This window comes from Acidobacteriota bacterium, assembly GCA_022562055.1.
In the GTDB taxonomy this organism is placed as follows: domain Bacteria; phylum Actinomycetota; class Acidimicrobiia; order Spongiisociales; family UBA5794; genus BMS3BBIN02.
Genome location: JADFQA010000008.1, coordinates 1 through 57,671, shown reverse-complemented (window position 1 = coordinate 57,671; position 57,671 = coordinate 1). Strand labels below are relative to the sequence as shown.

Annotated in this window: 60 protein-coding genes (1 of these 60 running past the window's edge); 16 read left to right on the top strand and 44 right to left on the bottom strand. The window is 59.5% G+C overall.

The annotated features are described in order from the left end of the window. On the top strand, positions 1-1,324 hold the 3' portion of the coding sequence (locus IIC71_04110) for an FAD-dependent thymidylate synthase (protein MCH7668377.1). Its footprint begins 311 nt before the window's first position; only the last 1,324 of its 1,635 coding nucleotides appear in the window; the start codon falls outside the window, past its left edge; it ends in the stop codon at positions 1,322-1,324. Between the two features lie 7 nt (positions 1,325-1,331). Here IIC71_04110 and IIC71_04105 read toward each other — a convergent pair whose 3' ends face one another. Together IIC71_04105 and dnaE are read right to left on the bottom strand one after the other, a co-directional pair. Then, positions 1,332-1,547, bottom strand: a complete 216-nt coding sequence (locus IIC71_04105) for a hypothetical protein (GenBank protein ID MCH7668376.1) — start codon at positions 1,545-1,547, stop codon at positions 1,332-1,334. A 67-nt stretch (positions 1,548-1,614) separates the two neighbouring features. Then, positions 1,615-5,118 (bottom strand): DNA polymerase III subunit alpha, encoded by a 3,504-nt coding sequence (gene dnaE, locus IIC71_04100; protein MCH7668375.1) that lies wholly within the window; start codon positions 5,116-5,118, stop codon positions 1,615-1,617. A gap of 171 nt (positions 5,119-5,289) precedes the next feature. Between dnaE and IIC71_04095 the strand changes: the two genes are divergently transcribed. Further along, the gene (locus tag IIC71_04095) at positions 5,290-6,255 is read left to right on the top strand and encodes a 6-phosphofructokinase (protein ID MCH7668374.1); all 966 of its coding nucleotides are present in this window, start codon (positions 5,290-5,292) and stop codon (positions 6,253-6,255) included. 21 nt (positions 6,256-6,276) lie between these two features. On the opposite strand, the gene IIC71_04090 is transcribed toward IIC71_04095, so the two are convergent. From IIC71_04090 to IIC71_04075, 4 genes are all read right to left on the bottom strand, one after another. After that, positions 6,277-7,191 carry an RluA family pseudouridine synthase gene (locus IIC71_04090; GenBank protein ID MCH7668373.1) on the bottom strand — a complete coding sequence of 305 codons (915 nt, stop codon included), beginning with the start codon at positions 7,189-7,191 and terminating at the stop codon, positions 6,277-6,279. Next, entirely contained in the window at positions 7,188-7,682 is a 495-nt protein-coding gene (gene lspA / locus IIC71_04085) for a signal peptidase II (GenBank protein ID MCH7668372.1), read from the bottom strand. Before lspA ends, IIC71_04090 begins: the two co-directional genes overlap by 4 nt. 84 nt (positions 7,683-7,766) lie before the next feature. Beyond that, entirely contained in the window at positions 7,767-8,510 is a 744-nt protein-coding gene (locus tag IIC71_04080) for a hypothetical protein (GenBank protein MCH7668371.1), read from the bottom strand. 19 nt (positions 8,511-8,529) lie between these two features. After that, positions 8,530-8,832 (bottom strand): DUF167 domain-containing protein, encoded by a 303-nt coding sequence (locus tag IIC71_04075; GenBank protein MCH7668370.1) that lies wholly within the window; start codon positions 8,830-8,832, stop codon positions 8,530-8,532. Positions 8,833-8,862: 30 nt separating this feature from the next. Between IIC71_04075 and IIC71_04070 the strand changes: the two genes are divergently transcribed. Next, a complete protein-coding gene (locus tag IIC71_04070) occupies positions 8,863-9,102 on the top strand; it encodes a hypothetical protein (GenBank protein ID MCH7668369.1) in 240 nt (79 codons plus the stop codon). Between the two features lie 23 nt (positions 9,103-9,125). Further along, on the top strand, positions 9,126-12,308 hold the full coding sequence (locus IIC71_04065; GenBank protein ID MCH7668368.1) for an isoleucine--tRNA ligase: 3,183 nt from the start codon (positions 9,126-9,128) through the stop codon (positions 12,306-12,308). Here the strand turns inward: IIC71_04065 and IIC71_04060 are convergent. The 19 genes from IIC71_04060 to mraZ all read right to left on the bottom strand — a co-directional run bounded on the left by IIC71_04060 (position 12,255) and on the right by mraZ (position 30,760). Then, positions 12,255-13,193 (bottom strand): hypothetical protein, encoded by a 939-nt coding sequence (locus IIC71_04060; protein MCH7668367.1) that lies wholly within the window; start codon positions 13,191-13,193, stop codon positions 12,255-12,257. The two genes, IIC71_04065 and IIC71_04060, sit on opposite strands and share 54 nt — an antisense overlap. A gap of 15 nt (positions 13,194-13,208) precedes the next feature. Then, complete coding sequence (locus tag IIC71_04055; GenBank protein MCH7668366.1) at positions 13,209-13,472, bottom strand: YggT family protein; 264 nt, start codon at positions 13,470-13,472, stop codon at positions 13,209-13,211. 8 nt (positions 13,473-13,480) lie between these two features. Next, a complete protein-coding gene (locus IIC71_04050) occupies positions 13,481-14,086 on the bottom strand; it encodes a cell division protein SepF (GenBank protein MCH7668365.1) in 606 nt (201 codons plus the stop codon). A gap of 10 nt (positions 14,087-14,096) precedes the next feature. After that, positions 14,097-14,786, bottom strand: a complete 690-nt coding sequence (locus IIC71_04045; GenBank protein ID MCH7668364.1) for a YggS family pyridoxal phosphate-dependent enzyme — start codon at positions 14,784-14,786, stop codon at positions 14,097-14,099. Beyond that, complete coding sequence (locus IIC71_04040; protein MCH7668363.1) at positions 14,768-15,397, bottom strand: laccase domain-containing protein; 630 nt, start codon at positions 15,395-15,397, stop codon at positions 14,768-14,770. Before IIC71_04040 ends, IIC71_04045 begins: the two co-directional genes overlap by 19 nt. After that, entirely contained in the window at positions 15,394-16,458 is a 1,065-nt protein-coding gene (ftsZ, locus tag IIC71_04035; protein MCH7668362.1) for a cell division protein FtsZ, read from the bottom strand. Before ftsZ ends, IIC71_04040 begins: the two co-directional genes overlap by 4 nt. A 54-nt stretch (positions 16,459-16,512) precedes the next feature. Continuing rightward, on the bottom strand, positions 16,513-17,307 hold the full coding sequence (locus tag IIC71_04030; GenBank protein ID MCH7668361.1) for an FtsQ-type POTRA domain-containing protein: 795 nt from the start codon (positions 17,305-17,307) through the stop codon (positions 16,513-16,515). Continuing rightward, positions 17,304-18,209, bottom strand: coding sequence for a UDP-N-acetylmuramate dehydrogenase (gene murB, locus IIC71_04025; protein MCH7668360.1), 906 nt, complete (start codon positions 18,207-18,209; stop codon positions 17,304-17,306). Before murB ends, IIC71_04030 begins: the two co-directional genes overlap by 4 nt. Continuing rightward, complete coding sequence (murC, locus tag IIC71_04020) at positions 18,206-19,585, bottom strand: UDP-N-acetylmuramate--L-alanine ligase (protein ID MCH7668359.1); 1,380 nt, start codon at positions 19,583-19,585, stop codon at positions 18,206-18,208. The genes murB and murC overlap by 4 nt, the downstream gene beginning before the upstream one ends. Next, positions 19,582-20,664, bottom strand: a complete 1,083-nt coding sequence (locus tag IIC71_04015; protein MCH7668358.1) for a UDP-N-acetylglucosamine--N-acetylmuramyl-(pentapeptide) pyrophosphoryl-undecaprenol N-acetylglucosamine transferase — start codon at positions 20,662-20,664, stop codon at positions 19,582-19,584. The genes murC and IIC71_04015 overlap by 4 nt, the downstream gene beginning before the upstream one ends. Next, a complete protein-coding gene (gene ftsW, locus IIC71_04010; protein MCH7668357.1) occupies positions 20,661-21,734 on the bottom strand; it encodes a putative lipid II flippase FtsW in 1,074 nt (357 codons plus the stop codon). The genes IIC71_04015 and ftsW overlap by 4 nt, the downstream gene beginning before the upstream one ends. A gap of 98 nt (positions 21,735-21,832) precedes the next feature. Continuing rightward, positions 21,833-23,119: a UDP-N-acetylmuramoyl-L-alanine--D-glutamate ligase gene (murD, locus tag IIC71_04005; GenBank protein MCH7668356.1), complete on the bottom strand. Its 1,287-nt coding sequence runs from the start codon at positions 23,117-23,119 to the stop codon at positions 21,833-21,835. Continuing rightward, positions 23,116-24,177 (bottom strand): phospho-N-acetylmuramoyl-pentapeptide-transferase, encoded by a 1,062-nt coding sequence (locus IIC71_04000; protein ID MCH7668355.1) that lies wholly within the window; start codon positions 24,175-24,177, stop codon positions 23,116-23,118. The genes murD and IIC71_04000 overlap by 4 nt, the downstream gene beginning before the upstream one ends. Further along, the gene (locus IIC71_03995; GenBank protein MCH7668354.1) at positions 24,174-25,514 is read right to left on the bottom strand and encodes a UDP-N-acetylmuramoyl-tripeptide--D-alanyl-D-alanine ligase; all 1,341 of its coding nucleotides are present in this window, start codon (positions 25,512-25,514) and stop codon (positions 24,174-24,176) included. The genes IIC71_04000 and IIC71_03995 overlap by 4 nt, the downstream gene beginning before the upstream one ends. A gap of 8 nt (positions 25,515-25,522) precedes the next feature. Beyond that, positions 25,523-26,989, bottom strand: coding sequence for a UDP-N-acetylmuramoyl-L-alanyl-D-glutamate--2,6-diaminopimelate ligase (locus tag IIC71_03990; protein MCH7668353.1), 1,467 nt, complete (start codon positions 26,987-26,989; stop codon positions 25,523-25,525). Beyond that, on the bottom strand, positions 26,986-28,722 hold the full coding sequence (locus IIC71_03985; protein MCH7668352.1) for a penicillin-binding protein 2: 1,737 nt from the start codon (positions 28,720-28,722) through the stop codon (positions 26,986-26,988). The genes IIC71_03990 and IIC71_03985 overlap by 4 nt, the downstream gene beginning before the upstream one ends. Positions 28,723-28,829: 107 nt before the next feature. Further along, complete coding sequence (locus IIC71_03980) at positions 28,830-29,243, bottom strand: hypothetical protein (protein ID MCH7668351.1); 414 nt, start codon at positions 29,241-29,243, stop codon at positions 28,830-28,832. Next, complete coding sequence (rsmH, locus tag IIC71_03975) at positions 29,240-30,184, bottom strand: 16S rRNA (cytosine(1402)-N(4))-methyltransferase RsmH (protein MCH7668350.1); 945 nt, start codon at positions 30,182-30,184, stop codon at positions 29,240-29,242. Before rsmH ends, IIC71_03980 begins: the two co-directional genes overlap by 4 nt. 141 nt (positions 30,185-30,325) lie before the next feature. Continuing rightward, entirely contained in the window at positions 30,326-30,760 is a 435-nt protein-coding gene (mraZ, locus tag IIC71_03970; GenBank protein MCH7668349.1) for a division/cell wall cluster transcriptional repressor MraZ, read from the bottom strand. Between the two features lie 297 nt (positions 30,761-31,057). Between mraZ and IIC71_03965 the strand changes: the two genes are divergently transcribed. Both IIC71_03965 and IIC71_03960 read left to right on the top strand, forming a co-directional pair. Next, positions 31,058-31,576, top strand: a complete 519-nt coding sequence (locus IIC71_03965) for a universal stress protein (GenBank protein MCH7668348.1) — start codon at positions 31,058-31,060, stop codon at positions 31,574-31,576. 159 nt (positions 31,577-31,735) lie between these two features. Further along, a complete protein-coding gene (locus tag IIC71_03960) occupies positions 31,736-33,226 on the top strand; it encodes a hypothetical protein (GenBank protein ID MCH7668347.1) in 1,491 nt (496 codons plus the stop codon). A 7-nt stretch (positions 33,227-33,233) separates the two neighbouring features. Here the strand turns inward: IIC71_03960 and IIC71_03955 are convergent, their stop codons facing one another. After that, positions 33,234-33,797: an HNH endonuclease gene (locus IIC71_03955; protein MCH7668346.1), complete on the bottom strand. Its 564-nt coding sequence runs from the start codon at positions 33,795-33,797 to the stop codon at positions 33,234-33,236. Positions 33,798-33,904: 107 nt separating this feature from the next. Here IIC71_03955 and IIC71_03950 point away from each other — a divergent pair, with 107 nt between their 5' ends. Next, positions 33,905-34,450 (top strand): recombinase family protein, encoded by a 546-nt coding sequence (locus tag IIC71_03950; GenBank protein ID MCH7668345.1) that lies wholly within the window; start codon positions 33,905-33,907, stop codon positions 34,448-34,450. Here the strand turns inward: IIC71_03950 and IIC71_03945 are convergent. Beyond that, positions 34,447-35,220: a hypothetical protein gene (locus IIC71_03945; GenBank protein ID MCH7668344.1), complete on the bottom strand. Its 774-nt coding sequence runs from the start codon at positions 35,218-35,220 to the stop codon at positions 34,447-34,449. The two genes, IIC71_03950 and IIC71_03945, sit on opposite strands and share 4 nt — an antisense overlap. Next, entirely contained in the window at positions 35,220-35,450 is a 231-nt protein-coding gene (locus tag IIC71_03940) for a hypothetical protein (GenBank protein ID MCH7668343.1), read from the bottom strand. Before IIC71_03940 ends, IIC71_03945 begins: the two co-directional genes overlap by 1 nt. Before the next feature lie 217 nt (positions 35,451-35,667). Here IIC71_03940 and IIC71_03935 point away from each other — a divergent pair, with 217 nt between their 5' ends. From IIC71_03935 to IIC71_03925, 3 genes are read left to right on the top strand one after another with little or no spacing between them, the layout of a single operon-like run. Then, positions 35,668-36,528 (top strand): AAA family ATPase, encoded by an 861-nt coding sequence (locus IIC71_03935; protein MCH7668342.1) that lies wholly within the window; start codon positions 35,668-35,670, stop codon positions 36,526-36,528. Beyond that, positions 36,528-37,709: a DUF58 domain-containing protein gene (locus IIC71_03930; protein MCH7668341.1), complete on the top strand. Its 1,182-nt coding sequence runs from the start codon at positions 36,528-36,530 to the stop codon at positions 37,707-37,709. Before IIC71_03935 ends, IIC71_03930 begins: the two co-directional genes overlap by 1 nt. Next, positions 37,688-40,039, top strand: coding sequence for a hypothetical protein (locus IIC71_03925; GenBank protein ID MCH7668340.1), 2,352 nt, complete (start codon positions 37,688-37,690; stop codon positions 40,037-40,039). Before IIC71_03930 ends, IIC71_03925 begins: the two co-directional genes overlap by 22 nt. Positions 40,040-40,085: 46 nt before the next feature. On the opposite strand, the gene IIC71_03920 is transcribed toward IIC71_03925, so the two are convergent. The 3 genes from IIC71_03920 to dinB form a co-directional block, all read right to left on the bottom strand. Continuing rightward, positions 40,086-40,664 (bottom strand): MerR family transcriptional regulator, encoded by a 579-nt coding sequence (locus IIC71_03920; protein ID MCH7668339.1) that lies wholly within the window; start codon positions 40,662-40,664, stop codon positions 40,086-40,088. 28 nt (positions 40,665-40,692) lie between these two features. After that, the gene (locus IIC71_03915; protein MCH7668338.1) at positions 40,693-41,028 is read right to left on the bottom strand and encodes a DUF3040 domain-containing protein; all 336 of its coding nucleotides are present in this window, start codon (positions 41,026-41,028) and stop codon (positions 40,693-40,695) included. Positions 41,029-41,105: 77 nt separating this feature from the next. Beyond that, positions 41,106-42,314 carry a DNA polymerase IV gene (dinB, locus tag IIC71_03910; GenBank protein MCH7668337.1) on the bottom strand — a complete coding sequence of 403 codons (1,209 nt, stop codon included), beginning with the start codon at positions 42,312-42,314 and terminating at the stop codon, positions 41,106-41,108. Positions 42,315-42,362: 48 nt separating this feature from the next. Here dinB and IIC71_03905 point away from each other — a divergent pair, with 48 nt between their 5' ends. The 4 genes from IIC71_03905 to IIC71_03890 all read left to right on the top strand — a co-directional run bounded on the left by IIC71_03905 (position 42,363) and on the right by IIC71_03890 (position 44,668). Continuing rightward, positions 42,363-42,944, top strand: a complete 582-nt coding sequence (locus IIC71_03905) for a histidine phosphatase family protein (protein MCH7668336.1) — start codon at positions 42,363-42,365, stop codon at positions 42,942-42,944. A gap of 110 nt (positions 42,945-43,054) precedes the next feature. After that, entirely contained in the window at positions 43,055-43,483 is a 429-nt protein-coding gene (locus IIC71_03900) for a hypothetical protein (protein MCH7668335.1), read from the top strand. A 61-nt stretch (positions 43,484-43,544) separates the two neighbouring features. After that, positions 43,545-44,264, top strand: a complete 720-nt coding sequence (locus tag IIC71_03895) for a hypothetical protein (protein ID MCH7668334.1) — start codon at positions 43,545-43,547, stop codon at positions 44,262-44,264. Beyond that, positions 44,261-44,668, top strand: a complete 408-nt coding sequence (locus IIC71_03890; protein MCH7668333.1) for a hypothetical protein — start codon at positions 44,261-44,263, stop codon at positions 44,666-44,668. Before IIC71_03895 ends, IIC71_03890 begins: the two co-directional genes overlap by 4 nt. Positions 44,669-44,719: 51 nt before the next feature. Here the strand turns inward: IIC71_03890 and fabF are convergent, their stop codons facing one another. The 11 genes from fabF to IIC71_03835 are packed head-to-tail and all read right to left on the bottom strand — an operon-like array spanning position 44,720 to position 53,577. Continuing rightward, complete coding sequence (fabF, locus tag IIC71_03885; GenBank protein ID MCH7668332.1) at positions 44,720-45,973, bottom strand: beta-ketoacyl-ACP synthase II; 1,254 nt, start codon at positions 45,971-45,973, stop codon at positions 44,720-44,722. Positions 45,974-45,981: 8 nt separating this feature from the next. Continuing rightward, positions 45,982-46,227 carry an acyl carrier protein gene (acpP, locus tag IIC71_03880; protein MCH7668331.1) on the bottom strand — a complete coding sequence of 82 codons (246 nt, stop codon included), beginning with the start codon at positions 46,225-46,227 and terminating at the stop codon, positions 45,982-45,984. Between the two features lie 20 nt (positions 46,228-46,247). Next, a complete protein-coding gene (gene fabG / locus IIC71_03875; protein ID MCH7668330.1) occupies positions 46,248-46,985 on the bottom strand; it encodes a 3-oxoacyl-[acyl-carrier-protein] reductase in 738 nt (245 codons plus the stop codon). Beyond that, positions 46,982-48,031, bottom strand: a complete 1,050-nt coding sequence (locus IIC71_03870) for a ketoacyl-ACP synthase III (protein ID MCH7668329.1) — start codon at positions 48,029-48,031, stop codon at positions 46,982-46,984. The genes fabG and IIC71_03870 overlap by 4 nt, the downstream gene beginning before the upstream one ends. A 29-nt stretch (positions 48,032-48,060) precedes the next feature. Continuing rightward, a complete protein-coding gene (fabD, locus tag IIC71_03865; protein ID MCH7668328.1) occupies positions 48,061-48,987 on the bottom strand; it encodes an ACP S-malonyltransferase in 927 nt (308 codons plus the stop codon). A 32-nt stretch (positions 48,988-49,019) separates the two neighbouring features. After that, on the bottom strand, positions 49,020-50,075 hold the full coding sequence (locus IIC71_03860) for a DegT/DnrJ/EryC1/StrS family aminotransferase (protein MCH7668327.1): 1,056 nt from the start codon (positions 50,073-50,075) through the stop codon (positions 49,020-49,022). Continuing rightward, the gene (locus IIC71_03855; protein MCH7668326.1) at positions 50,065-51,261 is read right to left on the bottom strand and encodes an aminotransferase class I/II-fold pyridoxal phosphate-dependent enzyme; all 1,197 of its coding nucleotides are present in this window, start codon (positions 51,259-51,261) and stop codon (positions 50,065-50,067) included. The genes IIC71_03860 and IIC71_03855 overlap by 11 nt, the downstream gene beginning before the upstream one ends. A gap of 10 nt (positions 51,262-51,271) precedes the next feature. After that, positions 51,272-51,712 carry a DUF1232 domain-containing protein gene (locus IIC71_03850; protein MCH7668325.1) on the bottom strand — a complete coding sequence of 147 codons (441 nt, stop codon included), beginning with the start codon at positions 51,710-51,712 and terminating at the stop codon, positions 51,272-51,274. Then, positions 51,709-52,644: an ROK family protein gene (locus IIC71_03845; GenBank protein MCH7668324.1), complete on the bottom strand. Its 936-nt coding sequence runs from the start codon at positions 52,642-52,644 to the stop codon at positions 51,709-51,711. The genes IIC71_03850 and IIC71_03845 overlap by 4 nt, the downstream gene beginning before the upstream one ends. Before the next feature lie 25 nt (positions 52,645-52,669). After that, on the bottom strand, positions 52,670-53,110 hold the full coding sequence (locus IIC71_03840; GenBank protein ID MCH7668323.1) for an SRPBCC family protein: 441 nt from the start codon (positions 53,108-53,110) through the stop codon (positions 52,670-52,672). A gap of 17 nt (positions 53,111-53,127) precedes the next feature. After that, positions 53,128-53,577: a hypothetical protein gene (locus IIC71_03835; GenBank protein ID MCH7668322.1), complete on the bottom strand. Its 450-nt coding sequence runs from the start codon at positions 53,575-53,577 to the stop codon at positions 53,128-53,130. A 169-nt stretch (positions 53,578-53,746) separates the two neighbouring features. Here IIC71_03835 and IIC71_03830 point away from each other — a divergent pair, with 169 nt between their 5' ends. Next, positions 53,747-54,877, top strand: a complete 1,131-nt coding sequence (locus IIC71_03830; protein MCH7668321.1) for a DegT/DnrJ/EryC1/StrS family aminotransferase — start codon at positions 53,747-53,749, stop codon at positions 54,875-54,877. Positions 54,878-55,170: 293 nt separating this feature from the next. On the opposite strand, the gene IIC71_03825 is transcribed toward IIC71_03830, so the two are convergent. Then, positions 55,171-56,343: an FkbM family methyltransferase gene (locus IIC71_03825; GenBank protein MCH7668320.1), complete on the bottom strand. Its 1,173-nt coding sequence runs from the start codon at positions 56,341-56,343 to the stop codon at positions 55,171-55,173. A gap of 422 nt (positions 56,344-56,765) precedes the next feature. Next, entirely contained in the window at positions 56,766-57,218 is a 453-nt protein-coding gene (locus IIC71_03820) for a class I SAM-dependent methyltransferase (protein MCH7668319.1), read from the bottom strand. Positions 57,219-57,250: 32 nt separating this feature from the next. Between IIC71_03820 and IIC71_03815 the strand changes: the two genes are divergently transcribed. Continuing rightward, on the top strand, positions 57,251-57,544 hold the full coding sequence (locus IIC71_03815) for a hypothetical protein (protein MCH7668318.1): 294 nt from the start codon (positions 57,251-57,253) through the stop codon (positions 57,542-57,544). Positions 57,545-57,671: the final 127 nt, after the last annotated feature.

The following is a 57,671-nucleotide window of genomic DNA, read 5'->3' as shown; positions in this document are numbered from 1 at the left end:
CGGTGGCGCACACCTAGCGTGCGAGCAAGCGTCGAACGTGTTGACCAAGGTGCTCGAACGTGGTCGGCTAGCCTCGTATCTCGAACAGTCAACCCGCTACATCTTCTACGACAAGCGGCTCGGCTACCGCTACCGCTACATGACGCCCCCCGAAGTAGCTGCCGGCTCGCTTGCAAACACCTATCGCGAGACCATGGAATCGCTGTTCCGCACGTACAGCGATGTTGTGTCACGTCTCGTTGCTTACTACGAAAAGCTGTATCCAAAAGCGCCGGAGGACTCCAACTTTGTCTGGAGATCGACTATTCGAGCCAAAGCCTGCGACGACGCAAGGGGACTTCTGCCGGCATCGGCGCTATCAAACGTTGGGATATTTGCATCGGGTCAGGCATACGAGGCGCTGCTGTTACGGATGAGAGCCCACCCACTTGCCGAGGTGCGTGACTACGGCGATCTCATGCTCACAGAGCTCCGCAAGATGATCCCCTCGTTTATGAAACGGGTCGATATCCCCGAAAGGGGCGGGGCATGGTCACAGTATTTCCGCACAGTTGCCGAGGATCTCGAGACCCACGCCAGCGAGATCCCGCCATCCACAGACCGACCCGAAGTAACACTCGTCGACTTCGACCCTGACGCAGAAACCAAAGTCGCTGCAGCAGTTCTGTACCGTTATGCATCACAGCCCGACGATCAGATCCTCGACTATGTACGCGCATTGCCGCCAGATAAACGGGCAGCGCTCATCGCAGCGAGCGTTGGAGACCGAACGAATCGGCGTCACAAACCAGGGCGCGGCTTCGAGCGCACCGACTACCGATTCGACATCCTGTGTGACTACGGCATCTTCCGCGACCTGCAACGCCACCGATTGTTGACACTCGACTGGCAGAGACTCACGCCCGACCATGGGTTCGTTACCCCTCAATCGATCAACGACATCGGAGCCGTCGAATCGTGGCAGGGCGCAATGGAACGTACCGCAGCGTTGTACGCCGACGTGACGGATGCGTACGGCAAAGACGTTGGCCAGTACGTTGTGCCCTTTGCATACAAGATTCGCTTCTTCTTACAGATGAATGCAAGAGAGGCGTTTCATCTGCTTGAACTTCGCACGGCTGCAGGTGGCCACCCCGACTACCGACGCGTTTGTCAGACAATGCACACGCTGATCAAGACCCAGGCTGGGCACAAGCTCATTGCCGACGCCATGAGCTACGTTGATTACACCGACTACGACCTAGCCAGGCTCGACGGTGAACGGCGCGCTGAGGCTAGACGCGCCGCGGCCGGTGTCGCCGAGCCCGAAGCCGAACGAATCTAACGAACTGCTACGACTCACCCAGCGGTATACGTAACACCAGGTGTTCGTCTTCGAGCGTCCATTTCGCGGCGCCGACAAGCGCGTAGTCCATGTAGTCCAGCTTCATGCGGTCAATGAAGGTCCGCCTGGCATCGCCTTCGATTGGAGGTATCCCGCGATCTTTCACAGCCCTGGCTCGTTCTTCAAACCGCACCAAAAAGGCGCCTACGTCAAGTTCAGCCATGTGATGCTCCTCATCTCTTGTCCAGCGAGGTTACCCACCCGGCCGGTGTTTTATGTGTTACCGGTGGTCAAACTACAACGCTCGGGCCAAGCAGTTCGCGGAGTTCTGCAAACAGCGCAGAACGCGGCTCAACACAATGATCGTCACCGAGTCGCAGCACCCGCTCGCCCTCGTCAGCAGTCATGTGGAGAAACACCGGCACCGAGCCTGGATGGTTCGACAACGCTCCACGGAGGAGGTCGACCATGTTGCGCGACAACGCGGATGCCGGAATTCGCAAACGAACCGCGTGGTCTTCGGACAGGTCTGGTTCCTTTATATTCTGGCCGATGAACTTCACGTCGTCTCCTCGGTGATCGACCCTTCCTGTAATCACAATGATTGCATCTTCGCGAATCAGACCGCCGAACTCTGCCACCGTCTTAGGGAAACACACAACTTCAACACTCCCCTGAAGGTCTTCGAGCGCAAAGAAATACATCGGGGTCCCGGCCTTGGTGTACTTCGTGGTGACACTCCCGACAATGCCCGACACAGTTGCCTGTGACTTGTCGGCCTTGTCCCAGAGACCGGCGAGATCCGTCGAGCACATACGGGCAAGCGCCCTCTCGATGCCGAGGAGCGGATGGTCAGAGACGTAGAGGCCAAGCATTTCCTTCTCGAAGCCGAGACGCATGCGTTTTGGCCACTCGGCGTCCCCGATCTCAACTCGCTCTTCTACAACACCGGTCGTCTCGCCACCAAACAGACTGAACTGGCCCATGTCCTCGTTGCGGCGACGTATCACAGCCGCGGCCATCATGTCTGGATACTTCTCAAAAAGGCTGCGGCGGGCGTGGCCAAGTGAATCGAACGCACCGGACTTTATCAACGAATCCAGCACCCGCTTGTTGAGGACCGCGGTGTCGACCCGAGCGAGAAAGTCATGGAAGTCGTTGTATGCGCCGTTCTTCTCGCGCTCCTGTGAAATCAACGTTACGACACCGTCCCCAACGTTGCGCACGGCAGCCAGCCCGAAGATGATGTCGCCGCCAGAGGCGACGAACTCCACCTCGGACCGATTGACATCGGGGACTGTCACCGAGATCCCCATCCGCCGGCACTCGTAGAGATACACCGCGGTCTTGTCTTTGTCGTTCTTGACAGACGTCAGCAATGCCGCCATGTACTCGGTCGGATGACGCGCCTTGAGCCACGCTGTTTGGTAGGCAATGAGGGCGTATGGCGCTGAATGAGACTTGTTGAACCCATATCCGGCGAAGTGCTCCATGACCGTGAAGATCTCGTGGCCAACCTTCTCTCCGTGGCCGTTGGCGACACAACCCGCGATGAACTTGTCCTCCTGCTCTTTCATGACGGAGCGGATCTTTTTGCCCATGGCCTTGCGCAGCATGTCTGCTTCGGCCATCGAGAAGCCAGCCATAATTTGGGCTGTTTGCATCACCTGTTCCTGGTATGCCATGACTCCGAATGTGCCTTTCATCACGTCTTCGAGAAGCGGATGGAGGTAGGTGACTTCCTTCCGGCCGTTCTTCCTGTCGGCGTACTCGAGGTGTGCACCCGCTCCGAGCGGCCCTGGACGATAAAGCGCATTCAACGTGATGAGGTGCTCGAACTCCTCCGGGCCTAGGTTCCTCATCAGGGCCCGCATCGGTCCCCCCTCGAACTGGAACACCCCGAGCGATTCGCCCCTCTGAAGCATTTCGTACACCAACGGTTCGTCGAGCGGGACATTGTCGATGTCGATCCGTTCGCCGGTGGTTCGTTCGATTTGTTCGAGGGCGCGTTCGATGGTGGCCAGAGTGCGGAGACCGAGAAAATCCATCTTGAGAAGGCCGAGCGCCTCCACGGCACCCATTTCGTACTGAGTGACGACTTCTGCGTCTTCGCCTTTCCTCTGGATCGGCACAATGTCAGTCAACGGAACTGGCGAGATGACGACTGCAGCAGCGTGTATCCCATCTTGGCGACGAAGACCTTCAATACCCCGGGCGGCCTCGACAACCTCACGGGCGTCGGGGTCGGCTTCGTACAGCTCACGAAGCCCGGCAGCAGCCGTGTAATGATCACGCTCATCTGATGAGGAATCGGGTCCCGGAGGCTCCAAACAATCCGCAAGAGACGCATCTCGGCCAAGGATGGCAGGGGGCATTGCCTTGGCGAGCCTGTCGCCCAGCCCGTAAGAATGACCAAGAACGCGGGCAGCATCACGAAGCGATTGGCGCCCCTTCATTGTCGAGAACGTGACAATTTGCGCGACGTGGTCAGATCCGTATTTCTCTGCGCTATACCGGATCACATCGGCCCGGTAGCGCTCGTCAAAATCCATGTCGATGTCTGGCATGGAGCGACGGCCGGGGTTGAGAAACCGTTCAAAGATCAGCCCAAACTCGATCGGGTCGATTTTCGTGATGCCAAGACAGTACGCAACGATCGACCCGGCTGCCGATCCGCGTCCCGGCCCCGTACGAATTCCGGCCTCGTTGGCGTAACGAATGAGATCCCACACAATCAAAAAGTAGGCATCGAAACCCATATCGTGAATGACGCCGAGTTCGTAGTTGATTCGGTCCACGGTGACCTGGGGCATATCCGGATAGCGCGTACGCGCACCCTCCATGACCAGCTCGCGCAGGTGGGTCTCCTCTGTGCGGCCAGCCGGGACATCGAAATGCGGAAGGAGGATCTTCCCAAATTCGAGTTCTACTTCGGCTCGCTCAGCAATCAAGAGAGTGTTCTTGCAGGCCTGCGGGTACAGGTCGTCAGGGAACAACGCATACATTTCAGCGGCCGATTTCATGTAGAACTCATCAGATCCGAACCTCAGCCGCTTCTCATCCGCCTTGTTCGACCCAGTTTGGATACACAGCAACACATCGTGGGTGTCAGCCTGGTGGGCTGATGTGTAGTGGACGTCGTTGGTTGCAAGCAACGGGGCGCCAATACTCTTCGCGATGTTGGTGAGGTCTTCAAGAATGCGGCGTTGGGCCGGAATGCCGTGGTCTTGGAGTTCTATGAAATAGTTCTCTTTGCCAAAGATGTCTTGGTATTGTGCCGCCGCTGCTGTGGCGCCCTGATAGTCACGTGTTTGACGCGCGTTCCCCTCCTCGGAGTCGGCGTCGGGGGCAAGCAACTGGGGAACATGTCCGCCAAGGCAGCCTGAAGTCGCCGCGATGCCTTCCGAGTACTCGGCAAGAATCTCCATATCCATCCGCGGCTTGTAGTAGTACCCCTCCAGGTAGGCAATTGAAGCAAGCTTGATGAGGTTGCGATAGCCAACGTTGTTGAGGGCATAGAGCAACATATGGTGGCGCACATCGTCGCGGCGCGACAAACGGTCGCGGCGATCTCCGGGAGTTGTGTATGCCTCTATGCCGATGACCGGCTTGATACCTGCAGCGGTAGCTGTCTGGTAGAAATCGACCACGCCATAGAGAACACCATGGTCAGTAATGCCGACCGCGGGTTGATTGTCGGCAACCGCGACATCAACAACTTCTGAAATACGGGCAGCTCCATCGAGCATTGAAAACTCGCTGTGGAGATGAAGATGGGCGAATTGCTGGCTCACGGCCTCACTGGCTCCGACTGTGACGAACTACACCAGTGTAAGCAGGCTGGCAAACCCGCCGCGCAACATGCAAGCTGCCAGTCTCTTGGGAGTTTCGGACGCATTGGGTGCCCAGGCTACTATCGCCTACAACGGCACGGATCGACACATCTTGGAGCAATCTCAGTGGCCATGAAGCGTATCGGGATTCTCACATCGGGCGGGGATTCACCAGGAATGAACACCGCGGTCCGCGCTGTTGTGCGGACCGCGGTCGCTCAAGGTCTCGAGATTCACGGTATCCGCGGAGGGTTCACCGGTCTTCTCGCCGGCGATTGGGACGTGCTTAACGCACGCGACGTTGGCGACATTCTCCATCGAGGCGGAACGTTTCTGCACACCTCTCGATGCAAGGACATGCTCACAGACTCCGGCATACGCTTGGCGCTCGACCAAATCCAGGAGGCAAAACTCGACGGCATAGTTGTCATAGGCGGTGATGGGTCGCTCGCCGGCGCCCACGCCCTTGCGGGCCAGGGTGTGCCAACCGTCGGTATTCCAGCATCGATTGACAACGACATCTGGGGAACCGACATGTCGATCGGAGTCGACACCGCGCTTAACACGATCATGGAAACAGTAGACAAGCTACGCGACACCGCATCCAGCCATCAGCGGGCGTTCCTCATTGAGACGATGGGGCGCGACTGCGGATACTTGGCACTAATGGCCGGCGTGGTATGTGGCGCCGAATTTTCTCTCATCCCCGAAATCGATGTGTCTCTTGAAGAGGTTGCCGCCGCGGTTTCAGCCGCATACGCCCGCGGAAAGAGCCACTCCATGATCCTTGTTGCCGAGGGCGCCTCGTTGGAAATACATGACGTCGCGACATATCTCGACGACCTGTCTCTCGGCTACGACTCGCGCATCACGATACTTGGGCATGTCCAACGCGGTGGAGTCCCCTCGGCGTTTGACCGTTTTCTTGCGACCCGCCTCGGTGTGGCCGCCGTTACAGCAATGGTTGAAGGGTCCCACGACGTCATGACGGCGTTGAATGGCAAAGACATCGAACTCGTGTCGCTGGCGGACGGCGTCGGGAAACAGCGACCAGCCAACCTGGACTTCCACGAGATGACGACGATGCTTGCCCGGTGACGGCGCCCAGCGACAGCACACTCACCTGCGCCGCAGTGTCTCCAGAGATTCGGCCAAGTCGCGAGGCAGCGGCGCCTGTACCCGGATTTCTTTGTGGGTGACAGGGTGGATGAATGCAAGGCTGGTGGCATGCAACCAAACCCTGCCTGGGTCGGCCACCGAAACAAGTTGGTTCCCGTACACCGGGTCGTTGACGATAGGGTGACCAATGGACTGCATATGGACCCGGATCTGGTGGGTGCGCCCGGTATCGAGCGTGACTTGTAGCAGTACATGGTCAGCCCATCGTTCGATTGTCCTATAGTGCGTTCGCGCAAACCGCCCACCTTGCACGATCGCCATCTTTGTCGGAGCGCGAGGATCGCGCCCGATGGAGGCCTCGATCGTTCCTGTGCTGACTGCAAGCGAACCGTGTACAAGGGCGGTGTACCGACGTTCAATCTTCCTGGCGGCGAGCTGCTCGCGTAACTCGTCAAACGTGGTTTCGTCGAGACCGACCATCAGTAGACCCGAGGTGTCCTTGTCAAGCCTGTGCACGAGACCCCAGCGGCGTTCTTCACCGAGCGATTCAAGCTCAGGGTATTGATACACGAGTCCATTGACAAGGGTGTCACCCGAATGGCCGGCACCGGGGTGTACGACTCTGCCTGGCACCTTGTTGACAACCAGCACATGCTCGTCGCGATAGGCAATATCGATCGACATCGGCACACCAACAAGTTTTTGTTGCGTCGTCAGCACCAAGACGACATCGTCGACCACGACGCGTGAGTTGCCCTTTGCCGATCTGCCCCTCAGCGTTGCGCGCCCATCCGCAATAAGGCGGGCGGCGACACCCCTCGACACGCCGGCGACGGTTGCGACGATTTTGTCGAATCTGGCGCCAGCGTCGGAAGCGGTAACGACGTGGCTGGTCTCTTCAAGCGGCTTCGTCATGAAACCGACGTCTTGGCCGACCGACGCGCCAGCAAGCCGCTCAGGAGCATCAGCACGACACCAATCGTGAGCGAAGTGTCCGCAAGATTGAACGTCGGGAAGAATGAGAAGTCGATGAAGTCAACTACTGCACCGTCGAGCAGCCCGTCACCACGAAAGATGCGGTCGACAAGGTTTCCCATCGCGCCACCCAGGATGAAACCAAGACCGACAACCTCCCGGCGGTGATCAACTTTGTCAACCGTCTTCACGACAAACACTGTTACCCCAATGCCGACGATCGCGATGACGGGGCCGGAGTTCTGAAAAGACGAAAATGACGCACCGGGGTTGTGTGTCACCGCAAACCGAAGAAACCCATCGATGACATTGAGCGGGTTGCCGGTCAACCGGCTCACTGCCCAGGCCTTCGAAGCGATGTCGAGCACGAGAACGTCCGCCGCAACAAACATGGCAAGCATAAGATTTGAGAGTCGTGGTGATGTGTCCATAGCAGTCTTTGCCTAAGTGGCGGGAAATCGTACCACTGACCGATTGCCAGGAATCGGCCCCCTGGAGACTGCACGGGTGACACGCTACGAAGCGTCGGCCCAGTCTGCAGCGACTTCTTTCACTTGCACGGTGGTGCTTGAGTTCGAAACTAACAGGGATGCCACCGCCATGTCGATGTCAGCACCCATTGTCGGCGTGAGCGTTCCGGACTCGATCCACACCGTGTACGAGTTGTCAAACGCGTCGTATACAACACCAACGAAGCTCGTCGCAGCGACCATTTCGGATGCAGTCTGGACCTCTCCCTGCCCTGCTGCCCTCTCATTTGCGGAAACCTCTGCCTCGCGTACCAATAGACCCGGGGGAGGATTGCGAAACGCTTCACGAGTCTCGAATCCAGGCTCGACAATGAGGAGAGCACTGCCCGCGGCAAACGGACCGCGATAGGCCACAAACCCAGGATCCAAAGCCACCGCGCCGACGAAGTCGTCCAGCAATCCCTGGTTGCGGAACAAGTCAATCGCCTGTTCTCTCGAAATATTGAGTTGCTCCGCCATGTCAACAACCTCTGGATCCGCGGTAGCATCGAGCAGGTCGGACGAGGCCGCGGTTGCATCGAGCACCGTTGTAACAGGGCCTGTTCCGTTGACGCCAGTTAGCGGACTCGACATCGTGAAAACCACAGCGCCTATTACCAACAAGACAGCGGCAAGAACCACACCTGTCGCCAATACCCCTCGGCGCGACAAACGCCCTGTCCGGACCTGAATCGCCGCGTCATGCTGCAGCGTGAACCTCTTCTCGATTACAAGTTTTGGAATAGTCACCTGTCATCCCGTCCTGTGATCAGTTTCGCAGCTTGTCGGGACCGAGGATCGCCACCACGGCTGCTCGGTCGATACCGGTCAACAACCACTGTTTGCGTCTGGAGGTGGCACCGCGAATCAGTGTCGCGTCGTCGCATGCGAAGAACTGGATCAGGATCTTGCGGACCGCAGTGCTTGCTTTGCCACCTTCGGGCGGTGCTGCGACGCGGATCTTGAGGGCGGCGTTATGGGCGCCAACGACCTCGGTGCGCGACGCCCCGGGAACCACCCACACGTCAATGACGGTTCCATCGGGGTGGTCTGTGATCCGGACTTTTGCCATGGTTCGATGCTACCGCTGCACCGCCAACCCATGGTGTACACTTTTGTCGGCAACGACAGGGACGCAACCACACGACCCTCGGACGGCAGCGAACCGGTGATAGTGCAAGACCGGCGTCCGACCGTGTGGGACATCACCCTTGAGCTGCGGGAAGAAAGCCATCAGGTCGTAGAACCCGCCGGTCTCTCCACCGTGAAGGAGCAACGAGCGGGTGTCCGACCGATGGACACCAAGCCAGGTGGTACCGCGGGTCTCCCGTCCTGGCACTGAAATGCTGTTGCGAGGAGATGACCGTGAGCACCAACCCAGCGTTTAAGAAGGTCAATTCGCGCCTTGACCTCACCCACGTCGATGCCGATGTCCTCGCACTGTGGAAAAAGATCGGTGCGTTCCAGGCCTCGATCGACAACCGAGTCGACGCCCCCGAGTACACGTTCTATGACGGGCCGCCGTTCGCCACCGGTTCGCCACACTACGGGCACCTGCTACAGGCGGTCATTAAGGATGTGGTGCCACGCTACTGGACGATGCGTGGATACCGGGTTGAGCGTCGATTCGGCTGGGACACACATGGACTCCCCGTGGAAATGGAGGTCGAGAAACAGCTCGGCGTGTCAGGTCCCAAGCAGATCAACGCGATCGGGGTCGATGCGTTTAACGAGGCCTGCCGTGCAATGGTGAACACCACCACCAAAGAGTGGGAGGACATCATGGACCGGGTCGGCCGCTGGGTCGACTTCGAAAACGACTACAAAACCATGGATGTCGACTTTATGGAGACCGTGTGGTGGGTGTTCAAGTCGCTATGGGACCGTGACCTGATATACCAGGCGTACAAGGTGTTGCCGTATTCGTACGGGGCGACAACACCACTCTCCAACTTTGAAGCGAACCTCGATTATCGCGACGTCGATGATCCGTCGATCACCGTGCGCCTCAGAATTACCGAGGACCACGGTCCACTCAAGAAAGACGATTTCTTGTTGGTGTGGACCACTACACCATGGACGTTGCCCTCGAACCTTGCAGCCGCGGTCGGCGAAGACGCGTCCTATGTTGCAATCGACGGCCTCCCCGGCGGATTCGAGGGCCGCCACTGGTTGGCGCCCGAACGCGTCGAGCACTACGCCCCTGGAGCGGAGACCATAGCTTCGGCCACCGGCCGCGAAATGGTTGGTGCTACCTACGAACCGATCTTTGACTACTTCGCAGACAAGGCCGCACTGGGGGCGTTTCGCGTCATTGTCAACCCCGAGGTGACGACCAATGAAGGTACCGGCCTGGTCCACATGGCGCCTGCGTACGGCGAGTCTGACTTTGCCGCTTTCCAAGCAGCAGGCATCGACGTCATCGTTGAGCCACTTGACGCAGAGGCGCGATTCACCGACGAGGTTGGCCCCGAACTCGTGGGTGTGCAGGTCAAAGACGCCGACCCAATCATCATTTCAATGTTGAAGGACGCCGGCAATCTGGTGCGCCACGAACAGGTCCACCACAGCTACCCGTTCTGTTGGCGTACTGGCACGCCGCTGATCTACCGTGCAATACCGACGTGGTTCGTCAAAGTCGAGTCGTTCCGCGACCGAATGGTCGAAGCTAACAAGACAATCCGATGGGTCCCCGAGGCTGTCGGCGCCAAACGGTTTGGTAACTGGCTCGAGAATGCCCGTGACTGGGCAATCAGCCGCAACCGCTACTGGGGCTCGTGCATCCCCGTGTGGGAGTGCGACACCTGCAAGGAACGGTTGTGCATCGGTTCGCGCCAAGAGCTGTTCGAACACTCTGGGGTGATGGTCGACGACCTGCACAAACACATCGTCGATCTCGTCACATTCCCCTGCGCGAACGACGAAGGCACCATGGTTCGTGTGCCAGAGGTACTCGATTGCTGGTTCGAATCTGGCTCGATGCCGTACGCCCAGATCCACTACCCCTTCGAGAACGAAGAGCGCTTTGCGGCGCGGTACCCGGCCGACTTCATCGCGGAAGGGTTGGACCAGACCCGCGGCTGGTTCTACACGCTGCTTGTCCTCGGCACCGCAATTTTCGACGAGGCGCCGTTTCAGAACTGTGTCGTGACAGGGATGATCCTTGCCGACGACGGCAGAAAAATGTCGAAGAGCCTCAAGAACTACCCTGATCCGACCGGGGTGATCGACGCGTTTGGCGCGGACGCCCTTCGTGCGTACCTGATCAATTCGCCCGTCGTACGCGGCGAGCCGCTCAGGTTTCAGGAACAGGGCGTGCGAGATGTAGTACGCACCGTGTTGCTTCCCTACTGGAACGCGTATTCGTTCTTTTCTCTGTACGCTGAAGCAGACAACCTGACCCGAGCCGATCTTGATGCGGCACCACCTCTTGGCGAACGCCCTGAAATCGACCGATGGATAATTTCCGTGCTTCAGTCGCTGATCCGCGACGTCAATACGGAGATGGAGCGCTACCGCCTGTACGCGGTCATCCCTCCGATCTTGGGTTTCATCGACGACCTCACGAACTGGTACATCCGGCGGTCGCGTCGGCGTTTCTGGCGCCAACGGACCGAAAACGACGCCGACAAGTTGGCGGCGTTCGCAACTCTCCACGAAGTGCTCACCACGTTCGGCCGTGTCGCCGCACCGATATTGCCCTTCATCACCGAGGAGATCTATCAAGTGCTGGAAAGGGAACATGATGCTGACGTGCCAGCGAGCATCCACCTCACCAACTACCCCGAAGCAGACACGGCGGCGATCGACACAGATCTGGAAAGCGCAATGGCATCGGTACGCACCGCCGTCAATCTGGGACGCCGATTGAGGCGACAGCACGACCTTCGAGTTCGCCAGCCGCTGTCAACGCTAACGGTCGTCTCGCGCGAACCAACCGAACGGGAGGCGCTTGAGTCCCACGCCGCCCTCATTCGCGAGGAGCTCAACGTGAAGTCCCTCGTGATTGAGGCCGACGAAACCCACCTCGTAACCCTCTCCGCCAAGGCGAATTTCAAGAAACTGGGCCCGCGGTTCGGAAAGGATATGAGGACGGTCGCCGCGGCGATCGAACGACTCGACCACGAGGCCGTGGACAGGCTTCTGCGCGGAGAGTCGGTCGATGTCGTCGGTCACAACATCTTGCTCGATGATGTAGCCGTTCAGCGGGATCCGCTTGCGGGTCTTGTTGTCACTACCGGGGCGCACATCACCGTCGCCCTTGACACACATGTTTCGGACGAGCTCCGTTCTGAGGGGACGGCCCGCGAATTCATTAATCGGATTCAGGGAATCCGTCGAGATATTGGAATGGATGTGACTGACCGAATCGAGATTGGTTGGTCCACACTCGACGGTGTGTTGGCCGGTGTCCTCGAAGAGCACGCAGGGATCATCGCTCAAGAGTGTCTCGCGGTGTCGGTGACAAAACGCAATGGGAAGCTCGACCACCAACTAGATCTCGACGGTCTCGTCCTGACGGTCTCGATCGAGACGATCGTCAACTAACGCCGCCTCGCGATCGGCGGCTTCAGCTGCTTTAATGCGCGCACGCAAACCCCCGAGTCTCCGCTCGTACACCGTGCGGTCATCCCGCAGATCGATGTCCGGTGACGCTGCGCCTGTGAGGTCGAGCATGGTTTCGTGCTGGTCGTAGAAATCGGTTCGACCGATCGCCTCTACCGGTGGCAAATCATTGGGCAGCAGCGACTTCACAAGAGGAGCGTTCGCCTCGGTGTAGCCGGACTCTCCGACGGATCCCTGCTCAAGGGAGGATGGAGCGACCAGTTGACTCACAGCCCGAAGTTCTGCCTTGACGTGGTTTGTCAACGCTTCGAGCCGCTGTTCGGCTTGATGCGTGGTCTGTGCAAGGCGAGCTGTTGTTCGAACCTGTTCGTAGGCGCGGCGACGGGCATCGTCAACAATGGTACGAGCTGAGGCGGCAACGAGGTTCGACTCCTCGGCGGCAGCGGCTCGGCTCGCCTCTGCAAGCTCTCGTGCTTTTGAGATGATTTGATTTGCTTCGCTCTTGTGTCTGGCGCTTCGCTCCACCGCCTCAGCTTCAGCTGCGACGCTACGATCGGCGACCAGCATGTGGCCAATAGCGACTTGCACTGCTCGCTCCTCGCGGGCTGCTGCGACGGACTCGGAACCAGCAAAGAGGAGTTCGAATGACTCAACAAAGTCCCGCATGCGACCGGTCCGCGCCGCGGCACTATCGGGACGGTCGGCTTCAAGTTCCCCTATGCGCGCCCGTGCAACTTCGAGCTCGCTCGCAGCGTCAACGAGTGCCGCAACAACTGCGCTGCGAAAGATCTCTACTGCGTCCCTTGCGTATCCACGCCCTTCGCGTGCGAAAACCACTTGACTTGCGGTGACGGCCGTCATGTCCATGCTGGTAGCTTACCGTCACCGTAGAACGCCCTGTAAAATGATCACGCCAAAAATAAGAACCATTGGGGCAAGGTCAAGTGCGGCACCGCCGATCCGCACAGGCGGGAGAACGTTTCTGATGGGTCTCAGCACCGGCTGAATCACCTTTTCGAGGGCGTCGTAAGCCTTGCGCACCGGGTGCCCCCCCGGCACCCGCCCCAAGACAACGATATACCCGAGCACAATCCAGGCAATGATCACCCAAATGACGTATCCAAGAAGGGTCGCTAGAGCGCTCACAGTGTGTGTTACCCGACCGATCCGGAGTACAGGCCGAGGTCTGCAAGACGTTGCCGCTCTTGTACTGAGATGGACCTGTTCGGCGGAGTCACCAAAATCACACCCTGGGCGATCTTGGCCATGTTGCCGGACAGCGAGTATGTGAGTCCGCTCGCGAAGTCGACGAGCCGACGGACCATTTCCGGTTCGGTTCCACGGAGGTCCATTACCACCGGGCGGTTTGCTCTGATGTGGTCGGCAAGCGCCTTTGCGTCGTCGAACGATCGCGCTACCACCAGCTCTGATTCGATGTGCATTTGCGGCGACGTCTCATCCGCTGTGAGCGGACCTCCGCCGCTCGCACGAACAGTGACACCGGCTTCTGAACGAGTGCGGGGCCCACTAGGACGACTGCCACCCATCGACGGGGGTTCCACCCTCCGCCCGATGATCCCGTGGCTCACTGATGGTGGTTCGACCGGGGCAACTGGCCGCACAGCCTGATGCTGGGATGCCTCGACGCGGCGAACACCACTCTCGTTACCAGCGCCACCTGACTGCTCTTCGGAGCTCTCGACCTGCTCGTCGTCGACGAGACCCAGCTGAAAAAGCGCCTTGTTCCAAAGTGATGCCATGGGTTCTGCCCTACCCTTTTTCCCGTTGTCCGTGTGCAGGTCTGTCCCCAAAGATAGCGCGTCCGACACGGATGATGGTGGCACCTTCCTCTATCGCCACGCCGTAGTCGTTTGTCATTCCCATGGAGAGTTCCCTTACTGTAGGCCAATCGGGTAACAACCGGTCTCTCATCTCACGCAACGCGGAGAACCACCGCCGCGAGTCCTCACCTTCTTGTGCGACAGGTGGGATTTGCATGAGGCCTGCAACCGTCACGCCTGCTTCGGTAAGAGCGGCTATGAGGTCCTCAACGTCACGAGGATTGGCACCAGATTTCTGATCTTCGCCTGCAATGTTCACCTGTACCAAGACAGTCGCCCCTTCTGCAACGAGAAGGCTCACCAACTTTGTACGATCGACGCCGTGCAACACCGACGCCGCCAAAGACGCTCTCCGTGCCTTACGAGACTGGATTGAGCCGACAAGATGCCACTCAATGTCAGTTGGGAGGAGTGGGGTCTTGGCCTCTAGCTCTTGAAGCCTGTTCTCTCCAAACACCCGTTGCCCGGCCGCGTACGCATCGGAGATCGTGTCCACGGAGAACGTCTTCGAGACCGCCACCAGCTTGACAGCGTCAGAACGTTTGGCGCGTGTGAGTGCCGCATCCATAACAGAGTGGACGGTTTCTAACCGTTGTGAGATCACATGTTCGGCAACCATGCCACCGTCACTTGCCGCCCCTTGGTCCCATCGCGCCGATGCGAGAAATATCGAGTGTCCTCAAACGTACACACCGCAACGGTCTCCGAACGAATCGCACCAAGCGAAGCGGTCACCGCACCGACGAGGTCCACGGCATTGGTCCCCCATGTCGTTGTTGATTCAAAGCCGGGGAAAGCGCTGCCCACTTCTGGACCGACTTCGAAGGACGCTTTGCAGATCGCCGGGCCGATCGCAGCCCTAAGTGTTGGGTGCCCGGCATTGTTCATCGCGTCGATAGCAGCACGGATCACGCCAGCTCTGGCGCCGCGCCATCCGGCGTGCACAATCGCGACGGCGTTCTCGGCCATGAGTACGACTGGAACACAGTCTGCGGTGGCGATCGCTATGGGAAGTCCCCGCCGCTCGGTCATGATGACGTCCGCATCCCCCCAGCCCCCGGACTCGCTTACCAACGCAACGCGTGTCCCGTGCACTTGATGCACATACGCCCATTCGTGAGAGATACCGAGTTCGTCCGAAATCGCACGTCGAGCTGTATCGTCGAAGCGGGCGTCGCCTTGGCTGGCATCCCCGAACGCTGCTGTAACAACGCCCGCGGGAGTGATCATCCTTGAAGAAATCCCGGAATGTCGAGATCGTCATCGCTCACCGGCTCCGGAGTTTGGTCTGACAGCGCGTCATGGCGGACGGGAGGTGTGTACACGAATCCTTCTTTCGGACGCGCATCGCGATCGAAACCGGCAGCGATCACTGTGACCCGCATTTCGTCCCCAAGGGTGTCGTCGATCACTGCGCCGAAAATAATGTTTGCGTCCGCATCGGTATGGTCCGCAATGAGTCCCGCCGCAACACTGACTTCGTGGAGTGACATGTCCGAGGGACCCGACACCGACAGGAGGACACCGCGGGCGCCTTCCATCGAAGTCTCCAACAGCGGGGATGCGATCGCCTTGGCGGCCGCTTGCTCGGCGCGGTTCTCTCCGGTGGAGGTCCCAATGCCCATCACCGCCGAACCGGCGTCACTCATCACCGTTTTCACATCGGCGAAGTCGACGTTAATGAGGCCAGGGGTAGTGATGAGATCGGTGATTCCGCGCACTCCGCTGGTGAGTACCTCGTCGGCCATCCGGAAAGCTTCGAGCACAGACGTCTTGGGATCTGCCACCTCAAGTAGGCGCTGGTTTGGGATGATGATGAGGGTGTCAACTGCGGCCCGAAGTTCCTGGATACCCTGTTCGGCCTGTACAGAACGTCTGCGGCCTTCGAAGCCGAACGGGCGGGTAACAACCCCTACGGTTAATGCACCGATACTGCGTGAAATATCGGCAACAACGGGTGCGGCACCAGTACCGGTGCCTCCGCCCTCACCAGCCGTAATGAACACCATGTCAGCGCCCTTGAGCGCATCTTCGATCTCGTCGCGATGAGATTCCGCCGCCTCACGACCGACTTCGGGGTCGGCGCCGGCGCCGAGACCGCGTGTCGAGTCGCGACCGATATCGAGCTTGACATCGGCGTCGGACATCAGCAACGCCTGAGCATCGGTGTTGATCGCAACAAACTCGACACCTCCGATCCCGGCGTCGATCATGCGGTTTATTCCGTTTACGCCGCCACCGCCGACGCCAACAACTTTGATGACTGCTAGGTAATTCTGGGGCGCATGCAGATCCATGTTCAACAACAACTCCACTGGGACTCAACGCTTAGGTTAGCCCCGCTTTCAACTTTCGGAAGTAACTTCCGTTTGTGCTTCAACCACTGGTTGAGGGATCGCGACCGCCGGACGCGTCGGCGACACCACATCGATCGACGAACCTGGCTCTATGCCGCTCTGTAACACCGCCAAGACCGCGGCCGCCTTTGCCTCGATATCGACGATCGGTCCAATACGCACCGAGTAGCCACCGACAATCGCAAAGAGTTCGTCGTCCACCATCCAAACCGTGGTCGGTTCTAAACCGAAACTTCCGATGCTGTCCACAAACGTCACTGCGGCAAGCGCCTCGTCAGCTTTCAACATCGCACCGGGCACGCCGCTAGCGATGCCGACCTCCACTATGGCAAGATCCGACGCCGGGGTTTCGGTCCGGGCCAATATCTGACCGCTATTGCTAACCAGGATCCATCCACCGTCGATGGCAACCGACGCAGCGGCTACATACTCAAAAATGTCAATCTCGACATGCCCCGGCCATTGCACGACCACCCGGCTGTCCTGGATCCAAGGGTCGCGTGCCAGCCCCGCCACGACCTGGGCGGACTTGACAGAAATGGTGGGGACCCCGGCCACGACGCTAAGCGAGCCGAGCCGTTCGAGCGCAGTCGAATTCTCGGCGCCGCGCACTACGACTTCACGGACCGAGAGGATCGGGCTCTGTAGAACCCACGCACCAAGCGCCGCAGCGCTGATGAACACCGACACAATTAGCATCAACCTCAGACGACGACGGGCATTGTCCTCTGAAACGCCGCGCCTACGTTCTTCGATTCGCGGATCCATGGATGTCGCCGTCATAACTCGTCTCCAAATCCAACAAGGATGACTTCGGGTACGAGATCAATCGAGGTTTCGGCAAGTACTCGGGTACGAACCTTGACAATCAATTCATGGATGTCCTCGGGAGTTGCGCCCTGCCCAGCTTCGATAAAGTTGGCATGTCTGTGCGACACCGATGCACCTCCCACACGCAGACCTTTCATCTCGAGAGAGTCAATCAGGCGGCCCGCTCGGTCGCCCTCTGGGTTCTTAAAGACCGAACCAGCATTGTATGTACCTCCGGGCTGACCGTCGCGACGCCGCTTGGTCACCTCGCGCATCAGCTCTTCGCCGTCGGCCACCGGACCGCTACTTGTCAAGAACTCGGCCGACAACACAACGTCCCCAAACACGAGGTTCGAATACCGATATGCCAACTCAAGATCTGCCGGCGACTGCTCTCTGATGACACCTGATTCGCTGCACAAGACACGTGCGCGAACCAGGACCTCGCTGGTCTCGGCGCCGTAACAGCCAGCGTTCATACGGACCGCACCCCCGACGCTGCCCGGCACCCCGACAAAAAACTCCAGGCCCCGCTGCCCAGCCTTTGTTGCAGCCCGAGCGAGAACCGGCAGTGATACTCCGGCGCCCGCGATGACGACACCCTCACCGATCGAAAAGTCCAGGAAGTCTCCAACCAGGTGTACCGCAAGACCATTGAAGCCACCAGACGAAACCAACATGTTCGATCCACGGCCAATGACCAACAGGTCGAGCGCCTCGGCCTCCGCCGCGGCGACCACCTCTTCGAGGACCAGCTCGGACTCCACAGTCGCGAGATACTCAGCGTTCCCGCCAACCTTGTACGTTGTCATCGGACCAAGCGGGACGCGCTGACGGACAACTCCGGTAGATACAAGGTCACCAAGCGCGGTCATGATCGACGTTCCAGTCTCTGCGCCAGATCCTCTGCAGCCGAGCTGATGTCACCAGCGCCGAGCAACAGGACCAGATCACCATCCCCGACTAGCTCTGCAAGCACGCCAACAGCGTCAGACACACGTTCGACGAATCGTGCAACACCTCCAGCCGCCTCGACGGATTGGCATACAAGCCGACCGGACACACCTGGGATTGGGGCCTCAGAGGCCGCAAACACGTCGGTCACAATCACCTCGTCAGCACCGGCGAGTGGTGGCCCGAACAGATGGCCAAGCTCTGCTGTTCTGGAATAGCGATGCGGCTGGAAGACGACCCACACTTTTGCCCACGATCCCAGCCGAGCAGCAGCCACCGTAGCGCCGACCTCTGTTGGATGATGTGCGTAGTCATCGACAACGGTGACTCCGGCAACGGTCGCACGTATCTCGAAACGTCTGCGCACTCCGGGGAAGGTCGCTAGGGCTGCTGCCGCTGCCGCCAAGTCGTACCCGAGCTCACTCAGCAGCGCAAGCACCCCCGCGGCGTTGCGTGCCGTGTGGACACCCGGCTTAGGAACTCGCACCGCAACAGAAAGGTCCTCCGTTACAAGGTTGAAGCTGACCTCCCAGTTGCCGTGAATGAGATCGGCAACGCGATACTTCGCCGACTCGTCGGTCCCGTACGAAATAATCGCCGCCCGTTTCATCAGGCGTCCGACTCCTAAGTCATCTATGCAGCCGACGACGGGACCATCGCAGCGGTTGGCGACGAGTGCAAACGCTTCTTCAAGCGCCGCAACATGTCCGTAATAGTCGAGGTGGTCGGCTTCGATGTTGGTAACGAGCAGACCCTTGAGGTGCAGGCTGCGAAAGGTGCCGAATGCCTCGTCTGCTTCGAGCAGGAATGTCGGGTCAGCACCGAGATGTGCGTTGGTGCGCATGTCGACTAGTTCTCCGCCGACCATAAACGACGGGTCGTGCCCACAAGACCTCAACGCGTGGATCATAAGAGCAGTTGAAGTTGTCTTGCCGTGCGTCCCCGCACACCCGATGGCTGGAAGGGCCGCAGTCATCTGCTCAAGGAGTTCGGGGCGACCCCAGACTCTTCCACCAGCATCAGCAAAGGCTCGAACCTCACGATCAGTATTCGGCACTGCCGACGATTTCACCACTATGTCGGCGGCCACGGCCCGCTGTGGATCGCTACCGGTCCACGTCTTGACACCGAGGTCGTTCAACCGCGTCAGCATGCGACCCGGCTTGAGGTCAGATCCGGTCACGCGATAACCGTCCTGATGCAATAACGTGGCGAGGCCGCTCATGCCGGCACCACCAACACCGATCAGGTGGACGGACGAAACTCGATCTTCGCCTAGGAATCCGTGCTGGTTCACGCTGCTGCCTCGATCATTGCATCTGCGATGACGAAGGCGGCGTTCGGGTGGGCATACCCAAGGTACGATCTTGCCATCTCGGCACGCCTGCGGCCATCGACAAGGATCTGTTCGAGTGCGGCAGGGACCTGATCGACCAAATCCTCGGTCAAAACAACTATCGCTCCGGCCGCAGCAAGACTTTCAGCGTTGGCAGCCTGATGGCCACCCGCGCCGATCGCGAGTGGAACGACGACAGCCGGTGTCCGGGAGACTGCGAGTTCGCTCACTGTCAGAGCTCCCGCTCGAGAGAGAACAACATCGCATGCCGCATAGAAAAACTGCATCTGCTCCTCAAAGTCGAGCACTACCCATTGTAGATTTGATCTTGACGCCCGTTCGTTTACGGCGTCAACATGCTCCTTGCCGCAAAGATGCACGATTGCAAACTTTTCACTTTCGTGCGCCATTGCCATTTGGTACGTAGCCTCATTCAATATCCGCGCCCCAAGACTCCCACCGAGCACTCCGAGTACGGTGGCACTGTCCGCCAACCCGTACCTCTCCCGTGCTTGGACGCGGAGGGTATCGCGGTCAAACGCCGCCATTTCAGCACGCAGTGGGTTACCGACCACTGTTCCCCCCAACTTTTTCTGCGCTTGCTCGAACGCCACGAATACGTCGCTAGCCCAGCGAACGATGATGCGGTTGGCAAGACCGGCAATTGCGTTCTGTTCATGTAATAGAAGGGGAATCTTTGTTGCTTTTGCTGCCATTGCGACCGGACCCGCGACGTACCCTCCAAATGTCGTAATCGCTTTGATGTCGTTCTGGCGAATGGTCGAGATGGCTTTCGCTCTGGCCTTAGCAACGAGACCAACCACCTTGAAGTTAGCCAGCGACAACGACCGCCTAAACCCACGGATTTCGAGCTCGACAAACCGAAACCCTGCCGATGGCACGGTCGTCTTCTCCATGCGGTCACCACCGAAAAACAATATATCCTCCCTGGCAACGCCTCTCTCGATGAGTGCTTCACCGACGGCGAGCGCGGGAAACACATGTCCGCCAGTTCCCGCAGCCGCCAGCGCAAATGTCACGAAGCGGTCCTTTGTGCACGTGTGATGCTGACAAGCACACCAACAACGGCGAGGTTGGCAACCATCGCTGAACCACCGGCTGAAACAAAGGGCAAAGGCACGCCCGAGATTGGCAAGACTGCGGCGACACCGCCGATATTCACCAAGGCCTGAAGGGAGATCCAAGCGACGAGGCCCACCGCCAGCAGTCGGCCGAACATGTCTTCGGTTCGCATCGCGAGGCGTATCCCGACCAGCGAAAACACGAGAAACAACGTCACCACCGCCAAGGACCCGATGAGTCCCATCTCTTCTCCAATGATGGCGAAGATGAAGTCGTTGTGCGCGTTTGGTAGAAAGCGCCAGCGTGCTCTGCTGGCGCCAAGCCCGACGCCAAACAATCCACCCGTTCCGAGCGCGACCAGACTCTGCACCGCTTGCAAACCATCCCCAAGCGGGTCAGCCAGGGGGTCGCGGAACGAGAGAATTCGGTCGAGCCGGTACGAAGCAGACTGAGCAAGGAACGCCCCGGCGCCAGCTCCCGAAGCAACTAGTAGGGACACCCAGCGAAACCGGGCGTTCGACGCAAGCAGTACCGCAAACCCGGCCCCTGTGATGATGAGGAACGTCCCGAAGTCGGGCTGCTGCAAGAGCAAGAATCCGGTCGAAACAAAGACAAACACCACCGGCGTGGCAACGCGTCGAAAGGATTCGAAACGGTTGTGTGGGCGCGAGAACACGGCCGCAAGCAGGACCACAGATGCAAACTTGGAAAACTCTGAAAGCTGCAAGCTGACAGAACCGACGGACACCCAACGGGTCGCCCCCTGAAAGGACCTTCCGACGACCAACGTGACGACCAACAACCCGAGGCTAAGCAAATACAGAGGCAGCGCCCACCTCTCGTACCATCGATACGGGATGCGTGCGGTGACAAACATCACGAACACTCCAACACCGATGAAGATCAAATGCCGGTTGAAGAAGAAAAAACTGTCTCCCTTCTCGCGCAAGGCAATCACGGACGACGCCGACATCAACGCACCAGCCCCAATAACAAGCAACAATGCAACGGGGACAAGGACAAGCACCGCTCTTCTCTGCGCTGAAGAAACGGCAGCGCCCGCACGCGCGTGCCTCCTGGGTACTGAACCCGTCATTGCTTTTGTGGTTGTTCTCGACGCCATTGTTAGGTCCCTTGTCTTAGAGCAGTGACCAGATCCCGGAAAATATCTCCTCGTTCGATGTAGGAGGTGAACATGTCAAAGCTGGCGCACCCGGGAGCGAGCAGCACTGTATCGCCCGAACGCGCAAAGTCGCTGGCAATCGACACCGCTTGAGAAAGCGAGGTGGCTTGCACCGCCGTCCCAGTTGGGGCCGCGGCGAGCAACTCCGGGGCCGATTCTCCTATCGCGATGGTCCGCTTCACGTTTGGTTCGTTCGGCAGACGACTCAGCACCAGACCCTTGTTGCGGCCGCCGGCGATCAGCACGACACGATCGTACGCACGGATAGACGCAAGTGCGGCGTGCGGATTGGTGGCCTTGGAGTCGTCTACCCACACAACGCCGTTGATGACCGCGACCACCTCGCGCCGGTGTGCTCCGGGCTCGAACGCAGCGATCGTGGCAGCGATACCGTTCTCGTTTGCGCCCATAAACTCGGCAAGCGTCGCCGCAATAAGTAGATCCACGATGTACGCCTGGCCAACAGGGGGAGCCTCGAACCGCATGTCTCCGACGACAAGCTCGTCGCCATCAACACCATTTCCGCCCGTTGGTAGTTGTCGACCACTCACCGGAACACCGGCGGCTCGCGCCCTGCCGACCACGGCGGACGCACCAGGATCATCTGCGTCCCATGTCAACATGTCGTCTGCTTGTTGGTTGGCAAAAATCTTCGCCTTTGCATCTGCGTACGCCTTGAACGATCCGTGTACATCGAGGTGGTCCTCTGCAATGTTTGTTATCGCGCCCGCCTTGGGATGGAAGGTGTCAGACAGGTTGAGCTGGAAACTCGACATTTCGACGACGAACACAGCAGATTCGCTGTGGGTGACAGCAGCGCTGAGAGGAACTCCGATGTTGCCAACAGCCACGGCAGACACGCCACTTGCCTGTAGCATGTCGGCCGCTGCAGCCGCGACGGTGGTCTTCCCGTTCGTGCCGGTTACTGCACAGTACGGCCGTTGCGTGTGTCGCAACGCAAACTCGATCTCGCTGATGGTTGGTGTCCCGCGAGATTGCACCGACTCGATTACGTCGAGCGTTAGTGGTACGCCGGGGCTCACGATTGCAAGCGAAAGGCCATCAACGACGGAGTCGTAGTTATCACGGCTCACAACGGGGGCGACACCCTGAAGGCGTGTCGCAACGGCGGGGTCGTCATCGTAGATGACTACGTCGTCGCCGTCGGCAATGGCGAGCCGGGCGGCGGCTTCTCCGCTGACGCCACCGCCCACCACGAGCACTCTCATGGTGCGAGACCGAGGCCGCTTGAGGAAAGGAACTCGGCGTAAAACAGACCGATACCAACGGCAACTGCCATCCCCGAAAGAATCCAGAATCGAATTATGACTACTGTCTCCGGCCAACCCTTGAGTTCAAAGTGGTGGTGGATCGGAGCCATGCGAAATATTCGTTTGCCCCATGTACGGAAGGTAAATATCTGGAGGACAACAGACACGGCCTCAGTGACATAGAGGCCTCCGATCACCACAACAAGGAAATGGGTCTGCGTGAGTAGCGCCAGGCTCGCGAGGGCCCCTCCGAGCGCCTGTGAGCCGGAGTCCCCCATCATGATCTTCGCCGGCGGGGCGTTCCACCATAAAAACCCGGCCAACGCTCCTGCGATCGCGGCCGCAACGATCCCAAGTTCTAACGCACCCGAGATCTCGTAGAATTCGGGGTTTCTAAATTGCCAGAAGGCAATGAGGACGTAAGCACCGAACACCAACGATCCAGAACCCGCAACAAGACCATCGACGCCGTCTGTGAAGTTCACAGCGTTGGCCATTGCAGTGAGCAGGAAGAGAACAAACAGGCCGTACACCCAGGGACCCAGATCCACACCCACCGTTCGCGTCACCGAGATGGTCGTTGAGACGCCGGCAGCGTTGGTGCCGATCACAAAGATTCCAGCGATCAGTACCTGACCGAGAAACTTCCAGCGTTTTGACATACCGAGGTTGCGCTTTTGGGCGACCTTGGCGTAGTCGTCGAGGAACCCGATAAAACCCATTCCGAGGAATGCCATGATCACGAGCCACCCCTCCACCGAAAAGTCTAGAACGGCCGGTTTCCATCCGCTCGTGAGCGGCCAAATACGCACGTGCGACACCAAGTATCCGACAAACACCGCTATCCACATGACGATCCCACCCATCGTCGGGGTGCCCTTTTTGTGCGAATGCATCTCGACTTCTTCTTGGATGAATTGTCCAAGCGAACGCCGACGCAGTTCGCGAATCGCGATCGGGGTCACCAGAATCGTGATCACAAAAGAAACGGCTCCGCCGATCACCAGGGAAATCATGCGTTCGCCTCCTCTACTAGACGAGCAGCAACGTGTTCCAGCCCCACGGACCGCGATGCCTTGACAAGGACAACGTCGCCGGTGCGCACCAGGCCAAGCGTGACCTCTACCGCGTCCGCGACGGTGTCGACCCGCACCGCAGACGGACCATACGCCTCGGCCATTCCCGGCTCTTCTCCCACAATGACCACGCTTTCGTAGTGTCTTTCTCGCAGAAGCTGCCCAATTTTTGAGTGCTCTTGCGCCGCCACCTGACCTAGCTCGGCCATGTATCCAACTACTGCAATGTGACGCCCCGGCATCCGAGTGACGGTCTCGATCGCCGATCGCATGGAGTCGGGGTTTGCGTTGTACGTATCATTGACGACAGTGAACCGCCCGCGGTGGATTTCCATCCTCCATGGGGATCCAGTGGCGAGTTCGAGACCTGCAGCGACCTCTTGCGGCTCAGCGCCGGCGGCGACCGCAGCGGCAAAAGCGGCGGTGGCGTTCAACACCTGATGCTGTCCGGCCATCCTGAGGCGCACCGGATACCTATCGCCCTCGAAAACGAGCGTAAACGAACTCAGACCGCAGGCGTCGACAGTGAGGTCCGCGAACCCAACCGTGCCGTTCTCCCCGAACGTCCACACGCGTGCGTCGGTGTCACGCGCAAGGCGTGGCTCGTCGACCGGAATCACAACATGGCCGGCGCTCCCGACTGCGGCAGCTAATTCCCACTTCGCGTCGGCAAGTGCCGCCAAAGTTCCGAACGTCTCAAGATGTACAACACCGAGATTGGTAATCACAGCAACATCCGGTCGGACTCCCGACATGAGGTGATCGATGTGGCCGCGGCCGCGCGATCCGACTTCTACAACCATGAACGGTGCGTCCAAGAGCGCTCCCAGAATCGTGATTGGCACTCCGATGTCGTTGTTGAACGACCGCGGACTGGCGTGGGCATCAGGTAAAACGGCTGCCAACAAGTCTTTGGTCGACGTCTTCCCGGTGGACCCGGTGATCGCAATTACCTTTCCGGCGAACCTGTTGCGGTGATCCTCTGCAAGCGCCAACAACGCGTCAAGCGTGTCTTCCACGACTACTGCCGGGACAAATTCGCCCCCCGCCTCTCTCGTGAAGAAGGTGGCGGCAGACACCAGGGCGCCAACCGCACCCTGCTTGATAGCCATTGCGGCAAACTCGTGCCCATCGAAATGTTCGCCAAGAATCGCCACAAAGAGCGACCCGTCTATCACCGAACGAGAATCCGTACCGACCGATGTGACGATCTGCGTTGTGTCACCCACAACTTCACCCCCGGTGATAGCTGCGACTTCGTCGAGGGTCCAAGCCATGGTGTTCACTAGGAGCGCCGCCCAATGCTGCGAACAGCGGCTCGAGCGACGTCGCGATCGTCGAAAGGTTCGACAACATCGCCGCGATCGATGCCTTGTTCGTGCCCCTTGCCCAGTATCAACACGATGTCGTTCGGCTCCGCGATCTCGATTGCGTGACTAATGGCCTCGGCCCTCTCATTAACGACGACAACCGTTGCTTGCGTTCCCTTGGCGCCTCGCTGCATCGCTTCAACAATCGCAACCGGATCCTCGGACCGTGGGTTGTCAGTCGTCAGGATCGCGTAGTCGGCAGTCGCCGCGGCATGTCCCATGTGCGGACGTTTCGCTGCGTCGCGATCACCGCCGGCGCCGAGAACCACGATCACACGCCCAGACGTAAGACGACGAGACACATCGACTACTGCTGCGATGGCATCGGGAGTGTGGGCGTAGTCGACGACCACAACGGGATCTGTCGACACCACCTCGTATCGACCCGCGATAGACGCTAGTGCACGAAGGCCGCCAAGTGCCGCGTCGCGACCTATCTCTGCTGATAGCGCGATCACTACCGCAAGTGCGGCATTTGCAACATTGAACCCACCGGGGACAGCCACTTCAAGGTCGAGTGAGTCACCTCGGTACCGCATTGTCGCCCGCGATCCAGCAACGGTTGCATACTTGATCTCCACTTCGGCGTCCGCTCCGGATCCGGCCCAACCGACCGTCGTGACGGGGACCTCGCTCATGCCTGCAAGTCTTGCGCCTGCCTCCGATGAAACCCATACGACGCCCTCTCGCGAGTGACCGGTCTGAAAGAGGCGAGCCTTGGTAAGAAAGTAATCCTCCATGTCCGTGTGGAAGTCAAGGTGATCCTGCGAGAGGTTGGTGAAACCGACAACGTCGAACAGCAGACCGTCGACTCGACCCAGAGAAATCGCATGTGATGAGACCTCCATCGCGACCATTGCAACGTTGTCTGCACGCATGTGCGCAAGAATCCGATGGAGGTTGGGCGCCTCTGGCGTCGTGCGGACATTGAACAGCTCCGAGCCGACGCTGGTCGACGCAATCGATCCGATCACACCGGTTAGGCGCCCATCAGCTCGAAACATCGAGTCGAGCATGTAGGTGACGGTTGTCTTCCCGTTGGTGCCGGTGACACCGACCATCATCATCGATTTTGCGGGATCGCCATATATCGCGCTCGACACGCGTCCAAGAACGGCGCGGGTGTCGTCAACGATGATCTGCGGAACCGCCGTCTGGACCTGACGTTGGACGAGAACCGCCCCCGCACCTGCCTCAACCGCAAGCGGGACAAAATCATGACCGTCAAACTGTTCGCCATGTACTGCAACAAACAAACATCCCTGCGACACCAACCTCGAGTCATGTGTCACATCCGTCAGAACAAGGTCGGGGTCGCCACCGATGACTTCAGCAGGCTGGACAAGCATTGCGAGGTGCGCGACGGTGAATGGTCTGGTCATCGCGGCGGCACGCCAAGACGATGCATGGCGGCCTGAACGATCTCGGCAAACGCCGGTGCGGCCGAAACGCCTCCGTAGCTGAGGCTGACCGTGCGATCACCCTCGACCCGTTCGCCCGTAGGTGAGTCGAGCACAACCGCAACGACAATTCGCGGATCGTCGATTGGGGCGATCCCAATGAAACTCGCCATGACATCTGTCTCGGAGTAGCCACGCTCAATTTCGAGATACTTCTGAGTCGTCCCCGTTTTGCCGCCGACTCGATAGCCGTCGACGGCGGCCCGGCGACCGGTTCCCTCCTCGACAACTCCAGCAAGCAGATCCCGCATGGTTCGTGCCGTCGATTCGGAAAACACGGGACGCTCTGTCGGCTGGTGCGTCTCACGCGTTCCGTCAGGATAGATCTTTTCGTCAATGATGTGTGGCTCAACCCAAATGCCGTCATTGGCGATCGTCGCAAAGACCGCGGCCATCTGTAACAAGGTCACGTTGACCCGGTACCCAATACCGGTCGATGGACCGCAGACGGAGGCGCACCAATCTGCCACCGGGTGCAGCAGGCCAGGCACCTCGCCCGGAAACTGTGTTGAGGTTTCGCGCCCCAGGCCTATGCGATTTAGATACTCCCAGTGCAGATCGTTGCCGAGAATCGACTGCACCTTGATCGTCCCAATATTAGAGGAGCGGGACACGATCTCACGGACAGTCATGACCGTTTCTTGCTTCCTCCCAACGTCCGAGTACGCCTTACCGGCAATTTCGAGCACTCCCGGGAGCAGCAGCTCGGTGTCTGGGGTCACCAGACCCTCCTCGATTGCAGCTCCTATTGTCAGAACTTTGAGGGTCGACCCGGGCTCAAACTGATCTGTGACAGCGCGATTCCTAAACACTGAGGGATCGACGCCCGTGCGATCGTTCAGATTGAACGTCGGCGCCGTGGCCATCGCGAGAACGTCGCCGTTGCGGATGTCCAACACAACTGCCCAACCAGCAGTTGCGGACGACTCCTCAACGGCCCGCGCAAGTGCGTTCTGGGCGGCGATCTGGATTCCCGGGTCAAGCGTTGTGCGGATATCCACGCCGGGGACGGCTGCAAATATCTCTGAGTCGGCCTGTAAAATGGGGTTCCCGTACCGGTCCCTCTCGTCAATCTGATACCCGGGTGTGCCGACAAGGTCGTCCTCGAGCAGGCGTTCAAGCCCTTCGAGACCCACGAGCGTGTCTGCCTGGACAAAACCGATGATCTGTGAAGCAAAGTTCCGCGACGGGTACACGCGCGCCGGCTCATCGCGGAAATACACGCCGTTGATGTCGAGTTCGTCGATCAACGCAGAAATCTCGTGGGCGTTAACTCTGTCCATTCTCCTCACCAAGACAACATATTGCAGGTCGCCTGTGAGGTCTTGTTCGAGAGCCGCCACATCAACACCGATCAATGGCGACAGAATCCTTGCGACCGCGGCGGGATCGGAAATCTCCGAGGGGTTTGCAATGATGTCCGTCGCAGCAACTGACATAGCAATCGCTTGGCCGTCGCGGTCGTAGATGGTGCCGCGCGGTGCGGGAATGTCGCGGGTCCGAAGCCGTTGGTTGGTACCGTACTCAGCCCACTCGGAAGCGTCGACAACCTGCACGCGGTACAGCGAAAATCCAATCCAGACCCACGATGCGATCAGTACCACGCCAACTAGTGCCACGCGAACATCCGGCATTCGCCACTCTGGCTTAGCCATTGGATACCTCGACCTTCGACCGCCGGGCCGGTGGCATCAGATTCCGCATGTCCTACTCCGCTCGTTTGTTGTTGTCATGGGCGCGACCAGCACTGCCGCGCATCTGTTCATGGTTGGTCGCTAAGAAAGGCCTTCAGTTCGGCCCATCGGTACTCGTCGCCTTCCACGAGGGCGGCAGATAGCTGTACTCCTACGACGGCCCGGTCGGATGGGTACACCATGCCAAGCCCGAGGGCACGATCGAGGATCCGATCCGGTGCCTGCAGGCGGGCAAGTTCGAGTTGAAGATCAAAATGCCGAACCTGTTCGGCATCGATCGACGTTTCTAGCTCCTCGAGTTCGAAGGCGATGCTATCAAGCGACAAGCGAGACGAAATAGAGAGGAAAAATGCAATGACAACCAACATTGAGAAGATCGCAAACGGGCGTACGTCCCTAATCGTCCGGCGAGCCGCGGCAAGACCTTCCCGACGTTTGAGTCTTGGTAGCGCCAACGTCTCCGGAAGTGCTTGCGCGGTCACGGAACAATCCTTTCGACGGCCCGCATCACGGCGCTTCGGGATCTCGGATTTCTGTCGATTTCTTGGGAGGATGGGCGCAACGGTTTGCGCGTAACCTTTGCGAAACTGGGCACCTTTCCACACACGCACACCGCAATTTCGGGAGGACACGTACAACCCTCGACAGCCGTAGCGAACCTGCGTTTCACTATGCGGTCCTCAAGGGAGTGGTATGCAATCACGACGACACGGCCCCCCTTGCTGACCGACGCGAGCGCGGCATCCAACGCCGTTTCGATGGCTTCAAGCTCGGCGTTGACCTCAATACGGAGCGCCTGAAAGACCCGACGCGCGGGGTGCTTCCCTCGGCGGGCAGCAGCGGGGACGGCTTCGGCAACCACCGTGGCGAGCGTCGCCGTGTCGCTGATCGGCCGGGCAGCGACGATCGCAGCAGCGATCCTGCGTGCGAACCGTTCCTCACCGAAGCGACGAAAGATCCTCGCAAGATCGTCGACTCCGTAGTCATTGACGACGTCGCTGGCAGTGATGGAAGCGTCCGGACCCATTCGCATGTCGAGAGGACCCCTCGAGTGATAGGAGAAGCCACGCTCGGCGATGTCGAGCTGATGCGACGAGACCCCGAGGTCGAAGAAAATACCGCTGATGTCATGTTGAGTTTCCTTTCCTGAAAGCGTTCGAGCTATCAGGTCTTGGAGCGCTTCGAAGTTCCCCTGAACAAAGAGCAGCCGAGGGTCGGCCAGGACCTGTGCTGCCGCGTCTGGGTCGCGGTCGACGGCCAGGACGCTGATCTCGGGCACCGCCGCGAGAAGCGCCCGCGTATGCCCGCCGCCGCCGTGTGTCGCATCTACGATCCAGCCCGGTGGCACTGTCCGAAAGAGGTCCACGACCTCTCCAAGCATCACCGGCTCGTGATAGGCCGTCTGGTTTCGTTCTCGATCCATGGTCAGCTCCTCGGAGCGCTGGTGTCAATGTGAAAGCGGGCGGAGTAAGGGGCCTTCCTATTGACTTCCGAGGAGCTGACCATGGGCCGGAACTCACAAGAAACGGTTGCCGGTTGGTGTTGGCGCGATCTGTAATCCACATCAGATACCCTCCATTGCGCCGAGCGCATCGTCGATGTCTGAGTAGATATCGTCCGCTTGGGCTGACGCTGCCTGCCAGTCGTCGGTCGCCCATAGCTCGATGTAGTCGGCAACACCGACGATCGTGACATCCTTGGAAAGGTTGGCGTACTTGCGAAGGGTCTCTGGGACCTGCATCCTGCCCTGACTATCAAGTGTCTGGTCGGAGGCATTTGCGAAAAACGCCCGGCGGAAGTTCCGTGACTTTCGATCCGTTCGAGGCAATGCCGAGACACGGGCGACCTCATCGACCCAACGTTCCATGGCAAAAACGAACAGACAATTGTCCTGACCCTTGGTCACCACACATCCGTCCCTGAGGAGATCTCGGTACTTGCGCGGCATGACCAGACGACCTTTTTCGTCCAAAGCATGTTTGTACTCACCGAGAAACACAGTTAACGGTCTCCACTGTCTTCATTTCCACGAGTTCCCACTCTGCCCCACTTCGCGCCACTTGTCAACACCTATCCCCAAATTTCCCATAGAATCCCCATTGAGTTCCTGTGGGGCGTCCACCTAGCCTTCCCGAAAGGGTTAGGCGGCCGTGAGAAGGCGCCCAGATCAAACGGCGTTCGACCAGCAAGTCAAGTTGTGCGCTCAGCGATCGCACCAGGCTGCGGATCGTCTACAAGAAACGGACGGGCAAATCGCCTAGGGTTGGGCAAAACCGCCAGCAAGTGAGGGAACAACGTGCATGTCGTAATAGCCACCGACGGAAAGATCGCCACCGAAGACGCCATAACGTATGCCGTGCCCCTCGCAGATGACGGCAAGGTCACGGTGCTAACAGCCGTCATGGTTCCGCGCAATCTGTTGAGCGACCTGCGCGCCATCTTCGGTGAGCAGCCATCCGTCAACGTCGACACCGACGGCGAGTACGTAGCCGGAGGGGCCGGCACTGGCTCAGGCCCAACAGGGTGGCCCGGAGATGACGCAATCATCGACCGCTACCTCTCGGACAAACGCGACGAGCGCTGTAAACCAGTCGAAACGGCCCTGGTCGAACACGGGACCGAAGCCGAGTCGGTGGTGATCGAAGGCACCAACGCGGCCAAAGTCATTCTTGAGTTCATCGCAACCCACGATGTCGACGCGGTGCTGCTCGGTACACATGGACAGGGACTTTTTGAGGGGCTGCTTGGCTCGACGAGCACGAGAGTCGCCCGCCACGCAAGCTGCGCCGTGGTGCTCGTACCTTCCAAACGCTGACCACCTTCTCATTGTCGACTAGCTTGGGCGCACATCACGCGAGCAAAAAGCTATAAACCGGGTTTTCGCGCTCTCACTGGGTAAAGTGACCACGCCACAAGGTAAGTGGCGAAGCAGAGCGACCAGGGCGAGTACACACGCCATTTGAAGGACTAATACATGTTAAAGAAAGGCCTCGCTATTCTTGGGGCGTTCGTTGTGCTAGCAGCGTCGAGCGGGATCACGCCTCGCACCACGCCCGCCTACTCGCTCCAGACGGACGACCCAGAACAGATCACCGCCCCCGTCGCTGAGCTGACGCTCGGAGAGGTGTACGCAGGGTCTGGATACTCGATGACGATTCACCGAGCATTTACCGAACCTTCGCCGGACCGGGTTGGTTACACCGAAGTTCGGGCGTCTCTCTCACTCCTCAACATCAGCGACGTCCCCATCCTGTTCTCCGACGCCATCTTTGTCGGAGGAAACGGGTACCCCGACATTGCTCTTCGCGACGACACCGGCGATACACACACTCTCGACATCTGGCGCCCGCAGTACGGCTCAGCGCCCGGCGCCGACATCATTTCGATAATGCCGGGCCTCTCCGCCCGCTGGACGATCGGCTTTCAGGTCCCAACCGGGGCCATCGACGAACTCTCGATCGAAGCGTCAAGTGATGACTCCGTCTTTGCAAGCTGGGATCTCTATTCCTCTGAACAGCCCATTGCATGGGAAGCGCCCAGTGCCACCACGGTCGCGATGGGAGATTCATTCGCGTACGACGACGGCGTGAATCTAACTGCGACAGGCATCGGCACGCTGGTTTGCGGCACCCCTTCAATCGAGTCCGTCGCTCACATCGTCACGGTGACGTTTGCCGTCGACAACACGACACACGCGGACTACCGCTGGCCAGCGTCCATGTCCCCGGACCCGACCTTCATCTTGCAGTGGGCGGACGGGTCCGCGGCAGCTGCAAGCGTGGAAACTTTCACGGGCGCGCAAGAGACACTCCCGCGGTGGTCTGCCAGCGGGGCATTCATCCCGCCACACTGGAAGGGCGATCGCGCGTTGGTGTTTTCAGCACCGCGTGACGGCCGAATGGTAACGATCAGCGATGGTCCGGCGGGCGTGTACATCGACACGCCCCTTGGCGACCAGGTGTGGGTAGACCTCACCGGTGCTCCAGACACGGTGAACGTGTCACCGCAGTTCTGCGATCTTGGTTTCCAAGGCGCCCCCGTGCCGTACGCGTTTGCGCCGGCGGCGAAGTTCCTGGTACGTGGCGAAGACCCTGTGATCTTGAATGCCACACTCGACACGCAAGCCAGGCAGCTCATTACTGAAGCGTTAGCGGCCGCCGGCTTGCTGTACAACGTTCGCGGCGACTTCGAAGGAATCACCAGTGATGACCTCAAGGTGTTCGCCCCGAACCTGACTTTCGAGGCTCGAGCCTTCGACAACCCTCCAGAGGACATCTCGGGCGTCGTCTACTGGGATATTCGCGACGACATCGACGGGTTCATCTACTTCATAACCCAGTCCGAAAGTGGTCTCTACACCTGTTCGTCCGTCGAGGCATTCAACGTTCCCGTCACCGCGTCCAGCACGGATGTCAATGATGTCACAAATACGTGTTACCCAGATTCTGGAATCGACGAGTCCTAATCGCGCCCTACCGGGCGGACCCGACGCGGCGTTCCGCGGCTGCCACGGATACAACAGCGTGGCCGTTCGCGGTGGTCGGCAGATCGAGGTACGGCTCCCATTCCGGCTGCGGTGCAGTAACAAGTCCTAGCGCCAGGGCAAATGAATACACCGGCGACTCTGGCGTACGCCGGAGTCGTAGCCCGGCCTGGCTCGGAGTTCTACCGCCCTTGCGGGAATTGCATCGCCGACAGGCGGCAACGACATTTTGCCACGTGTGCTCGCCGCCTTGCGACTTGGGGACCACGTGGTCGAGGTTCTCAGCGGGATTGCCACAGTATTGACAGGAATGGCCATCCCTGAAAAACACCGATCGGCGACTCGGTGAAACTGGCCGGTGTCTCGGCACATGAACATATGATCGCAGGCGAACGACAGCAGGAGCGACCAGAGACTTCCGTTCGCTCCGCCAAATCCCCGTCTGGGACGCAATGACGTCGGCGCGACTCCGCAGGACCAGCACAACAGCCCTCCGGATCGAAACAACGGCAAGCGGCTCATACGTGGCGTTGAGAACCAGCGCCGTTGCCATGGCGAGGAGCGTACCAGGAACCGACGGCTGCGTACCGTGGTGATTGACCACGCTGCGTTACCCTGCCAAACTGCGATGGAGAAAGATCGGAGCCCACCGTGCGCGTCGTGGGGTATGTTCGCGAGGTTGCGGACGTCTCTGTAAGTGAAATTGCATATGCCCAAAACGAAGCGATTCGTCTGTGGGCGAACAAACATGGACACCACCTTGTCGCGATCTGCCAGGATGTCCGAAGTGCGGGACATGAGCTCGGCCGCGACGGACTTCGCGCCCTCCTCGGCATTCTGGAAACCGGAGAAGCGGATGCGGTTGTCGTCTCGTCACTCAATGCGTTTGCGAGCGACAAGATCGCGCAAGAGATACTGATATGGGATCTGCGGAGTCGGGGGGTGAACGTCGTCTCCACAAACGAGGAGGATTTGGCGGCACTCGCAGAACCGTCGAGCGAGGAAATGCGCAGGGTCGTCCGTCTGGTTCTCGCCGGCGTCGAAACACATCATGCAATGCTCGGTGACGAACGTGCCACTATTGCTGCCCTCCCTGCCCACGTAGTAGTGGAACCGCGCGCAACGCGGACCAACGTCGTGATAGAACTGATCTCACCGTCGGACGAAACGTCCGGCCCTCACAAGATAACCCACGGAGGCACCTAGGGCCGGGGGTGCGATTGTGCGGCTCTGGCTGCTCGCAGTGTGGCGCCTCCAACGACAAACAGGCTCGACGGCACTCCCACCTCAGATCCCACCGACCGTTGGCCCTCTCCGTCTTCGACCAGGACCGTCACAACGGCCGACCCGTCATCGTCGTGGCTGTGCACGCTTAGCACACTCAGCGATGACAGCCCTGCCGCTTCGAGTACAGTTTCTGCAATGGCAACGTCCTGCCCGCGTGCGCCGAGGACACGAATGGCTGTTCTACCGTCAACGGTCACAACGACAGACGTCGTGACAGGGGTTTCCTGAATGCTGACGAGCTCAAGAGACGCGGCAGTCGCAGGTGGTCGTCGAACATCGTCACTTGCAATCGGCAGACCACCGCTTGTCACATTCGTAGCCGCTGCAGCCACGAGCGGAGGGTGCCTTTCGACGGCAGTGGTACTGGGAGCGGCGGGACCGGGTTGCACCCGTCCACGGGGATCATATCCAGGCGGCGGCGGCGGGCCTGATCGCTCGCTAGTGCCGGGAACAGTCTTGACTCGCGCGCTACTCGTAGTCCTTACGGCTTCGCCATCAGGTTGCACAATTCTGGGCCGCATCCCGTGATCGGCGAGCACCTGCCGAACCCGCTCGCTCACGGTTGAAGCGTCGGCACCTGCGGCGAGTTGCACGCGAACACCCGCCGGGAGTTCTTGATCACCGTCAAAATCGGCGCCAACGATGCCGGGGATCTCCAAGATCTCACCTCGAAGGAGGTCGGAGTCCATCAGCCCTCGACACTCCTGCGCCAGCGCTTGCGCCAGCGGACCACCGCCAAGATATCGGCAGGTGTTGGCTGTCCGTCAACAGACCCATACGCGGTCATGCTGCGCCATTCGATGTAGGCACGATCGGGACGAGGGTCGACACCGTGTAACGACCGGACCGCAAAGGCATAGCGCACCGCCTCAACCCACAGTTCGGGACTTCGCCATAGCCCGCGTATTGCATTGCTCATCCGCATGGAACCATTGTAGCGGTCCAGGCGTTGCAGTATCAGTGGCGCACATGGACTGGACCCCTGATAGGCTCAACTCATTCTTTGCCAGACGGAAGGAGTGCGCGTGCCGGTATCCGCTACCGAACTGGAGGCGTTCGGAAGGAGCTTTGACGCCATCACCGCCAACATTGAGCGTGTGATCCAAGGTAAACGAGACAGCGTTGAGCGACTCACGATGTGTTTGCTGTCGGGTGGGCATGCGCTCATTGAGGATGTCCCCGGCGTCGGCAAGACCCTCCTTGCCAAGTCACTGGCACGTTCGATTGACTGCTCATTTCAACGAATCCAGTTCACCCCAGACCTGCTTCCATCGGACGTCACCGGCGTATCGGTGTGGGATCGTGACTCCTCCGAGTTCCGGTTTCGCCCCGGACCGGTCTTCGCAAACGTCGTACTTGGTGATGAGATCAATCGTGCAAGCCCGAAAACCCAGGCCGCACTCTTGGAGGCGATGGAAGAGCATCAAGTAACCGTCGACACCCAGACCCACAAACTCGCTGAGCCGTTCATCGTCGTTGCTACTCAGAACCCGATCGAACACGAAGGCACCTACCCCCTCCCCGAAGCGCAGCTTGACCGTTTCATGATGCGGATTTCGATGGGGTATCCGTCACGCGATAAGGAACTTGAGATGTTGAGCACTCATGCGGACCGCTCCACATTTGAAGACATCGGACCCGTGGTTGACGCACAGGACGTCGTGCAGATGAGTAACGTCGTGCTTCGTGTCCACGTTTCCGACGAAGTTCGTTCTTACATCGTCGACCTAGTCGAAGCGACGCGTCGCCATCACGAGTTTCTTCTCGGAGCCTCGCCACGTGCGGGTCTCAATCTGCAACGTGCTGCTCGAGCCAAAGCGGCAGTGGCGCAGCGCGACTTTGTAATGCCCGATGATGTGAAGTTCATCACCCCGTCGGTTCTAAACCACCGGCTGATCCTTCAACCCGAAGCTCTGATGCGGGGGCTTGCCGTGGGCGAGGTTGTTGAGTCGATCCTGGAGGCCACGCCGGTCCCCGGCATGAGGACTGTCGTCTAGTGCCGACTACCCGGGGCTGGGCAGCGCTCGGGGCGGGCGGCGCGTTGATCGTCCTTTGGATAGCGTTCGGCGAACAGCTACTCCTCGCGACTGCAACGTTTCTGGTGCTCGGCACCCTTGCGGGGATGATTCAGGTCCGGCGTAGCGCACCCAGCGTGGAGGTTTCACGTGAGATATCACCAACGCAGATCCACGACGGTGACTCAGCCATTGTGAAGCTTGAGCTTTTATCTCGCCGCCGTTCAGCAAATGTGCTGGTCACCGACTCAGTCGGTTCCCTCGGTTCGGCGGTGTTCCTGGCCGACCGTCTTAGCGCCGACGTACCGATGGTGGCGCGTTACGAGGTCGACTGTCGACCCCGCGGAATCTACACCGTCGGCCCCGCACACATCAAGGTTCAGGATCTTCTCGGACTCGCTGATCGCGGTCGCACCATGGGATCTACGAGCCGTCTCGTTGTCTACCCGAAAGTCGATCCCTTGGTGGGCCTCCCGATCGTGCGTGGTCAGGACCCGACCCAGAACGTTGCACGATCGCGGCACTCCCCCGTCGGCGGCGACGACTTCTTCACACTTCGCCAGTATCAGCAGGGAGACGACCTGCGTCGGGTGCACTGGCCATCGTCGGCGCGCATGGATCAACTGATGATCAAGCAGCTCGAAATGCCCTGGCAAAGTCGCGCCTTTATTGCACTTGATCCCCGTCACTCGGCGTACCCATCGCCTGCTGCTTTCGAGCACGCGGTACGGGGGGCGGCATCCGTCGTGGCACACCTCCAGAAATCTGGATTCGCACCGACCGTGTGGCTCGGCGGGACACGGGTAACACACGTCAACGGGCACAATGCCTACAACAGAACGCTCGAAGAGTTAGCCGGCATCCAAATGAGTAGAACGCTGAGTCTGTCTGCCGCATTCGCAAAGGTTAGAAATACCGGCGTACGCGGCGGAGTTCTGGTTCTTGTGACCGGCACACCCGACTCCGACCTGATTGGGGTGTACCGGTTGTTGAGCCGCGACTATCGGACTGCGATTATCATGGCGTCAACAACAGAGTCGAGCGTGGCAGCCGACCATCTCGCAAACGCCGGCGTGACCTATCTGACGTCGCACGACGGAGAGTCGTGGACATCAGCCTGGAGGATCGGAATGGAGAGAACATGGTCTACCGCAACAGCGTGATCGCGGCGATTGCGGCGATCACCTACCTCCTGTGGCAGCTCAACGAACTGCTCCGACCTTCGAGTGACAGCGCGCCATGGCAAGGCGTCGTCCTCGTATCACTGGCGTTAGGCGCGCTGATCACATCCGTTTTGCTGCGATACCGATTGGGTGCCGTCGCCATTGCCGGGGCACACGGAGTGGCCTTGTTATGGACGGTATTGCAAACAGCCGCACCGACCACGCTCGCTTTCACGCTACCGACTGGCGCGACGATACCGGCCGTCCGCGACGCCATTGCCGAGGCCATGAGAATTATCAGCGGCGGTGTCGAGCCGGTAACGCCCGTACCCGGTCTCGTCGCGATGGTGTCTGTTCTGTTCTGGGTTCTTGGAGCCGTGGTGGTAGCCGGGCTACGTACGCGCCGCCCGATGCTGGCACTCGTGCCACCGCTGATAATCTCCGTGCAGTTCGCCGTGATGAATCGTTCCCACACAGGGCCGCTGGGCACGGCAGTGTTCCTCGGCATCGTCGCTTTTGCGTTACTGGCAGTGAACATTGACGAGCGTTCTGCATCCGCCGGCCGCATGGCGCCGCGTGGAGCGTACGCCGTCGGTCCAGTCAGAATCGGTCCAATGGGTATTTTGTCACTCGCTGTCGTGTTACTCCTCGCGGTGGGCGCAACCGATCGCCTCGATTCACGGGTTCCCAACGGCGGTGTGGTGGATTGGCGCTCGACCACTGGTCTGCCCGGCGGAATCTACGGCGGCATTGCGTACAATCCATACATTGGGATCCGCCAGCAGCTCGTTGCTCCATCGGGTGTACCGATTCTCGAAGCGACCATCGAAGGTGTCCCTGCAGACCAGGTCTACTTCAGACTGACCACGATGGAGAAATGGAACGGAACGTCGTTTTTCGCCGGCGATGCAGCGCTGCGGGTCCTTGACGCAGACTGGCTGGAACGTCCCTCGCTTGCGTTCGCAGGCGAGTCGACACCGATCTCGGGAACAGTGACCATCGGTGCGCTCCGCAACGAGTGGATCCCGGTCCCGAACTCGGTATCTTCGGTTACGACCGAAGACGTCATCGGGAGGGACTTTCGGGCGCGGGCCATTGACGGTGCAATCTTCGTCGTGGGAGGGCGCACCACATACGGTGGTCTGACGTACAAGTTCGAGGGAGCGATCCCGAACATCGACTACGCCACGCTCGCAACCCAGGCGGACGGTGAGTTCTCACCTGTGTTTGCAAAGGCCGTTGCCGACGGCCGCGTTGTCGGAGAACCCGTCGTAACCGCAGAACGCGCTGCAGCGCCCGATTTGGAGCCGTTCCTCGATCTCGGCGACAACCCCGATTTACGCATTGCCGAGTACGCCAGGGATCTGACGAAAAACATGACAAACGATTTCGAAAAGTCACTCGCCCTCGAGACGGCATTGCGCAAGTTTGCGTACTCGACAGCACTTCCGCTCGGTGGCGGGGCGACGAACCTCGGTGACTGGCTCACCGCGCCCGACAGCCCTAACTTCCAGACCGGATACTGCGAACAATTCGCAACGGGTATGGCGGTCATGGCGCGAGCACTAGGCATTCCGAGCCGAGTGGTTCTCGGTTTCGCCCCCGGCAAGCTGATCAAGGGGTCAACCAACACCGTCGTTGTTACCGACGCCCAAGCCCACGCATGGGTTGAGGTGTGGCTCGAGCCTCACGGCTGGACCCGTTTCGATCCCACGCCACGCGGTGGGACCTACCCAACAGCGCAAGGTGTATCAGGCGCTCTCGGTTTCGACATTGCAGACTACTTCGACGTCGAAGCACTGGTGCTCGCCAATGCGCCGACAGCACGGCCGAACATCTTTGTCGACCAGACCGATTCATCGCAACAGAGCACGTTCGTCGGCTCTGGTGGATCCACCACATCAGACGGGTTTGAGATTCCATCGTGGACACGCAACGCTGGACTCGGTCTGCTTCTCGTGGTCTTCCTGATCGGCGCTGTTCCGCTGCTGAAGTGGCGTCGGCGACGGGGTCGGATGAAGCGGCTCGCCACCGGCGATATCACCGCGGCGTGGGACGAAATCGTTGCTCGGCTCGATGATCTCAACGAGTCGCCATCGATCGGTGCGACACCGGCGGAAGCCGCCGCCAATGTCGACCCCGCAATGGTGGAACTCGCAAACGTCTATGCCAAGTCCGTGTATGGCGGTATCGCGACCCTCAAACGAGAAGATGTCGATACCGCCCGCCGTGCGCTCGACGCAACGAAGGGTGCCCTGCGAACCAGACACGGCCGCCGCACACACCTGCGGGCGCTGTACAGACTTTCGAGTCTCCGCCGGCAACGCTAGGTTCGCTCGCGCTGATGCGGATCTGGCAGACCCTGAGGCGCAGCAGCTACCGGGCTGCCGCTTCACCTTCAGCGATGACGTCGTCTTCGACTCGTTGCAACATGTCGAGGAAGCGTTCCCGGTCTAGCTCGAACCGTGTCACGTCCTCTTCAACGTCGAGGGTGATCTCGTTGATCGCCCCAAAAAACGCAAGCTGCCCCTGGCGCAGCGCATCGAGTATCTGGTCGTCGTCAACGATTGCGTAGATTGCCCCACCCTCGGCGACGAGCTTCACTTCGGAGAGATGCTGGTCCATGTCGGCCGATCGCCGAAGATACGTCCAGGCACGGCGCACCCGCTGCACCGACATGCCGTTGTCAAGAAGCGACCGCACGACCCTGAGGGAGACAAGGTCTCGAAACGAGTACAGGCGCCGCTTCCCCGGCCTTCCCCCCGTCGTCTGGACGGACGGAACAACAAGCTTCACCCGGTCCCAGTAGCGCAGCTGGTGCGCAGTGCACCCCGTTAGTTTCGACGCCTGCTGAGCACTGAACCCATCCACCTGTGATCCTCCCGGTATTCTTCCCAAGTCGCATGCCAGGCCCAGACATTCCGTCTTTTGTGCTGCCCCACGACGATATTTCATCCTCCCACCGAAGGGCGGGGGCCGTAGTCTAGCGTTCTCGACGCATGCGCTGCTTAACGCTCTCAACACGAGTCGCAAGGCGCGAATCGAGCTGCCTAAATCGTTTTGTAAAGCGCTCTGCTAGGAATCCGCCGCTCGCGACCATGACGAGAAATCCGAGCAATCCGACCGCTGTGCTTTGCGAAAAGCCGATCACCATTACACCAAGTCCGAGAATTAACCCGACGGCGGCGACCCGTACCTGCCAGGGTCGCTCAGGGCGCGGTGTACTGGTGGCTACTGCGTGGGCAAGTTCTGGGTCCTGTTCGTAGAACTGGCGCTCGATCTCGGCGAGAACTTCTCTCTCATGATCGTTCAGCGGCATAATCGGGTACTCCGGTTACCGGCGGCGACTACACCATAACTATACAACACCGCAGCCACAACCTCCGGGGCGGATGACTAGCTGTGCGGATTTTCGCGGCGGCGCTCGTCAAGGTTCGCGACGCCCGCTTGCAGAATGCTCGCTGGGAGAATGCTGTCATCCCCAAAGCGCTCTCGCACCGCCTCAGCGGCATCGTCAGCAGCCTGTACGATCGGCGTATCAAGGGTCAGTTGCTCTGCCTTGTCTGCATCGTCGACGTTGGACACACCAATGCCGAGCAAACGGATTGGTTGGTTTCCGATATCGAGCTTGTCAAGCAGCGCTTTGCCGTGCTCCCACAACTCGTGTGTGCGTCGCACTGCGTTGGGTGGCGTTATCGAGCGAGACACCGTTTCAAAAGAAGCGTATCGAACCTTAATTTCGATCGTGCGGCCACGGATGCCAGCTCGTCGAAGTCTTGCGGCAAGCCGGTCTGACAGACGCAGAAGCTCGCGCTCGAGATTTGGCGCCCCGACAACGTCCTCATGGAATGTACTTTCGACGCTCACGGACTTCGCGCCCGGCCCACGCTGAATGGAGCGACCATCGATTCCGTTGGCAAGCTGCCACAGATGAGTACCGTGGGCCGGCCCGAGTCTTGCGGTGAGGATGTCACGGTCCATTGACGCAATGTCTGCAACGGTGGTTGCTCCAAGCGCTTCGAGTGCAGCGAATGTCGCCTGGCCGACACCCCAAAGTTTTCGTAGGGGGAGCGGGTGCAGGTAGGCGAGTTCCTCCCCCGCCCGGACGATGTAGATACCGTCCGGTTTGGCATCCTCAGACGCAAGTTTCGAGATGAACTTTCGTGCCGCCAGACCGACAGATGCAGGGATACCAACCTCCGACCGGATCTCTGCCCTCATCTCCTGCGCCACAGACATAGGACTAGTGAAATGCCGACGTAGTCCGGAGATGTCAACAAACGCCTCGTCGATTGATACCCTCTCCATTGTGGGAGAGAAACTCTCCACTATCTCGAACACGCGGCTCGACACCTCTCCGTAACGTGACAACGATGGTGTCACGAACGTCGCGTGTGGCATCCTTCGCCGGGCCTCGACGATCGGCATCGCTGACCTCACTCCGTTGACACGCGCCTCGTAGCTTGCGGTCGCAACGACGCCACGGTTGCCAAGTCCCCCAACAATGACCGCTTTACCGACCAGCGAGGGGTCGTGGAGCCGCTCAACCTCCACAAAGAAGGCGTCCATGTCGACATGGAGAAAGTGCTCAGCGAATGGATCCACACGGCCAGACTACCGACGCAGGGCGACAAGAACGGTACGATGCACCCGATGCGCATACACCTAGTCCGCCATGGGCATGTCTACAACCCCCGCGACATGGTGTACGCCGCGTTACCCGGGTTCCACCTGTCACCGGACGGTCAACGCCAAGCCGATGCGGTGGCTGAAAAGTTGCGCGCCAGACCAATCGTGCGCATCGTGAGCTCTCCACTCGATAGGGCAATCGAGACGGCAGCGCCTCTCGCCGAACGGTTCGGCCTACCGATCACGGTCGACCCTGACCTCACAGAGTGGCGGATGCTGGACCGTTGGGCCGGCCACACGTGGGAAGCTCTACAAACCACGTTCCCAGGAGAAGTCGATGCCTACCTCTTCGATCCGGCCAATCTCGACTTCACCGACGAGTCTCTTAGTGACCTCGCTGAACGCTGCGCATTCGCAGTTCTGCGCCACGCAACGGCGGGTGGCGACACGGTGTTTGTGTCTCACCAAGACCCGGTGGAAGCCTTGACCCGCAGACTCACATCAGCAACGCTGGACAACTTTCACACCAACAAACCGGGCCATGGCGAGGTGCGATCGCTAGTTTCCAACTCCACGGGCTGGACCGCCGAGACGGAACCGCGATGACGTGAAGGAAATCTTTCCCGATACTCATATTGGCTTCACTAACCGGCAACGTCGGTAGCCGCGCACTACAATGCACGCGCACCCTTCGGAGGCCAAGGAGCAGGGTTACCGTGCAAACGCGTTTCAACTTGATCAGTTCATTGATCGTGGTTTCGTTGCTCGCGGTTGCATGCACCAGCGGCCCTTCGGAGGCTGTCCTCGAAAGACGTCGTGCCCCGTCAACGACAACAACGACCGAAGCACCACCCGACGGTGTCGTTGTCATAGAAATCGAGGACGGACGCCTCAGCCCTTCTATTCTCAAGATAGACCCGGAGGAGTTCTGGATCGTACAAATCGTTCACAAAGACCCCGAAGACAGGATCTACACGATCGTGTTCCGACGCGGCGAGTTCGAAGACTCCGAACCGCTGTCTACCGGAGACATCTACGAAATGGACATCAGCGTGAGGGAACCGGGTCTGATCCGCTTCCGTGCGGTCCTCGAAGGGTCATTCTCGAGCGGGTTGCCCGGAACAATCAACACCCGCGGCAACTGACACCCACGCTCTGGGTGTGTGAAGAGTTCCGACTTCGCACGTTTTCGACGATACTGGCCCGATGATCGCCCCCCTTTCCATCGTGGCGTTGCTCGCACTTGCGAACCTCTCGTGGTCGATACAAATGCTCACTGACTCAGCGCCGTGGTCCGGTGCCGCACCTGGCCTCTTCGTTGCCGGCACCTCGCTGGTCGTCGTTGTGGCGATCGCCGGTCTGCTACTCGCACGAGCCCAGTGGGCAGTTCACCTCACCATCGCGCTCGGCGCGACATATGCGGTGTCGTACGTCGTCTTCGGTACCTCGGCGCCGTTCGCAGTTGTCGCGTTGCTGCTTTCCGGGCTTGCAATTGTCGGTAGTTACGGACCGTGGCTGCGCTCCTGGATGCGCAAAAGACCGTCGCTGCTCGGACCGGGACCCATCCCCACCACAATGATGCTGACAGCCCTGGCCGCTCCCATGGTGACCGGCCTGTTGCACCCCACCGATCTTGCGTGGGTACACGTTGTACTCCCAGCCGTGAGTCTCGCCGGGTTGTGGGCTTACGCACAGGCTCATCTCTGGGGCCTCTGGGTGTTGCGTATTGGCATCCCCCTCGCCGCCTCGATCTCACTCTTGCGGTCACCAGGTATTATTGCTAGCACCACCGTGGTTTACGCAGCATTTGTGAGCGGTATCGCGTGGCGCAAGGAGCCCCTTTTCATGGTCCGGCCCGTTCTTGGTCCGCCATCAAGACGGCGCCGAGACACGACGAACGTCACATCTAAGGAGATCACCCCGTGACATTTTCAGACATCGCGATCGCCGTGGCGGCGCTTCTGGCAATGGCAGGCATTGGCGGTGTGTTTGGTGGGTCCGTCGTCGCATGGATCGTGGGAGCAGCCCTTTTCGGCGGCATGGGCGTAGTCATGATTCAGACGAAGATGCGCGCTACTGTTGCGGTTCCTGTTCTCGTTGCCGGGTTTGTCGGCGCTGTCGTTGGCTCAACGGTGGTCGGACTCATGTGCCGACCCGGCACCTGCGTCGCTGTTGCCAACACGGCCGCAGTGTTCACCGGCATAGGCGGCATCGTTGGTGTCGGCCTCGTCGTCGCCCTCACCGTCCGTTCGTTCGACGAGTACAAGGAAGCTATCGCTGCGGGCCGCCAGCAACCGCAACCCGGTTGCGAAACCGACGAACTCTCATAGCGGGCGCAGCCTTACCCCCGACCGCTTTCTATCAGGCACTAGATGCGCCTATCAGGCACTAAATGCGCCGAGCGTAAGGGCGACGTTGTGGCCGCCGAAACCGAACGAGTTTGACATTGCGTACTTCACCGCCATCTGACGAGCCTCGTTTGGTACGTAGTCAAGGTCGCATTCTGGATCAGCGGTTTGGTAGTTGATCGTTGGTGGCACGGCGCTGTCGCGCATTGCCAGCAAGCAGACAACCGCCTCGACTGCACCCGCTCCGCCCAAGAGGTGACCCGTCATCGACTTCGTGGACGAGATTGCCACGGTTCTCGCAGCATCTCCGAAGGCGTTCTTGATTGCAATGGTCTCCGTTGCATCGTTCGCCGACGTCGACGTCCCGTGAGCGTTGATGTAGTCGATGTCGCTCGGATCGAGTTGTGCATCCTCAAGCGAGGCGAGCATGGCGCGGCGTGCCCCATCGCCGCCAGGGCGGGGCAGGGTGATGTGGTAGGCGTCGGCGGACATGCCGTATCCCAGAATCTCGCCGTAAATATGCGCACCGCGCGCCTGCGCACGCTCGAGCGACTCAAGCACAAGAGCTGCGGATCCTTCGCCCATCACAAACCCATCACGGTCTGCATCGAACGGTCGCGAGGCGCCTTCAGGATCGTCATTGCGAGTAGACATCGCACGCGACGCACAGAACCCCGCAACAGCAAATTCGCACACCGCCGCCTCGGTGCCCCCGGCAACCATGAGGTCGGCAGCGCCCCGCCGAATGATTTCGGTAGCGTCACCGATCGCATTTGCCGACGCGGCACAGGCGGTGACAGTCGTCGAATTTGGTCCGTAGAGGTGATAGGCAATCGAGACGACCCCGCCGGGCATGTTCGAAATGACCTTGGTGATTGCCAGCGGCGACACACGACGCGGCCCTCGGGCGCGCATCACGTCTATTTCGTCTTGCATCGTTGACACGCCCCCAATCCCGGATCCGACGACCACCCCTGCACGCAACGCGTCTGGATCATCTTCGGCGAATTCGATGCCCGCGTCAGCTAGCGCTTCCCCCGCAGCGATCTGAAAGAATTGGCTTGAGCGATCAAGACGTCGGGATTCGCGACGGGGCATGTAGTCATCCGGATCAAATCCACTGACCTCCCCGGCAATTTGTGACGCCATTTCCGACGGATCGAAAAGAGTGATTCGCCCAATGCCCGACACGCCTCCGAGTGCGTTCGACCAGAACTCATCGATCGTCTTTCCGAGGGGATTTATCGTCCCGAGACCGGTTACGACTACACGTCGTCGTCCAGACATAATTCGTGTCAGCCGTTCAATTTCTTTTCGACGATGTCGGCAGCGTCACCAACAGTCATAAGGGCTTGTGCCTCGTCGTCGGGGATCTTGACATCAAAGTTATCTTCAAGCGCCATCAGCAGTTCAACAACACCCAGCGAGTCGACTTCAAGATCTTCTTCAAACTTTGCATCCATCACAACGGCGTCGCGGTCGATGCCGAGTTCGTCAACAAGAATGTCCGCGAGCTTTGCCTCGATTTCTGATCGATCCATGGTTATAGGTCTCCTAGTTCCTAGAGCGCCATACCGCCGTCGACGACGAGGGTATGGCCGGTGATATACCCGGCATCGTCGGAGACAAGATAGCCCACCGCCGATGCCACTTCTTCTGGCCGTCCCAGACGGCCGACACTGATCTGTTTTGCGGTGCTCTTGAGAGCATCGTCGCCGAGGTCTGCGGTCATATCGGTCGCGATGAAACCTGGGGCGACGACGTTGACCGTGATCCCGCGAGAGCCGACTTCCTTTGCCAGTGATTGGCTAACACCCATAAGCCCAGCCTTCGCCGCCGAGTAGTTTGCTTGGCCGGCATTGCCGTGCACGCCCGACACCGAACCAATCGAAACGATCCTCCCCCACCTCGCGCGGATCATCGCGCGGAGCACGGCCTTTGAACACAGAAAGACTGATCGTAGGTTCGTCTCGATGACGTCATCGAAGTCATCGACGGACATCCGAAGCATGAGACCGTCTCGCGTGATGCCGGCGTTGTTGATGAGAACGTTGATCGGCCCAAGCTGGTCAGCTACCGCCGCCATCATGGTGTCGACCTGATCAACGTTCCCGACGTCTGCTTGCATAGCGATTGCGTGACCGCCGGTGGATTCGATCTCGCCGACAACGGCGTCTGCGGCGTCGGCACTGTGTGCATAGTTCACGCATACGGCATGACCGGAAGACGCGAGATGCAGCGCAATCGCGCGCCCAATGCCGCGCGAGGCCCCGGTTACCAGCGCCACTCGGTCGCTCATCCTTGGTGAGCCTGGAGCAGTTCGAGTCCAGTCATCGTCGGAGGCTCAACGTCAGCCTCATACGTCCCCTTCGGTTCGGTCAGTCCACCCCACTCAAGTGCAACGGCGCCCCAACTAACGCCTGCACCGAACGCGACAAACACGACCTTGTCGCCGGTCTTGATCCGGCCAGAGTCCACAGCGTCGGCGATGGCGATCGGTACGGTCGCGGCGCTGGTGTTTCCGTAGTCCATGATGTTGACGAAGGCCTTGTCGGGATCGATCTTGAGACGCCGCGCAACGGCATCGATGATTCGGATGTTCGCCTGGTGAGGCACTATGAGCGCGACGTCGTCTAGCTCCCATCCAGCTTTGGCGACGACGGCCTCAACAGACTCGGCCATCTTCTTGATAGCACCTCGGTAGATCTCAGGCCCATCCATCGTCACAGCAACAATGCCATCTTCACGCGGGTTCTCCTGCGATCCCGATCCAGGGATCGTGAGCGCCTCGGTCAGCGTTCCGTCGTTGCCGAGCACGATGGCCTCCACCCCGCCAACATCCTCGGTCGCCTGAACGATGACTGCGCCGGCGCCGTCTCCAAACAGGACCGCCGTCGATCGGTCTTTCAGACTGATGTAGGTGGACAGCTTCTCAGCACCGATGACGAGTGCAGTTTTCGTGTGGCCAGACTCGATCATGCCGGTGACCATCGAAAGGCCGTATACAAACCCTGTGCAGGCCGCGTTCAGATCAAACGCACCAGCATTGACGGCGCCGATACTCTTCTGAACGTACGCGGCGGTGGAGGGCATCAACCGGTCGGGAGAACAGGTGCAGAGGACGATAAGGTCGATGTCTTGAGGATCGACTCCGCTCGACGCAAGGGCGGAGCGGGCGGCGTGGACAGACATCTCGGATGTGTCGATGTGCGACATGCGGCGTTCTCTGATCCCGCTCCGGGATTGAATCCATTCGTCGCTGGTGTCAATGACAGTTGCGAGGTCGTCATTTGTGAGAACGGCTGGTGGCAGATAGCTGCCCCAGCCGGTTATGGTCGCTTTCACGCGGACCCTCCGGTTTTCGGGCTGTAGGTTCATTGTACGGCGAGTTTCTCGACAACGTCGTCGATGTCGGCACGCGAGGAAACCGACAAGACCACCGCGTCCTTGACTGTACGTTTCGCCATGGTCGCGGTCACATTACCGGGCCCGATGTGGACAAACGTCGTGATTCCGATACCGGCCATCGCGACGAGGCTGTCGGCGAATCGCACTTGGCTCACCAACTGGAGGGCCAGGTTCGCGGCGATGTCGATGACCGGTTCGGCGGTGACGTTGGCATATACAGGAAACGCCGGTTCGCCGAACCGTATTTCCTCAAGTGCACCGCTGAGAGCTTCTGCGGCGGCGGCCATGTATGGCGAGTGGAATGCACCAGCAACCTTCAACGGGATCACACGACGAACACCGTGGTCGCGACCGTTCGCAACGGCCCAGATTATGTCCTCCGCCCCGCCGGCAACGACGATTTGCCCCGGTGCGTTGATGTTTGCGACCCACAGATGCCCGCCTTCGCGGCGTCGAAGCTCCGTAAAGGCCTCAGCGGTTTCGACATCGGCTCCAAGCAGCGCGGCCATTGCAGAGTCGGCGGCTTCGGCGCATACCTGCATTGCTCGACCCCGGGCCGCAACAAGACCCAGCCCAGCCTGGAAATCGAGGGCGCCCGCCGCCGCGAGGGCCGTGTACTCGCCAAGAGAGTGGCCTGCGGCAGCGCTCGGCGCAGCGCTCACGGCCTCGGAGAACTCGCTCCACAACGCGTACGCAACCCCGTAAAGAGCGGGCTGCGCCTTGTCGGTTTGAGTGAGATCATCTTCGGGCCCCTCGGCGACAAGGCGTTCGAGCGACCAACCGAGCGTCGCTTCCGCGGCTCCGCCGAGAAGGTCGGGACGTTGCGCAAACACGTCAGCGCCCATGCCAACACTCTGGCTGCCCTGCCCTGGAAATAGCACTGCGTAGCTCATATCTGGATACGACTCCGATTGTCGACCGGGCGTTACGGTCGTGTTCTCACATCGGCTAAGAGCCGATCGAGGACGGCGAACGTACGCTGCACATCGGACGAAGAAACATCTCGGTGGGTGCAGAACCGGAGCATTGTGGGAGACATGAAACCGACGAGAATGCCGGCATCCGCGAGCGCTGTCTGGATCGTCGGGAGGTCGACCGGACATCCGTCCGCGTGGAGTAGCACCATGTTTGTTTGCGGATTCGCGTCGACGCTCAGCGGGAATCGGTCGGCAAGACCACCCGCGAGCGCAACCGCAAGTGCGTGATCGTCGGCGAGCCGGTCGATATCACTGAGGGCTACGTCGACTGCAGCCGCGATCACTCCCACCTGCCGCATCGCCCCGCCAAAACGTTGGCGTACCAGACGTGCGGCGTCGATAAAGTCCCGCGGGCCGCAAATCGCTGAACCGATCGGCGCACCAAGACCTTTGGAAAAACATACTTGCACCGAGTCCACAGCCGCGGTCCACTGATGCAGGCCCACCCTCGATGCGACCACAGCATTCCAGATCCGAGCTCCATCGAGATGGACCCGCAACCCGAGCGCGTGCGCTGCTTGGGAGCCCGCCACTAACACATCAAGCGGGACGATCGTCCCGCCCGAATAGTTGTGCGTGTTTTCCCACGAAAGCAACGATATAGCGGGGAGGTGGTATCCAGACTCCAAGTGCAGTTGGTTGATTGCGTCGACCGACATTTCGCCATCCGTACCCGCAATCGTGCGAAAAGCTACACCCGAATTGGCCGACGCGGCGCCGTTTTCGTAGTTACGAACGTGGGCGGTCTCGGAGCAGATCACCTCATCGCCCGGAGAGGTATGGAGGTTGATAGCGATCTGATTGCCCATGGTCCCCGATGTGACGTACAGCGCCGCTTCAACGCCGAGCAGTTCGGCGACGCGTTCCTCAAGAGCGTTTACGGTCGGATCCTCTGCGTACACATCGTCACCGACATCGGCGGACGCCATCGCGGCTCGCATCGTTTCAGTTGGTCGGGTGACCGTGTCGCTGCGAAAGTCGGCCGTTCCATTGCTAAACGCCATCTCGGCCTCCTACTCCTGCGGCCTCGAACACACGGCGGATCCCCCGCACCGCCTGCTGGATACGATGAGCGTTTTCGACCAGAGCGAAACGCACGAAACCCTCACCGCCCACGCCGAAACCGATACCCGGCGACACGGCAACCTTTGCTTCGCGCAGCAACTTAATGGCGAACTCCATCGAGCCGGCAGCGGCAAACCTTTCAGGGATCTTTGCCCAAACAAACATTGTCGCCTGGGGTTTCTTGATGTCCCATCCGAATCTGTTGAGGCCGTCGATAAGAATGTTCATCCGCTTGTCGTAGATTCCGTTGACGTGTGCAACGTACTCGTCGCCCTCATTGAGCGCAATGATCGAAGCTATCTGGATCGGTTGGAACGTGCCGTAGTCGAGATAGGACTTCAGCTTCGCCAACGCAGCAACCATCTCGTGGTTGCCGGCTACGAATCCAACCCGCCACCCCGCCATCGAGTGCCCCTTTGTGAGCGTATACAGCTCGACGCCGACGTCCTTGGCGCCTGGAACCTCAAGCAGACTCGGAGGTGTGTAGCCGTCAAAGGCAATGTCGGCATACGCAAAGTCGTGGACCAACATCACATTGTTGTCCTTGGCGAAGACCACCAACCGCTCAAAGAACGCGAGATCGACGGTGGTGGTTGTCGGATTGTGCGGAAACGAGATCACGATCACACGAGGGCGGGGCCAAGTGTCTGCGAACGCCCGTTGTACACCAGCGAGGAAGTCACCGCCTTGCGATATTGGGACCCGACGTACTTCGGCGCCGGCCAACGCCGGAGCGTACATGTGGATCGGATACGACGGCTCGGGGACGAGCGCTATGTCACCAGGCTGGACCAGCGCCCACATCAGGTGTGACAAGCCCTCCTTAGCGCCGATGGTCGTGATCACCTCGGTTTCAGGGTCAAGATCTACACCGAACCTGCGAGCGTACCGGTCAGCTAAGGCCTTGCGGAGGTTGGGAATTCCCCGGCTTGCACTGTAACGATGGTTTTTCTCGTTTCGAGCAGCTTCAACGAGCTTCTCGACCACCGGGACAGATGACGGAATGTCAGGATTGCCAAACGCAAGGTCCACCACATCCTCCCCCGCCCGGCGTGCCTGTGCCTTGAGCTGGTTCACCTGCGCAAATACGTACGGCGGAAGGTCGTTTATCCGGCGGAATTCCATAGTCAGCAAGTTAGCCGCGAGGCAGGGGGACCGAATCAGCACTCAAGCCGATCAGGCGTTGCACTGAACCTGGGACAAGTTCGGCCATCCACTGGAGGAATCCTGTCACCAACTCGAGAGCGTCTTCTTCACCGTCCCAGAGCTCGTCGATGACCGCGGGGGAAGTCGCTGCCATGAGCTGATGGACGCCGAGGAACAAAACAAGCAGGTCGTCGAGCTGTCCGAGGACTGGAATGAAATCGGGGATAAGATCGATCGGGGCAAAGAAATATCCGATGGACGCCGCGGCCAGAAACTTTGCCCGTAGCGGGACTCTTGAGTCGCGCATGCAGCGTCCGATCAGCTTGACGAGGTTTGGCGCTACCCGCAAGGCCTCGCCGGCTACTTCTCTTGCGGACCGCCTCGGGACGACAGGCTCCGAAACCCCGTCAGCGTTGTGAACCAAACTCATATCGACTCAATCCCATCCTTCGCCGCGGCCGCAGCCATGAGTCCGGCTCCGATCGCCCCGGCCTCTTGGCCGAGACCTGCGACCAGAATAGGCGGGAGCATGCGGTGTGCAGCACCGTGGAGCCTGTCGGCCGCCACCCGGCGAGCGGGGCCGAGTATCGACTCCCCGATCGAGCCAAGGCCGCCACCGACGACGATGATTTGCGGATCGAATATCGCGATGAGGTTGCACAAGCCGAGCCCGAATCCCAAACCGACTTGGGTTACCAAACCCCTGGCGACCTCATCGCCGGCATCAGCCGCTTGCACCACAGCTTCACCGGTAATCTCGCTGCCCGACAGCAGATGAGCAAGCGAGCCTGCAGGATTCGCTTCTACAAATGTCTTGGCGATGAACACCAGCGCCGGACCCGACGCCACGGTCTCCCAGCAGCCCCGTTTACCGCAGGCGCACTGACGCCCGTCCGGTTCGTACAGCATGTGTCCCCACTCCCCCGCAAACGAATCGCCGCGATAGACCTTGCCGTCGATAACGATCGCCCCACCGATCCCTGTCCCCAGGGTGACGAGCAGCATGTTTGCATATCCTCTCCCGTTGCCGACCTTGAGCTCGCCGTACGCCGCGGTGTTTGCATCTGAGTCCACCACGGCAGGCAGGCCAAGTATCTCTTCGATCTGATCGCGCAACGGAAGCCGTGTGCCGGCAACGTGGGGTCCCCACGCAAAAACCCCTTGAGGGAACAGGACCAGTCCGGCGATGCCAATACCGACCGAGTCTGCGCCACCAAACTTGGAGACGACGTCGCTAACCGTCTGGGCGAGCGCGTCTGAATCGGAAGGTGTTGCAAGCGTCAGCTTCTCGACGACCTTAGAGCCATCGAGTAAAACACCTAGAAGTTTGGTGCCACCGATGTCGATTCCTACAGAAACCATTCGAGCCTCGTTTCGGTCGACTGGGTCATAGCGACTCGGCGCGCCGCTTCAACCCACGAAGCGCGCTCGACACGATCTGCTTTTCGGCTTGACGGCGTAAGAATCCGGGAACGACGAACGCAGGATCTACGCGCAGTGCGTAGAGAACTTCGGTCGATCCTCCTTCGATCTCCGTGAACTCGTAACTTCCTTCCAGGAGCCGGATGTCCGCGCCAGGCTCTGCATGCCAGGTGAACTTTGTGTCTGACTCGTACTTGTAGACGAGCACGTACGAAATCTCCTTGATCATCGCTTCAGCAACAAACTCGACTCGATACCCGAACCCGTTTTCAAGTTCTTCGAGAATGTCCACCGATTTCACGCCAGATACCCAGTCCGGGTACGAGGCATAGTCGATTGCGACTTCGAACACTTTCTTGGGAGGCGCCGACACTTCAATGCTCTGAACAGTTCCCTCAACAGCCATCAGAAGCTACCTCCACGTCACGTTTCATGTTGGGTATCGTAGCCTGCGGTCACGGCTGCACGGTTCGTCCAACTAATTCGATCAAGCGCCAGGATGTACTCCAGCGTATCGACGTGTCCGTACACTTTCTCGAACTTGCGCATCCCACTTTCATGTTCCTCGGCGCTGATCAGCTGCAGGGTGGAAACGTACCCCGCAGCCACCGACACACGAAACCTTGCAGGAGTTGTCGTTATCTTTTCGTCCTCTTGAGTCACCGTGACCGAATGCCCGAGGTTGTCCCAGAGTTCGTAGATTTTGAGGTGGCGGTCCTCCTTCCCGAGTCGGCCGGGTGGCAGACTCGGGTTGTCCGCTAAAACAACAAGGAGGACCGCGGATGACAGATAAGCAGATAGATAGGCACAACGCCGATGCCACACCAGCCATCTCACACTTGCAGAAGTCGTACTACGTACTTCGGAATACATTCTGAGGCTTCTCCCACTCGCCTCCGAACTCTTCGCCACACCCCGCTTAAATCCGAAGAGCTGCATCCTCTCCCCTGGCGGAGCCGGGGGAGATGGGCCGAGGTACGAGGCTCAGAGGGGGCTTCGGTTCCACACCATCGACTTCGTTGGCGATGTGTAGTCTCTCGATGTGAGGAACCGGATCTATCTGTCACCACCCTCGGTACTCGGGGGGGAGGAGTCGTCGATCATCGCGGCGCTGCGAAGCAATTGGATTGCTCCTGTCGGCCCCGAGGTTGACGCTTTCGAGGACGACCTCGCAACCCAGACGGGTGTCGGCCATGCGCTTGCTACGTCGTCGGGAACAGCCGCAATCCACCTTGCTCTCACTGCCCTCGGCGTGTCGACCGGAGACGTGGTCGTTGCTCCGTCTTTCACGTTCGTCGGGTCGGTGAACCCCGTTGCGTATGTTGGAGGCGAAACCTGGTTCGCCGACTCCGAAGTCGGATCATGGAATCTCGATCCTGACAGGCTTCATGAGGCATTGGCGGTCGCCCGTAAGGAGGGTCGCCGCGTTGGAGCAGTGATCGCAGTTGATCTCCTCGGGCAGTGCGCCGACTACGCACGCATCGAAGAGGTCTGTGCCGACTTCGGTGTGCTGGTGATCGAGGATGCCGCCGAAGCGCTCGGAGCCACCTATGCCGGTCGACCGGCAGGGTCCTTTGGCCGGGCCGGCATCTTGTCGTTCAACGGAAACAAGATCATCACGACCTCAGGTGGCGGTGCGCTCGTGTCAGACGACGCAGACCTCGTCGAGAGATGTCGGCACCTCGCGACCCAGGCACGAGAGCCCGTGACCCACTACGAACATCGCGAGGTCGGATACAACTACCGGATGTCGAACATTCTGGCGGCACTCGGGAGAGCCCAATTGGCGACCCTGGGCGAACGCGTCGAGGCGCGTCGGAGGCTGTTCGACACCTACGTGGAACGGCTCGGTGATCTCGATGGCCTCGATTTCATGCCGGAGGCGAGCTACGGGGAATCGAGCAGGTGGTTGACCACGCTGACGGTCGATCCGGATCGCTTCGGAGCAACGAACCTCGACATCATCGAAGCTCTCGAAGCAGACAACATCGAGGCGCGCCCCGTGTGGAAGCCGATGCATCTTCAGCCGCTGTTTGCCGGTGCACGCATGTTCGGAGGTGCGGTGTCTGAGCAACTGTTCGCCACCGGGCTGTGCCTACCGAGCGGCACACTCATGACCGAGCCAGACATCGACCGCGTGGTCGGGATCGTGCGACGGGTCCACCCGGGCTGATGATTACCATTGACTCGACAGCATAAACCCACCCGTGGTCGATTGCTGCGGCAAGAATCTAGCGGCCGCGAACTTGCTCGCCCTTCTTGAACCGTTCTGTAATTTCTTCAGGGCGAACCCGTTCTTCGGGATCGGGGCGTTTGGGTTTCGGGCGACAGGACGGTTGTAGCTTCGTCGGTGAAACATGCCTAATGCTCACCTGCCCATCACTGTAGGAGTTGGCACATGGTAGAAACTCGGATACTGCGCAGAAACTCACGGATGGCAACATCGTATTTGATCAGAGAGCGCGCCTAGTCCTGTCTCTTGAATAGGAAATCCCTCTGAACTGAATGCTGCAGCAACCGGCGAACATCCGCAGAATTGAGTAACTCGTGACTGTCGATCATCTCGACGTCAGGGAAAGGGCCACTGTGCTTAAGCCCGAGATCAAACACGTCGTAACCATGAGTGCATATGCGATCAATCAGCTCCCCTGCGGTCTTGGCTCCGAGCCACTTGGGCGTCACCTCTAGCTGGATCCATTGAGCCACACGCCGGTCGAGTCCGTTCTGGAATCCGTTGACCACCGCTGGTTCGTGACCTTCCACGTCGATCTTGAGAAATATGATCTCTCTCAAGGGTGCAGTCAATTCATCGAGCGTCTGGACGGGGATGCCATCGACGAATCGCACCTTGTCTTCGGTCTCTTCAGCGTGCCAAGCTGCGATCGGCTTCCCGCGTTCGGACGTGGATAAATAGCTCAAGCCTGTCTTGCGAAACATGTACATACCTGCAACACCTCTGCTGGCGCCCACCGCAACCCTATGCAGGTGCACGAGATCGTCGAAGCCGTTTCGATGCGCTGCAGCCAAAATGTCATCGCCGAACAGTGGCTCAACCGCGTGCGTTTCATACCCCAGGGATGCCGCCAGCAACGAGTAGTAGCCAACGTGCGCTCCAACGTCTACAACGACGCCATCGCCGGGCGTCGCCGCGCGAAGGATATCAACGAGACAGCGGGATACGACTGGCTCCCATCCTCCCCACCGTCGAATCGTCCGACAAACCAATTCGTCCTTGTGTCCGACAAGGTCGTAGAGGATGTCCCCGAGGTACACGGTCAACCACTCCCGCTCGATCATCGTGTCAGTCGAAGGTGATAGCGGCTGATCGATCGAAGAAGCGTCGTCCGACCGGCTCGTTGACATCGGATCTCTGCGTAAGACGAACGGGTTACTGAGGCGTTCGGGGTTCTCGGGGCCAATCAGCGTGTCTCTTGATCCCGTCTGTGGTTGATCCGCTGCGAGTCCTCGAATATTCTCGGCAAGTTCGTCGACGTCCGCAATGAGCTGTTCCACAACCGCTCGGGACACGAAGCGTTGAGATTCCTCTCGGCGGAGGTATCGCCCATCCAGGACATCCTTTATCCGAGTACGAAACGGTCGCGTCATCTTGGCAACATACTTGCGCAGTGTATTCCTCACGCCCCGGGCCTCCTCACGCGGCACGGCCGCATCATACAACGCTAGATCACGTGACACGTGGTGGTTTGAACAGCATGAAATCACATCCGTGAACGCTCCCGGGCTGGCGATCGTCCGCGAGGTGAGTGCACGCACCCATCTGGAGTCGATTGTCACAGACACCTCGGCAGCCGAGACAGCCGATCAGTCCAGCTGAAGTTTGAAGAACCCGCCAGCCCTTGCCAGCAGCAACGATCCGGCCGCCACGGCAGTACTCATGTCGCACCCCGTCGAAGACAGCGTGTAGGCGTCGTTCCGCTGGCGCATGGGTCGGCGGCTGCTACTTCGGTTTGTTCCGACACGCAACTTCATCGCTGTCGACCTACGTAGGAGCTAGTGAGGCCGTGGCGCGATCGCGGGCCATACGTCTGTCGCTCAGCGGTTCAGTGGAACGGCCTACAGAAGCGACCAACCAGCCCCACGTATTTCCCTCTGACTGCGAATACATGGAAGTGAAGAGATTCCGCTTCCACCATGACTCTGAAGTGATCGTTGTCGCCGATGTCGTCAAACATGATCACGCTGTCATCGGTGAGAGAGCTGGACAGGGTATCGAGAGCGAACTTCCTTCCGCGATAGGTCTTGTCTGAGTCGTAGTGGAATAGCTCCACGTTGTCGACCATCTCGGCGAATCGCGGCAACGACTTTCGATCTCCTCGTATGTCCAACGTCCAGCGCTCCCGCAGATCATCGTCGACCAGTATCCCGACGTATGCCTCAGGATTCTTCAGCCTGAAGTAGGGGAAGTCGCTCGAGTACAGGTGCCCGTGACCATTCGCTCGTAGCGCCGAGACTCCAAGACAATCCGGGCGCAGTGTGGGATGACCTTCATGCATTCCTGGGTATCGATCTCGGAGACCACCCCGAGATGAACCCAGTGAATCCAAACAAGTTCAACAAGTCCAGGGCGATAGCCACCTCCACTGCTTTCACAAAACGCGTACTCGTTCCACGTTTGAGATTCGGATTGCGCCGATTACCTCAGCCTGCCAAGAACACGATCAACGCTGCGTTTCGCTCGATCAAGGACTGGAATCGCTACTACGCGCCACGTGGCGAGATGGACCGGAACCTTCGCCGACAGTTGATAGAAGAGTTCAGTCAAGAAATCAGCAAGCTGGACGGAATCCTAGACCGTGACCTGAGCCATTGGCGCCAGTGACGATGCCAAGAATTGACGTGAATCGACCCGGTTCAGCGGAGGCTATGGCGTAGCCCCAGTTCTTCGGGGTCGGAACATCTTGGTGTCGTGCGGCAGGACGGTTACAGCTTCATCGGTCAAACACGCC

What these genes read in the sequence shown, in the direction of transcription:
- IIC71_04105 (MCH7668376.1), bottom strand. Translation starts at nt 1,547, where the DNA reads ATGGCTGAACTTGACGTAGGCGCCTTTTTGGTGCGGTTTGAAGAACGA.
- IIC71_04095 (MCH7668374.1), top strand. Translation starts at nt 5,290, where the DNA reads ATGAAGCGTATCGGGATTCTCACATCGGGCGGGGATTCACCAGGAATG.
- IIC71_04090 (MCH7668373.1), bottom strand. Translation starts at nt 7,191, where the DNA reads ATGACGAAGCCGCTTGAAGAGACCAGCCACGTCGTTACCGCTTCCGAC.
- lspA (MCH7668372.1), bottom strand. Translation starts at nt 7,682, where the DNA reads ATGGACACATCACCACGACTCTCAAATCTTATGCTTGCCATGTTTGTT.
- IIC71_04075 (MCH7668370.1), bottom strand. Translation starts at nt 8,832, where the DNA reads ATGGCAAAAGTCCGGATCACAGACCACCCCGATGGAACCGTCATTGAC.
- IIC71_04070 (MCH7668369.1), top strand. Translation starts at nt 8,863, where the DNA reads ATGGTGTACACTTTTGTCGGCAACGACAGGGACGCAACCACACGACCC.
- IIC71_04060 (MCH7668367.1), bottom strand. Translation starts at nt 13,193, where the DNA reads ATGGACATGACGGCCGTCACCGCAAGTCAAGTGGTTTTCGCACGCGAA.
- IIC71_04050 (MCH7668365.1), bottom strand. Translation starts at nt 14,086, where the DNA reads ATGGCATCACTTTGGAACAAGGCGCTTTTTCAGCTGGGTCTCGTCGAC.
- IIC71_04045 (MCH7668364.1), bottom strand. Translation starts at nt 14,786, where the DNA reads ATGGTTGCCGAACATGTGATCTCACAACGGTTAGAAACCGTCCACTCT.
- IIC71_04040 (MCH7668363.1), bottom strand. Translation starts at nt 15,397, where the DNA reads ATGATCACTCCCGCGGGCGTTGTTACAGCAGCGTTCGGGGATGCCAGC.
- IIC71_04030 (MCH7668361.1), bottom strand. Translation starts at nt 17,307, where the DNA reads ATGACGGCGACATCCATGGATCCGCGAATCGAAGAACGTAGGCGCGGC.
- murB (MCH7668360.1), bottom strand. Translation starts at nt 18,209, where the DNA reads ATGACCGCGCTTGGTGACCTTGTATCTACCGGAGTTGTCCGTCAGCGC.
- murD (MCH7668356.1), bottom strand. Translation starts at nt 23,119, where the DNA reads ATGAGAGTGCTCGTGGTGGGCGGTGGCGTCAGCGGAGAAGCCGCCGCC.
- IIC71_04000 (MCH7668355.1), bottom strand. Translation starts at nt 24,177, where the DNA reads ATGATTTCCCTGGTGATCGGCGGAGCCGTTTCTTTTGTGATCACGATT.
- IIC71_03995 (MCH7668354.1), bottom strand. Translation starts at nt 25,514, where the DNA reads ATGGCTTGGACCCTCGACGAAGTCGCAGCTATCACCGGGGGTGAAGTT.
- IIC71_03990 (MCH7668353.1), bottom strand. Translation starts at nt 26,989, where the DNA reads ATGACCAGACCATTCACCGTCGCGCACCTCGCAATGCTTGTCCAGCCT.
- IIC71_03985 (MCH7668352.1), bottom strand. Translation starts at nt 28,722, where the DNA reads ATGGCTAAGCCAGAGTGGCGAATGCCGGATGTTCGCGTGGCACTAGTT.
- rsmH (MCH7668350.1), bottom strand. Translation starts at nt 30,184, where the DNA reads ATGGATCGAGAACGAAACCAGACGGCCTATCACGAGCCGGTGATGCTT.
- IIC71_03960 (MCH7668347.1), top strand. Translation starts at nt 31,736, where the DNA reads ATGTTAAAGAAAGGCCTCGCTATTCTTGGGGCGTTCGTTGTGCTAGCA.
- IIC71_03955 (MCH7668346.1), bottom strand. Translation starts at nt 33,797, where the DNA reads ATGGCAACGGCGCTGGTTCTCAACGCCACGTATGAGCCGCTTGCCGTT.
- IIC71_03945 (MCH7668344.1), bottom strand. Translation starts at nt 35,220, where the DNA reads ATGGACTCCGACCTCCTTCGAGGTGAGATCTTGGAGATCCCCGGCATC.
- IIC71_03940 (MCH7668343.1), bottom strand. Translation starts at nt 35,450, where the DNA reads ATGAGCAATGCAATACGCGGGCTATGGCGAAGTCCCGAACTGTGGGTT.
- IIC71_03935 (MCH7668342.1), top strand. Translation starts at nt 35,668, where the DNA reads ATGTGTTTGCTGTCGGGTGGGCATGCGCTCATTGAGGATGTCCCCGGC.
- IIC71_03925 (MCH7668340.1), top strand. Translation starts at nt 37,688, where the DNA reads ATGGTCTACCGCAACAGCGTGATCGCGGCGATTGCGGCGATCACCTAC.
- IIC71_03920 (MCH7668339.1), bottom strand. Translation starts at nt 40,664, where the DNA reads ATGAAATATCGTCGTGGGGCAGCACAAAAGACGGAATGTCTGGGCCTG.
- IIC71_03915 (MCH7668338.1), bottom strand. Translation starts at nt 41,028, where the DNA reads ATGCCGCTGAACGATCATGAGAGAGAAGTTCTCGCCGAGATCGAGCGC.
- IIC71_03905 (MCH7668336.1), top strand. Translation starts at nt 42,363, where the DNA reads ATGCGCATACACCTAGTCCGCCATGGGCATGTCTACAACCCCCGCGAC.
- IIC71_03895 (MCH7668334.1), top strand. Translation starts at nt 43,545, where the DNA reads ATGATCGCCCCCCTTTCCATCGTGGCGTTGCTCGCACTTGCGAACCTC.
- fabF (MCH7668332.1), bottom strand. Translation starts at nt 45,973, where the DNA reads ATGTCTGGACGACGACGTGTAGTCGTAACCGGTCTCGGGACGATAAAT.
- acpP (MCH7668331.1), bottom strand. Translation starts at nt 46,227, where the DNA reads ATGGATCGATCAGAAATCGAGGCAAAGCTCGCGGACATTCTTGTTGAC.
- fabG (MCH7668330.1), bottom strand. Translation starts at nt 46,985, where the DNA reads ATGAGCGACCGAGTGGCGCTGGTAACCGGGGCCTCGCGCGGCATTGGG.
- fabD (MCH7668328.1), bottom strand. Translation starts at nt 48,987, where the DNA reads ATGAGCTACGCAGTGCTATTTCCAGGGCAGGGCAGCCAGAGTGTTGGC.
- IIC71_03860 (MCH7668327.1), bottom strand. Translation starts at nt 50,075, where the DNA reads ATGGCGTTTAGCAATGGAACGGCCGACTTTCGCAGCGACACGGTCACC.
- IIC71_03855 (MCH7668326.1), bottom strand. Translation starts at nt 51,261, where the DNA reads ATGGAATTCCGCCGGATAAACGACCTTCCGCCGTACGTATTTGCGCAG.
- IIC71_03850 (MCH7668325.1), bottom strand. Translation starts at nt 51,712, where the DNA reads ATGAGTTTGGTTCACAACGCTGACGGGGTTTCGGAGCCTGTCGTCCCG.
- IIC71_03845 (MCH7668324.1), bottom strand. Translation starts at nt 52,644, where the DNA reads ATGGTTTCTGTAGGAATCGACATCGGTGGCACCAAACTTCTAGGTGTT.
- IIC71_03840 (MCH7668323.1), bottom strand. Translation starts at nt 53,110, where the DNA reads ATGGCTGTTGAGGGAACTGTTCAGAGCATTGAAGTGTCGGCGCCTCCC.
- IIC71_03835 (MCH7668322.1), bottom strand. Translation starts at nt 53,577, where the DNA reads ATGTATTCCGAAGTACGTAGTACGACTTCTGCAAGTGTGAGATGGCTG.
- IIC71_03820 (MCH7668319.1), bottom strand. Translation starts at nt 57,218, where the DNA reads ATGCATGAAGGTCATCCCACACTGCGCCCGGATTGTCTTGGAGTCTCG.
- IIC71_03815 (MCH7668318.1), top strand. Translation starts at nt 57,251, where the DNA reads ATGAACCCAGTGAATCCAAACAAGTTCAACAAGTCCAGGGCGATAGCC.